This window comes from Bacillus sp. NPDC060175 (assembly GCF_042728695.1).
In the GTDB taxonomy this organism is placed as follows: domain Bacteria; phylum Bacillota; class Bacilli; order Bacillales; family Bacillaceae_G; genus Bacillus_A.
The window spans coordinates 1-50,906 of the sequence record NZ_JBHWYR010000038.1; the positions used below are offsets into that span (position 1 = coordinate 1).

General features: G+C 36.3%; 42 protein-coding genes, 1 pseudogene and 1 riboswitch. Of the genes and pseudogenes, 39 read left to right on the plus strand and 4 right to left on the minus strand.

Features of this window, described 5'->3' with window-relative positions; all coding sequences use genetic code 11:
* Both ACFWDE_RS18390 and ACFWDE_RS18395 read left to right on the plus strand, forming a co-directional pair.
* A partial coding sequence (locus ACFWDE_RS18390; protein WP_377893801.1) for a phage tail family protein occupies positions 1-763 on the plus strand: 763 nt, incomplete at its 5' end.
* A gap of 13 nt (positions 764-776) precedes the next feature.
* Positions 777-2,720, plus strand: a complete 1,944-nt coding sequence (locus ACFWDE_RS18395) for a hypothetical protein (RefSeq protein ID WP_377893802.1) — start codon at positions 777-779, stop codon at positions 2,718-2,720.
* 41 nt (positions 2,721-2,761) lie between these two features.
* Here ACFWDE_RS18395 and ACFWDE_RS18400 read toward each other — a convergent pair whose 3' ends face one another.
* Entirely contained in the window at positions 2,762-3,787 is a 1,026-nt protein-coding gene (locus ACFWDE_RS18400) for an acyltransferase family protein (RefSeq protein ID WP_377893804.1), read from the minus strand.
* A gap of 122 nt (positions 3,788-3,909) precedes the next feature.
* On the opposite strand from ACFWDE_RS18400, the gene ACFWDE_RS18405 reads away from it, so the two are divergent.
* Genes ACFWDE_RS18405 through ACFWDE_RS18420 form a run of 4 tightly spaced genes read left to right on the plus strand, consistent with a single transcriptional unit; the run spans position 3,910 to position 7,691 of the window.
* Entirely contained in the window at positions 3,910-5,880 is a 1,971-nt protein-coding gene (locus ACFWDE_RS18405) for a phage tail spike protein (protein ID WP_377893805.1), read from the plus strand.
* Positions 5,881-5,917: 37 nt separating this feature from the next.
* Positions 5,918-6,385, plus strand: coding sequence for a hypothetical protein (locus ACFWDE_RS18410; protein WP_377893807.1), 468 nt, complete (start codon positions 5,918-5,920; stop codon positions 6,383-6,385).
* A gap of 35 nt (positions 6,386-6,420) precedes the next feature.
* Positions 6,421-6,846: a phage holin family protein gene (locus ACFWDE_RS18415; RefSeq protein ID WP_377893809.1), complete on the plus strand. Its 426-nt coding sequence runs from the start codon at positions 6,421-6,423 to the stop codon at positions 6,844-6,846.
* Positions 6,846-7,691 carry an N-acetylmuramoyl-L-alanine amidase C-terminal domain-containing protein gene (locus tag ACFWDE_RS18420; RefSeq protein WP_377893811.1) on the plus strand — a complete coding sequence of 282 codons (846 nt, stop codon included), beginning with the start codon at positions 6,846-6,848 and terminating at the stop codon, positions 7,689-7,691. The genes ACFWDE_RS18415 and ACFWDE_RS18420 overlap by 1 nt, the downstream gene beginning before the upstream one ends.
* A 339-nt stretch (positions 7,692-8,030) precedes the next feature.
* Here the strand turns inward: ACFWDE_RS18420 and ACFWDE_RS18425 are convergent, their stop codons facing one another.
* From ACFWDE_RS18425 to ACFWDE_RS18435, 3 genes are all read right to left on the minus strand, one after another.
* Positions 8,031-8,771 (minus strand): DUF7018 domain-containing (lipo)protein, encoded by a 741-nt coding sequence (locus ACFWDE_RS18425; protein WP_377893812.1) that lies wholly within the window; start codon positions 8,769-8,771, stop codon positions 8,031-8,033.
* A gap of 81 nt (positions 8,772-8,852) precedes the next feature.
* Complete coding sequence (locus ACFWDE_RS18430; protein ID WP_377893813.1) at positions 8,853-10,037, minus strand: DUF3994 domain-containing protein; 1,185 nt, start codon at positions 10,035-10,037, stop codon at positions 8,853-8,855.
* 30 nt (positions 10,038-10,067) lie between these two features.
* The gene (locus ACFWDE_RS18435) at positions 10,068-10,532 is read right to left on the minus strand and encodes a hypothetical protein (RefSeq protein WP_377893815.1); all 465 of its coding nucleotides are present in this window, start codon (positions 10,530-10,532) and stop codon (positions 10,068-10,070) included.
* 459 nt (positions 10,533-10,991) lie between these two features.
* Here ACFWDE_RS18435 and spoVFB point away from each other — a divergent pair.
* The 33 genes and pseudogenes from spoVFB to mutL all read left to right on the plus strand — a co-directional run.
* A pseudogene (gene spoVFB / locus ACFWDE_RS18440) lies at positions 10,992-11,180 on the plus strand (dipicolinate synthase subunit B); the annotation flags it as partial.
* A gap of 150 nt (positions 11,181-11,330) precedes the next feature.
* Positions 11,331-12,377: an aspartate-semialdehyde dehydrogenase gene (gene asd, locus ACFWDE_RS18445; protein WP_002014577.1), complete on the plus strand. Its 1,047-nt coding sequence runs from the start codon at positions 11,331-11,333 to the stop codon at positions 12,375-12,377.
* A 23-nt stretch (positions 12,378-12,400) separates the two neighbouring features.
* Positions 12,401-13,633 (plus strand): aspartate kinase, encoded by a 1,233-nt coding sequence (gene dapG, locus ACFWDE_RS18450; protein ID WP_002137918.1) that lies wholly within the window; start codon positions 12,401-12,403, stop codon positions 13,631-13,633.
* Between the two features lie 11 nt (positions 13,634-13,644).
* A complete protein-coding gene (gene dapA, locus ACFWDE_RS18455) occupies positions 13,645-14,523 on the plus strand; it encodes a 4-hydroxy-tetrahydrodipicolinate synthase (RefSeq protein WP_002014579.1) in 879 nt (292 codons plus the stop codon).
* Between the two features lie 608 nt (positions 14,524-15,131).
* Entirely contained in the window at positions 15,132-16,802 is a 1,671-nt protein-coding gene (locus tag ACFWDE_RS18460) for a ribonuclease J (protein WP_377893819.1), read from the plus strand.
* Positions 16,803-16,904: 102 nt separating this feature from the next.
* Entirely contained in the window at positions 16,905-17,654 is a 750-nt protein-coding gene (tepA, locus tag ACFWDE_RS18465) for a translocation-enhancing protein TepA (RefSeq protein ID WP_002146116.1), read from the plus strand.
* Complete coding sequence (locus tag ACFWDE_RS18470) at positions 17,651-17,854, plus strand: YlzJ-like family protein (RefSeq protein WP_002111349.1); 204 nt, start codon at positions 17,651-17,653, stop codon at positions 17,852-17,854. Before tepA ends, ACFWDE_RS18470 begins: the two co-directional genes overlap by 4 nt.
* A 214-nt stretch (positions 17,855-18,068) precedes the next feature.
* Positions 18,069-20,453 carry a DNA translocase FtsK gene (locus tag ACFWDE_RS18475; RefSeq protein ID WP_002146117.1) on the plus strand — a complete coding sequence of 795 codons (2,385 nt, stop codon included), beginning with the start codon at positions 18,069-18,071 and terminating at the stop codon, positions 20,451-20,453.
* Between the two features lie 202 nt (positions 20,454-20,655).
* A riboswitch (purine riboswitch) is annotated at positions 20,656-20,757 on the plus strand.
* A gap of 231 nt (positions 20,758-20,988) precedes the next feature.
* The gene (locus ACFWDE_RS18480) at positions 20,989-21,714 is read left to right on the plus strand and encodes a GntR family transcriptional regulator (RefSeq protein WP_002146119.1); all 726 of its coding nucleotides are present in this window, start codon (positions 20,989-20,991) and stop codon (positions 21,712-21,714) included.
* 89 nt (positions 21,715-21,803) lie between these two features.
* On the plus strand, positions 21,804-22,871 hold the full coding sequence (locus tag ACFWDE_RS18485) for a BMP family lipoprotein (RefSeq protein WP_002146120.1): 1,068 nt from the start codon (positions 21,804-21,806) through the stop codon (positions 22,869-22,871).
* Between the two features lie 108 nt (positions 22,872-22,979).
* On the plus strand, positions 22,980-24,512 hold the full coding sequence (locus tag ACFWDE_RS18490; RefSeq protein ID WP_377893824.1) for an ABC transporter ATP-binding protein: 1,533 nt from the start codon (positions 22,980-22,982) through the stop codon (positions 24,510-24,512).
* Positions 24,505-25,563, plus strand: coding sequence for an ABC transporter permease (locus ACFWDE_RS18495; RefSeq protein ID WP_002146122.1), 1,059 nt, complete (start codon positions 24,505-24,507; stop codon positions 25,561-25,563). The genes ACFWDE_RS18490 and ACFWDE_RS18495 overlap by 8 nt, the downstream gene beginning before the upstream one ends.
* Entirely contained in the window at positions 25,564-26,523 is a 960-nt protein-coding gene (locus tag ACFWDE_RS18500) for an ABC transporter permease (protein ID WP_000008059.1), read from the plus strand.
* Between the two features lie 210 nt (positions 26,524-26,733).
* Positions 26,734-28,008: an EF-P 5-aminopentanol modification-associated protein YfmF gene (yfmF, locus tag ACFWDE_RS18505; protein ID WP_377893828.1), complete on the plus strand. Its 1,275-nt coding sequence runs from the start codon at positions 26,734-26,736 to the stop codon at positions 28,006-28,008.
* On the plus strand, positions 28,009-29,295 hold the full coding sequence (gene yfmH, locus ACFWDE_RS18510) for an EF-P 5-aminopentanol modification-associated protein YfmH (RefSeq protein WP_002014592.1): 1,287 nt from the start codon (positions 28,009-28,011) through the stop codon (positions 29,293-29,295).
* 116 nt (positions 29,296-29,411) lie between these two features.
* Positions 29,412-30,125: an elongation factor P 5-aminopentanone reductase gene (gene ymfI / locus ACFWDE_RS18515; protein ID WP_002146126.1), complete on the plus strand. Its 714-nt coding sequence runs from the start codon at positions 29,412-29,414 to the stop codon at positions 30,123-30,125.
* Positions 30,126-30,200: 75 nt separating this feature from the next.
* Positions 30,201-30,449: a DUF3243 domain-containing protein gene (locus tag ACFWDE_RS18520; RefSeq protein WP_002146127.1), complete on the plus strand. Its 249-nt coding sequence runs from the start codon at positions 30,201-30,203 to the stop codon at positions 30,447-30,449.
* Positions 30,450-30,588: 139 nt separating this feature from the next.
* Positions 30,589-31,374: a DUF3388 domain-containing protein gene (locus tag ACFWDE_RS18525; protein WP_002146128.1), complete on the plus strand. Its 786-nt coding sequence runs from the start codon at positions 30,589-30,591 to the stop codon at positions 31,372-31,374.
* Positions 31,375-31,395: 21 nt separating this feature from the next.
* Positions 31,396-32,307, plus strand: coding sequence for a helix-turn-helix domain-containing protein (locus ACFWDE_RS18530; RefSeq protein WP_377893848.1), 912 nt, complete (start codon positions 31,396-31,398; stop codon positions 32,305-32,307).
* A gap of 63 nt (positions 32,308-32,370) precedes the next feature.
* A complete protein-coding gene (pgsA, locus tag ACFWDE_RS18535; protein ID WP_002014596.1) occupies positions 32,371-32,949 on the plus strand; it encodes a CDP-diacylglycerol--glycerol-3-phosphate 3-phosphatidyltransferase in 579 nt (192 codons plus the stop codon).
* Between the two features lie 20 nt (positions 32,950-32,969).
* Positions 32,970-34,208, plus strand: coding sequence for a competence/damage-inducible protein A (locus ACFWDE_RS18540; protein ID WP_377893834.1), 1,239 nt, complete (start codon positions 32,970-32,972; stop codon positions 34,206-34,208).
* A gap of 142 nt (positions 34,209-34,350) precedes the next feature.
* Positions 34,351-35,382 (plus strand): recombinase RecA, encoded by a 1,032-nt coding sequence (gene recA / locus ACFWDE_RS18545; RefSeq protein WP_002066764.1) that lies wholly within the window; start codon positions 34,351-34,353, stop codon positions 35,380-35,382.
* A gap of 483 nt (positions 35,383-35,865) precedes the next feature.
* Complete coding sequence (gene rny, locus ACFWDE_RS18550) at positions 35,866-37,431, plus strand: ribonuclease Y (protein WP_002088045.1); 1,566 nt, start codon at positions 35,866-35,868, stop codon at positions 37,429-37,431.
* A 178-nt stretch (positions 37,432-37,609) separates the two neighbouring features.
* A complete protein-coding gene (locus ACFWDE_RS18555; RefSeq protein ID WP_002014601.1) occupies positions 37,610-38,404 on the plus strand; it encodes a TIGR00282 family metallophosphoesterase in 795 nt (264 codons plus the stop codon).
* A gap of 149 nt (positions 38,405-38,553) precedes the next feature.
* Positions 38,554-38,814: a stage V sporulation protein SpoVS gene (gene spoVS, locus ACFWDE_RS18560; RefSeq protein WP_000404341.1), complete on the plus strand. Its 261-nt coding sequence runs from the start codon at positions 38,554-38,556 to the stop codon at positions 38,812-38,814.
* Between the two features lie 59 nt (positions 38,815-38,873).
* Positions 38,874-39,797: a dipeptidase gene (locus tag ACFWDE_RS18565; RefSeq protein ID WP_377893836.1), complete on the plus strand. Its 924-nt coding sequence runs from the start codon at positions 38,874-38,876 to the stop codon at positions 39,795-39,797.
* 225 nt (positions 39,798-40,022) lie between these two features.
* Positions 40,023-41,780 carry a 2-oxoacid:acceptor oxidoreductase subunit alpha gene (locus tag ACFWDE_RS18570; protein WP_002146133.1) on the plus strand — a complete coding sequence of 586 codons (1,758 nt, stop codon included), beginning with the start codon at positions 40,023-40,025 and terminating at the stop codon, positions 41,778-41,780.
* On the plus strand, positions 41,767-42,633 hold the full coding sequence (locus ACFWDE_RS18575; RefSeq protein WP_377893839.1) for a 2-oxoacid:ferredoxin oxidoreductase subunit beta: 867 nt from the start codon (positions 41,767-41,769) through the stop codon (positions 42,631-42,633). The genes ACFWDE_RS18570 and ACFWDE_RS18575 overlap by 14 nt, the downstream gene beginning before the upstream one ends.
* A gap of 431 nt (positions 42,634-43,064) precedes the next feature.
* Entirely contained in the window at positions 43,065-44,594 is a 1,530-nt protein-coding gene (gene miaB, locus ACFWDE_RS18580) for a tRNA (N6-isopentenyl adenosine(37)-C2)-methylthiotransferase MiaB (RefSeq protein WP_002146135.1), read from the plus strand.
* Between the two features lie 3 nt (positions 44,595-44,597).
* Positions 44,598-45,029, plus strand: a complete 432-nt coding sequence (locus tag ACFWDE_RS18585) for a YlbF/YmcA family competence regulator (protein ID WP_377893842.1) — start codon at positions 44,598-44,600, stop codon at positions 45,027-45,029.
* Positions 45,030-45,156: 127 nt separating this feature from the next.
* Entirely contained in the window at positions 45,157-45,699 is a 543-nt protein-coding gene (gene cotE, locus ACFWDE_RS18590) for an outer spore coat protein CotE (protein WP_001288802.1), read from the plus strand.
* A gap of 180 nt (positions 45,700-45,879) precedes the next feature.
* On the plus strand, positions 45,880-48,543 hold the full coding sequence (gene mutS, locus ACFWDE_RS18595) for a DNA mismatch repair protein MutS (RefSeq protein WP_377893843.1): 2,664 nt from the start codon (positions 45,880-45,882) through the stop codon (positions 48,541-48,543).
* A gap of 8 nt (positions 48,544-48,551) precedes the next feature.
* Entirely contained in the window at positions 48,552-50,495 is a 1,944-nt protein-coding gene (gene mutL / locus ACFWDE_RS18600) for a DNA mismatch repair endonuclease MutL (protein WP_377893845.1), read from the plus strand.
* The last annotated feature ends 411 nt before the right edge of the window (positions 50,496-50,906 follow it).

Here is a 50,906-nt window from a genome sequence, read left to right on the forward strand (position 1 = left end):
TCTTTTGCCAGGTTTTCAACATCCAGCAGCTCCACCAATTCGGGATTATACAGTATCTATTCCTGGTCGCCCTGGTGCTTATTACTTTGGTTCAGGCATAGACCCTTTAGAGTTTAATTTACCATTAATTATAAAACCGCAGGAAAATAGATTTGAATTAGCAACATCTATTAGAAAAATGGTATCTACATTTATAGACCCTCACGGCAAGCCAAGGGTAGTAAAATTAATCTATGATTATGAACCAGATAAATATTATTTAGCGCAATACAGTGGGTCTCTTCCGATTGATCGTTATTTCAGGATGGGTAAATTCGAATTACCATTAATAGCATATGATCCACATGCTTATTCAGTTGTAGAAAGTACAGACGAAGTATTATGGGGAGATGATATTCCATTTATGTCAGACATCTTATTAGGAAATGATAATTCATCTTACACAATAGCTGAAGCACAAGCGTTAACAGTGAATAACCAAGGTATGCAGATGGTACGACCTGTAATTAAAATAAACGGAAGTGCAAATTCCCTAACTCTCGCCATAAACGGTGAGAGTTTTTCTTTAGGAACATTTTCTAATTCGAATTTTTTAATTGATGCTGAAAGATATGCAGCAACAAAAAACGGACAAAATTTTTTACTACAACTCCAAGGTGATTTAGAAAAATTAGAATTAAGCCCTGGTTCTAATGTAATAAGAATAGGCGGATACAATCTAAATATTAATATTGCATTTAAATATCGAGCGAAATATATATAAGGCGGTGAATCGAATGGCAAATGCGCCTAAATTATTACCAGGAGATAGCCTGAGAGTCGGTTATCCAAAAATAAATCATGGCATTGATAATGCAAATGAGGCATTGAATAGGTCACTTACAGCAGAATCAAATTCTAAAGGAGCTATGAATATCGCTAATGATGCAGTGATCGTTGCGAATAATGCGATACTCGAATCGAGTTCGGTGCAAGAACAGTTAAATCAAATAGTTATTGAAGGTGATTCGTCTGTAGAGTCTGCGCAAGCCAGGATTGATGCTGAAGGCGTTACGTATCCAACTTTAAAAGAACGTATTGATGCAGAGCAAAGTAAAATAAAAAGCTTGTCAAATAAAAATAAAGGCATTATAAGTTTGTTGGACTATGAAAAATACAAGGTTGCAATCGTCGAAGGATTCGATTGGACAAAATCTTTTGAAGAAGCATTTAAAAACATGAAGGAAGGATACACTTTAATACTGCCATCTGGTGAAGTTTATATCAATCCTGAATCTCCTTTTCTTATAGATCATGACTATCATGTGATAGGAGCTGGTAAACGTGCAACAAAGATTAATGTTTTAGGAGACAAAACTGTATTCCAAACCGCAAAGAAAGCGACAAGTCGTACGTACTACTTTTCTATCGAACATATGCAAATTGTTGCTAATAAAAATATTAGTCAACCTGTATTCGATTTAACAGGCGGTTCGTATTTTACAATTTCCCAAATTATTCTAACCGGTAATGAAGGAGCTGAACAATTCGGTAACGGGATTATTTTCCCAAAAGGTATGGGTTATTTTAATGGTTATATTGAACTTGATCATGTGTATGTACAAGGATTCAATTACGGAGTTTGGGGTGAAGGTAATAATGTAACCATTAAAGGTGGGTTCTATAACGGGAATAAGCAATATGGGATTTATATTACTCCTGCAAATGTTATCAATATTACTAGTATTGAAGCTTCTCGTAATAAAAAAGGCGGGATATTTCTTGATGGTAACGGATTATTCATAGATAGTAACTGGTATGAGTACAATGGAAATCGAGTGAACGAAGTATACTCGCCAAATAATGTTGAAATCCCTATTACTTCTAGAAATGTACATGTAGGCGTAGCTCAAAGGCATGATTACTCAAACGTTGGAATTGTTCATGGTCAACAAGAAGACTTTGGATACGACTATAATAGCGGCATAGGAAATGCTCATAACAGTTCATATGGGTTGATAGCTAATGGGAATTTTGATTCTTTAGATAAAGATGGTATACCAAATGGATGGCGTTTAGTTGGCACTCCTAACATTTCTTATGTTCCTGATAAAACAACACCTTCTGGGTATGGTAATGGCTTGTCTATTACATCCACAAGTGGTTCACCAAAATTTTCCCAATCAATATTTACTAATAACAATGATATAAAGAAATATAAAGGAAAAAAAATCACTTCTCATATGTACGTCCGAGTAAATGCAAGCAACCCATCAGATTATCAAAATATCCGTTTTGGGATTACAAAGGACCCATTGACATCCGGCGGATTATCATTTGGTTCTTTTCTCAATGCTCAACAAGTAACTATAGGGAAGTGGATAAAATACACATTTAAATACACTATAGTAGGTGACGAAAATCAAATTAATATAGGTTATCAACTTCAAAACTCTTGTACGATTGATATTGCTGGAGTTACAGCAATATTAGGCGAATTAAATCTTGCTAATCATGAGAAAGTTGTCACATCTGCTGGTGGTGATATTTGGACACAAGAATTTAAAATTGGCGGCAGAAGACATGGATTTGGTACAACAGCTCCAACATCAGGTGATTGGAGAGTTGGAGATATTGTTTATAACACTATCCCTGCATCCAGCGGATCTATTGGCTGGGTTTGTATTGCTACTGGAACTCCTGGCACTTGGAGAACATTCGGTGCTATTTCAAGCACATGATAGGAAATAGTGAAAAAAGCACAGCTACATGAGCCGTGCTTTTAACTTGCCTTATATTCTGCATTAAGAGTATCGCTTTTTTTCTTGGGTGATATCCCGAAAAACAAAAAATTAGTAAGGTTAGTTTTTTGAAGAAGGTAATCAATTGTTATCGGAATAATAATTCCAATAGCCGTAAAGACAACGAAATTATACGTTAAATACTGTTTGGCTACAGCATTGACTACAATATGTAAGTACATGATTGATAATGATCTTGTCCCTAAATAAGAAAGTAAAGGTAAAGATAATTTTTCCAAATGGTAACTTATAAACAAGATACTAATTACTAATGCGAATGGAATGATTAAGTCTAATAAAAAATTATTATAAATACTGTACTTCATGTCTAATTTATAATAAATAAAGCCTTTATAATCAAGTGTTACAAATACGGCACTTACAATTAAAAAGCTGAATCCAATGTAAACAGAAGATACACATTTACGAATTATATCTTTTAGGTAATACCCCATTGAATAGTATGTTAATGCTACAAAACTGATATCGATTGCCCACGGAACGGGTATTTGAATACCATCTTTTTTTGATAAAAAATAAGTGATTGCATGAGCTAAAACATATAAAGAAGCGATAAAAACAACTTTAACTTTTATTGACTTCAATTTAGTTTGTATGATAGCGAAAATAATTTGTGTAAGTAACAAGCAAGTTATAAACCAAAATGGTCCAAATATTCCTTTTAACGCTCTACCTCCGTAAACTAAACCAGCAGTTTGCTTCAAACTGTTCATAACGTTAGGAGTAATTAAAATAAATGAGATCAAAAGAATTAAAATTCCGAATGAAAAGTAAGGGATTAGTAGTTTTTTTGACTTATTAAAAGACCAAGACTTAATATCACCTTTTACGGATTTAAATAAATAACCACTGACTAAAAAGAAAAGTGGCATGTGAAACCAAAATAAATAATGTGAAAATAACTTTTCACCAGAATGACCAAAAACAACTGCAATAATGGCTATCCCTTTTGCTATATCTAACCAACGTTCGCGTTCAACTGACAAAGCATGTATACCTCCCTATTAAATTGCATGTTTTAAATGTACAATTTTTTAGTTATTTTTGGAAGCTTTTCGACTAATTATTAATAACTTTAAATCCTAGATTCAAACAAAAGGAAGGTGATATGTTGCTAAAACTTTACAACAAACAAATGCAGCTCAAGGCCTATCTTGAAAATGCATATAATATAAAGTACAGCCCGCCTCTCAATGAACTTTGGACGGCGGGTTTTTCATTGCCGTTTAATGATCCAAAGCGAGAGGAAATCGAAACTTTTGATTACGTAGAGATATTTGATAACGGTAAACGTATTGGTATGTTTCGTATTATGGACAGCGAAGAGGAAAGAGAAGTACATGAAAAAATAATAACTTATGACTGCGAGCACGTTTTGTCCACACTGATGGATAGCGTGCTTTTTGGTTATCACGAAAGAATTAATTTAACCACAAAGCAGAATATTGAGTACCTTCTTAGCAAACAAAGAATAAAGCATTGGAAACTCGGACAATGTGATTTCACAAAATATTTTTCATATAGTTGGGAAAACGAAGATACCATATTAGGTCCGATATATAGTATACCGAAGCCATTTGATGAAAAATTCCAATGGACTTGGGATGATTCGTCTTATCCTTGGACTTTAAACATTGTCCGATATTCTGAAGAAATTACGGGTGAACTTCGATACCGGAAGAATATGAAGGGTATTAAACGAAAAGTAGAAGCAAAAGATGTCATGACAAGGATTTATCCACTTGGTTATGGTGAAGGCGTTAATCAGCTTACAATCAAAAGCGTTAACAATGGTCTACCCTATATAGATGCTCCAGCTTTCGTTAGGGAATTGCATGATGGGTTTGATTACATTTGGGCCGATAGACGATTTGAAGACGCACAAACCCTTTATGCCTCAGCAAAAGCGATGTTACTAAAAGCGTGTATGCCAAAAGTTACGTATGAAATTGATGCAATTGATTATGAGTTAATTGACCCATACAAAATAGAAAAGTATGAGACTGGGAAGTTAGTTCGCTTATATGATGAAGATTTCAATATATCAGTTGATTTACGAGTAATGGACCGTCCGAAGGATGATGTCACTGGTAATCCGCTTGATGTAAAGCTTGTATTAGAAAATAAAGTAACTGATTTAGGTACGATACAAGCCGATATCGAAAAACGACAGAGAGTTAATGAAGTGTATTCTCAAGGGACAACGAATATTGATAGTCGAGATTTCCAAGATAATTGCGACCCCGATCATCCGGCTATCATTAGGTTTCAAATACCTAACGACGTTAAGAATGTGAATGAACTGTTACTGACATTTGAGATATTAAGATTTAGGGCATATGAACGTGCCATTAAAGGTGGAGGAGCCGTTGTAGGTTCGACTACAGCTGGAGGAGCTACCGTTGGTTCGACAAGCTCCGGTGGCGCTAATGTAAGTTCAACAACTTCTGGAGGAGCGACTGTTGGTTCAACGAGTGCTGGCGGTGGTACAGTGAGGGCATCAAGTGGTGGCGGTGACCATGTTCATAAGATGTTTCATGGTGGAGGAATTGTTCCTGCTGAACCTACAACAATAGGATTGTATACAGCTTTTTCTGATCCAGGAAGAAATACAGCAGCTTCATTTTACGCAAAAGGAACCGGATCTAGTTTCTATACACACGGTTCTAGCGGAGATCATACGCATGATATTTCGTTGCCAGACCATAGTCATAATATTAGTATTCCAAATCATAGCCATAACATCAGTATCCCAAACCATACGCACGACATCAGTATCCCAAATCATAAACACGATATAACCTTGCCGGACCATACACACGAAATTGAGTTTGGTATTTTCGAATTATATCAAACACCATCAAAAGTAACGATTGAAGTGGATGGAAATACATTACCGTTTGATTCAATAAGAGGACAAGATATTAATTTGATTCCGTATTTAGCGAAGGATACTGATGGTAAACTTCAACGTGGTCGTTACGTGGAGATTAAAATTACGCCAAACAGTTTAGCTAGAATAAACGCTACTGTTACAGGGAGACTCTTTATTCAGTCGAGGAGCGGTGGCACGTATTAAGATAGATTATTAAAAACATAGAAGGAGATGGAATAATATGCAAACAATCGAAATCCATACACAAGGCGGATTAAAACATAAAGTGCAAGCTGAAACATACAATGCACAGGTGCTAAATGATCAATTAAATAGTAATGACCTAATCACCGTGCTTATCGATGATTTTATTATTCAGCGAATTGATGTGAAACGTATTCTTCCAGTTAATTTACCTGTAGCAGAAGGAACTACAAAATTAGAAGTACACACAAATAGCGGGAAACCTATAGTGATCATAACAAACGATTATGACCCGATTTTCTTAAATGAGCAATTGAACAGTAATAATACAATTACAGTCGTAATTGGAGACTACATCTTCTCACGAATCGATGTGAAGCAAGTTGTCCCTGTTAAAGAGGAACCGAAAGAACCAGAGCAACCGACAGACCCAGTTACACCTCCAACAACTGAAGAACCACCAGGAGGAACTGGTGAACATACGGAAACTACAGAGCAGTTATAAGCTGGTCTTTTTATTTTGGATAAAGGAGTGAAAAGATGGATCGTATTGATGTATTAATAAAATCATTTATTTTTACCTTCGGTGGCTTCTGTGGGTATTTCTTGGGAGGGTGGGATACAACATTGAGGGTTCTACTAATCATGGCAGCTATCGACTATATCACAGGAGTAATTGCAGCAGGATTCAATGGAGAGTTAAAAAGTAAAGTAGGATTCAAAGGCATCGCCAAAAAGGTGGTGCTTTTTCTTTTGGTCGGGGCTGCTACTCAAGCTGATGCAGCCATAGGAACAAATAGCGCTATTCGTGAAGCTACAATCTTTTTCTTTATCGGAAATGAGTTGCTTTCGCTTTTAGAAAATGCAGGACGTATGGGAATACCACTTCCGCAAGTTTTGACAAATGCAGTTGAAGTTTTAGGCGGTAAACAAAAACAAGAAGATAAAAAAGGAGATGTTCAATAATGGGACAAATTATCGATATTTCGAAATGGAATGCAGGTTCAATAAAATGGGATGTAATTGGGCCACAATTAGATTTATGTATTTGCCGTGTACAATACGGTTCTAATATGATAGATCAATATTATAATGGATATGTAAAAGAATTAGAGAAACGAAATATCCCTCACGCCGCTTATGCATATGGTTGTTTTGTAAGTGTAAATGATGCGATCAAAGAAGCAGATGATTTTATGGCCCGTGTTAGCCCTAATGCTAAATTCCTAGTTTTAGATACTGAAGACGATACATTGAAATCATGTGGAGAGCAAAAGATAGCGGAAGCATCACAAGCCTTCATTAATCGTTGTAAGTCTAAAGGGTGGAAAGTTGGTTTTTATGTAAGTCACCACATGTATAATAAATACGGATTAAATAATGTAAAAGCTGATTTCCTTTGGATTCCGCGTTATGGCGGTCCGAAACCTGCTTATAAATGTGATATTTGGCAATACGCAGATGGAGAGACAGGTGGATGGCTTGATGGAATTGGAAAAGTTGATTTAAATTCTTTAGTTGGAGATAAACCATTATCTTGGTTTACAGGAGAGAAGCAGCCAGAACAACCTGTTTCTAATGGCGGATATCAATATGTTAAATCAGGTGGATTCGGTACTAACCTCGTAGAAGAAGCTATTCGAGCAATGAATGAACGAGGAACAAAAGGTAAGGTCATTGTTAATCCATTAACAGGACTGGCTTATATCGAGACCGAAGTATTACCTAATCCAGAATTAGACAAGATCACTTGGTGGATGGATACTAGACCTGCTGGCAAGTGGTGGTATGAATATATTAAAGTTAACTAATCATTTTTTAACAAAAGAATAGTTTTATGAACAAAAATTATTATCTGGTTCTATATGTAGATAATTATATATTGATTTTCATCTTTACAGATGTTAGTGTAAAGGTACCGTTTCTTATTTATCTATGAACCAGTATCTGTAGAACGAATAGATTAATTTGAAAAAATCCCCTTTTGCACCTATATGCAGAAGGGGATTTTAATATTTATGAGATTTAAAATTTACTTTTAGATAACGCTTTAAGTACTGGCTTTACAATTAAACCTATTAAACGAAAAGTTTTAAATATAGAGCGTACAACCTTCATGAAGATGCTCCCCTTAAAATAAAGGACATATCTTATTCCTTTATTTCTTTTATTGCGTTTAGTGAATCTTTAAAGTATGCCAAACCATCCATTACAGATTGTTCATACCCTTTAACCTTTTCTTTATCCCTTTCGTCTAGGCCTGAAAACATGCCGTATACTGCCTTTTGATATACAATTAAGGAATCTATCAGTCCGATTTGTAAATTTGTGTACTCCTTAGGTGGGCGAAGGGATTTTATCTTCTCAGCCTGTACTTGTACTCTATCATACTGTGCTTTTAATTCGTCTTTATTTGTTAATAGTGTTTTATCTTTTTCAATTATTGGTTTCGTTGCGCGTAATTCAGATTCAAACTTATTAGCAAGTTTATACACTGCCTCTTGATACTCTTTTATAGTACTGAATCTCGTATTGTCTTCTATCTTGTCTTCCTTTTTAATTACATCTTTCTCTTTACTTACTTCTTTTTTACTAGCTTCTTCATCTTGTATTTTCTTCTCTAACTCGTCTTTCTCTTTACTTATTTTTTCTTTACTAGCCTTTTCATCTTGTATCTTCTTTTCTAACTCGTCCTTTTCTTTATGTAGTTTATCTACTTCTTCATTTAACGATTTTATAACATCCTTATCAGATCTTGTTTCAGTTTTCTTTTCTGACTCTGCTACTTGTAAGTTATCAGTTTTCTTTTCTTTTTCTATGTCATTATTTGAACAACCTATCGCTGATAACATGATTGGAAGTGCTAAACATATTAGTTTCTTGTTTTTCATTTCTCCTACCCCTTTACTTCTTATTTTGTAGATTCCCTTTATACTCTATTGTTTACGTTTTTATACCGCTTCCTTGTTTCTTTAGCGTTTCCTTGCTTTCATTACTACTTCACTTTCTAATTCCATCATTTCAAATGTATCACCGTTAAAGGATAATACCTTGAATTCCGCATATGGTGGTAAGTCTATACCTTCTTTCTCTGAGCCATGCTCTATAAACTTCTTATACTTGAAGGTAATTTCTTTCTTAATCCCGTCATACTTCCATTCACCTATCATATGAGTTTGATCACGCTCTTCCTTGTTTTCACTCTCATACATGAGGAAAGAACCATCTTTCTTTAAGTCAAAACCTAGATTAAATTCACCATTTCGATATGTACCCCAATCAGCTACTAACTCTTTACCGTTTGCAGAGATATTAACAGTCCCTTCATCAGAGTCTTTCTTTTCTTTCTGTTTCTTATCCATTGCTTTCTGTTTTACCCCAGGATAATCTGCTTCAAAATCTTCGAATAAGGTTTCCAACAAAACAGGTCCGTAGTTTACCTCATTCATACCTTTTTCTAGTACTTCTTTTAGTCTTACAGTACCAATTCTACCGTCGCCGAGCTTTCTAATATCTTCTTCTACTCTATTTAATCCTTCTCTACTCTTTGTTACAGCTTCTTTAATGAGGTACTCCTGCTGCTCTTCATACTTTTTCGGTGGATTCATGCTTTCTAAATCATCCAATACAAGTCTCGTATCCGTAATGGCATCAATTGTAGGCTTTGTAATTGATTTACCATCTTCCATCATTGATTTAGCTTTTGCTTTTATACTATCTATTTCTTGTTGTAAGTCTAAACGTAACTCAAATGCACGATTGACATATTCTTTTTCGGATAGTTTATTTGTACTCTTTTCTTTCTTATCTATATCATCTGTAGGAAAACCTTCTGTATCGTCTTTATCAGAGGATTGTTTGTCTGTATCTGTTTTCGTTTCTTTACTGAATGAGTCTAATTGTATGTCTTTTTTCGGTTTAGACTTTTTTTCCGCTTCTTCCTGCTTAGCCGTAATAGTTGCTAATGCACCTCTTAGTTGTTTTTCAATCTCTTCATCACTATAATGCATTCTTTTCATATCTTCTATCATTTTATCTGCTTTAAACTCTTTGTCTACCTGTCTAAACTCTGATTGAGTAAGTCCGTATGTTTCTGTTGTACAAGCAGATAATAAAATGATAGGTAAAGCTAACGTTATAAGTCTTTTTGCTTTCATTATGAATCCCCCTTGATAACTAAAGCATTCTTATTTCAATGTTTTTATTGCTTCTATAAACTTGTTTGAAGCTTCGTTCGTTTGGGTTAATCCTCTCATAAACTCTTCGCTTGCTATGTTGTCTATGCTATTATATTGAATACTAATTGCATCTTGCATAGTCTTCATTGAGTCTAAAATAAGTTTATGAGTTTCTTCTTGTTTATAGGCTGGATCATGACTTGGTTTCAAGTTATCATACTTCTTTGTTACGTTTCTTAAGTATAATAGCGCGTTTTTATAACTATCTTTTGAAACACTTAAAGTGCTATCTTTAGTAACTATCGTAAACAGTTCATTCATAGCGCTTTCTAGTTCTTTGTTTAAGTCAAGTACAGAAGTTTTATAATCTACTGCTACTTGCATTTGGTTCTCCTTAACTGGAGTTTCTTTCGTTGTATCCTCTTTAATTATAGTTTCTTTCGCTGTACTATCTTCAGGGTGGTCTTTAGACATATCACAACCTACCCCCAATAACATAAGTGGAAGTGCTAAACATATTAGTTTCTTTGTTATCATTATGTATACTCCTTTTTGAAATTATTGTAATTAATTAACATATGGAACCATAACATAAATTACATAAATAAGATATATAAATTTTTGTCTTTAAGAAAGATTTTGAGTGTTTTACCAATATGAAAACGTGTATTACGGTTTTAGAGAATCCCATATCGTATGCTTTTTAAAAAATTTCCCCTTATCCCATCCTCAGTGTTTGGGATTTTTTATGCATCTAAAGGTTGAGGAACGAAATAGGAACTGACTACACAATCAATGCAATACCGTAAAATTTGTTTATTTTATTAATGAAGAATATGATATACATGCTTTGAAATGAAAATAAATTTACAGCTTGTGAAATAAACATATAATAGAAGAAAAAAGAAATATTTATATTGTCATCACCCTGTTGGCGTCAACCTCATGCGCCTAATGGCTACAAAAGACATCTACTTCGTACCATTCGGCCAAGATGCACCAGAGAAAAAACCGAACTCAATGGTAGCTCGTATGGAGTTACTTGAAGATACAGTATTAGAAGCGTTACAAGGAAAACAATTACAACCTGTTGTTGTAGAAAAATTCAGATATATGAATTAAAAAACGAAAAAAAACGTACAATTTTTGTTGAAACCATCATTCTTACTGTAGAATATGATAAAATTAACGTTATTAAGATTAGAGGGGGCATTGTGAGCTCCTTCTAATTCTAAGTTATAGAAGGATTGGTATCTAGAAAGGGGCATAGTGATGGAAAAGCAAAAAACTTTTCATGTCGCTGTAGTTGGAGCAACCGGCGCAGTTGGTGAACAAATGTTAAATACTTTAGAGAAACGAGAATTTCCAATTGGGAAGTTAACGTTACTTTCATCTAAACGATCTGCAGGTAAGAAACTTGTATTTAAAGGCGAAGAATTTACAGTTCAAGAGGCAACTCCTGAAAGTTTTGAAGGAGTAGATATTGCACTATTTAGTGCAGGTGGATCTGTATCGAAACAATTAGCGCCAGAAGCAGCAAAGCGCGGTGCAATTGTTGTTGATAATACAAGTGCATTCCGTATGACAGAAAACGTGCCACTTGTTGTACCTGAAGTAAATGAAAATGATTTAAAAGAACATAATGGTATTATTGCAAATCCAAACTGTTCTACAATTCAAATGGTAGTAGCTCTTGAGCCAGTTCGCCAGCAATATGGTTTAAAACGAGTAATCGTTTCCACATATCAAGCTGTATCAGGTGCTGGTGCGGCAGCTATTGAAGAACTTCATGAACAATCACAAGCAATCTTAAATGGTGAAGAAGTAAAGGCGAATGTTTTACCTGTATCAGGTGACGAAAAGCATTTCCAAATCGCTTTTAATGCTATTCCACAGATTGATAAATTCCAAGATAATGGATTTACATTTGAAGAAATGAAAATGATTAATGAAACGAAAAAAATTATGCATATGCCTGAATTAGAAGTAGCTGCGACATGTGTACGTTTACCAGTTGTATCGGGTCATTCCGAGTCTGTGTACATTGAAGTAGATAAAGAAGGCGTAACAGTAGAAGAAATGAAAAACTTACTTGCAAATGCAGAAGGTATTGTATTGCAAGATAATCCAGCAGAGCAGTTATATCCAATGCCAGCTACTGCAGTAGGTAAAAACGAAGTATTCGTTGGAAGAATCCGTAAAGATTTAAATAATGATAAAGGATTCCATCTTTGGGTCGTATCTGATAACTTATTAAAAGGCGCTGCATGGAATTCTGTTCAAATTGCAGAGCGCTTAGTAAAATTACAATTAGTGTAAACGGCTAAGAGAAGGTGCAAAATATGAAAATTATTGTTCAAAAATTTGGTGGAACATCAGTACGTGATGACAATGGGCGTAAGCATGCGCTTCACCATATAAAAAAATCGTTAGCTGCTGGTTATAAAGTAGTTACTGTCGTATCAGCAATGGGCCGTAAAGGTGAACCGTATGCAACTGATACGTTATTAAGTCTTGTAAATCAAGAGGAATCTAATATTTCTAAACGTGAGCAAGATTTATTATTATCATGCGGAGAATTAATCTCAGCAATTGTTTTCTCTAACATGTTGAATGAGAATGGTATAAAAGCAGCAGCATTAAATGGTGCACAAGCTGGTTTTGTAACGAATAATGACTTTACGAATGCTAAGATTATTGAAATGAATTGCGATCGTATACATGAAGAGTTACAAAATGTAGATGTTATCGTCGTGACTGGATTCCAAGGTCAAACGAAAAATGGAGATACGACAACACTTGGACGCGGAGGTAGTGATACTTCAGCTTCAGCATTAGGTGTTGCGCTTCATGCTGAATATATCGATATCTTCACAGATGTTGAAGGTGTTATGACTGCGGATCCTCGTATCGTAAAAGATGCGCGTCATCTTCAAACTGTAACATATAACGAGATTTGTAACATGGCTTATCAAGGTGCGAAAGTTGTTCATCCGCGTGCGGTTGAAATTGCGATGCATGCAAAAGTACCACTTCGTGTACGTTCTACGTATTCTGATAGTGAAGGTACGCTTATTGCGGCATATGATGGTGCTACAAAAGGGCAGGATGTAGAAGAACGTCCTGTTACAGGGATTGCCCATGTGTCAAACGTAACGCAAATTAAAGTGCTTGCAAAAGAAACTGCATATGATTTACAACAACACGTGTTTAAAGAAATGGCTAATGAAGGGATTAGTGTGGACTTAATTAACATTTCTCCTACCGGTGTAGCTTACACAGTAAAGGATAGTGTATCAGCGCGTGCAGTTGAGGTTTTAAAGCAACTTGGATATGATCCAGTTGTGACAGAGCATTGTGCGAAGGTTTCTATCGTTGGTGCTGGAATGGCAGGTATTCCAGGGGTTACAGCGAAAATTGTCACAGCTTTAGCGGAAAAAGGTATTCAAATTCTGCAATCAGCAGATAGTCATACGACAATTTGGGTTCTTGTAAAAGAAGCCGATTTAGTGGAGGCTGTGAATGCATTACATAGTGCATTTGAGCTTTCAAAAGAAAAGCAACTGGAACAATAAGGAGTGAGATCATGATAGATTTTGGGACAATTGCAACCGCGATGGTAACACCGTTTGATAAAAACGGTAATATCGATTTTGCAAAGACAACGAAATTGGTAAATTATTTAATTGATAACGGTACAACAGCAATCGTGGTAGGAGGAACGACTGGAGAATCTCCTACATTAACATCAGAAGAAAAAGTAGCGTTATATCGCCATGTCGTATCTGTTGTCGATAAAAGGGTGCCCGTAATCGCTGGAACAGGTAGCAATAATACGCATGCTTCTGTTGATTTAACAAAAAAGGCAACTGAAGTTGGTGTTGATGCAGTTATGCTAGTGGCACCGTATTATAATAAACCGAGTCAAGAAGGGATGTACCAGCACTTTAAAACAATCGCTGAAAGCACTCCGCTTCCGGTAATGCTATATAATGTTCCAGGACGATCTATTGTACAAATCTCCGTTGATACAGTTGTTCGTTTATCAGAAATAGAAAACATTGTTGCGATTAAAGATGCAGGCGGCGATGTATTAACAATGACAGAAATCATTGAAAAAACAGCGGACGACTTTGCAGTATACAGCGGTGATGATGGTTTAACATTACCAGCTATGGCAATTGGAGCAAAAGGTATTGTTTCTGTAGCATCTCATGTTATTGGGAATGAAATGCAAGAAATGATTGCTGCATTCCAAGCTGGAGAGTTCAAAAAAGCGCAGAAATTACATCAATTACTAGTAAAAGTAACGGATGCACTATTTATGGCGCCAAGCCCAACACCAGTAAAAACAGCATTACAAATGGTGGGATTAGATGTAGGTTCTGTACGTTTGCCACTTCTTCCATTAACGGAAGAAGAAAGAATAACGTTACAATCCGTAATGCAATCTATTCCTCGTTAATAAAAATGACCTAGTGTGAAACTAGGTCATTTTTATTTTGATTAACTATATGTAAGTGGTGAAAATTAGCTATAGTTAATAGGCTGTAATAAGAAGGGGATGGCAGAGTGTAGGATTAGTTAGAAACGGATTACAGAGATAAGATTTTTTTAGTGGATATCGTTTCATGTTTATGTAAAGAACGCACATGAATATTTTTCCATTAAACTCTTATTACGTAGGAAAAATAGTGAGTATGATATGAAAATCCCCCCCGAAAATTACGGCCTCACTTTAGCGTCTTCTCTTGTCTTTCGTATAATTTAACTTGTGTTCTATTTCTTGTATCAGGTATAATATGGCTAAGTAGCTTAGTACGGGTATGCTTAGCAAAATTGGTAAAAATTACGATTCAATGAAATTTTCATATCATATCGAATAAGATATTTGATTTATATAATGAAAGAGAGGTGAAACCTGGTTTAAAAAATTAACAAGGACATGATATCGCATAACGGTAAGGACATTCGTCTTGGACGGTGAATATATGGTGGTTGTAGAGTTTCCCCTGGTGTCTCTGCAATTTTAGTGAAATCAGTGTTTGCAAGATTTTTAAACCAGGCAACAACATGAAGAGAAAAGAGAATGAGTCTGTTAAAGTATTTGCTCTTGGCGGAGTAGGTGAAATCGGAAAAAACATGTACTGTGTTGAAATTGATTCTGAAATCTTTATTGTAGATGCAGGATTGATGTTCCCGGGAGATGAAATGTTTGGGATTGATATTGTTATTCCTGACATTACATATTTAGTAGAAAATCAAGAGCGAGTAAAAGGACTATTTATTACCCATGGTCATGAAGATCATATTGGTGGAATTGTTTATGTGCTTCGTAAATTATCTATTCCAGTATATGCGACGAAATTAACGGTAGGACTTATACAAGAAAAGCTTGGCGAAGCAGGAATGTTAGGTCGTGTAGACTTAAAAACAATTGACTCGAATTCAACAGTAGAGTTTAATTCAACAACTGTGTCATTCTTCGGAACGACACATAGTATTCCGGATTCTGTGGGTGTTTGTTTCCATACATCAAAAGGTGCTGTAGTATATACAGGAGACTTTAAATTTGATCAAACTCCAATCGGAAATAGTGGAGCAGATCTTGGGAAAATGGCGCAAATTGGAAATGAAGGCGTACTTTGCTTGTTATCTGATAGTACAAACGCTGAACGTCCTGGTTATACAGGTTCGGAAAAAGAAGTTGGTATAGAGATTTCTAAAGTGTTCTATAGTTCAGAAGGACGTATTATCGTTGCTTCATTTGCCTCCAATGTACATCGTATTCAACAAGTGTTTGATGCAGCTGCTGAAACTGGAAGGAAGGTAGCGGTAGTAGGACGTAGCATGGTGAAAGTGGTAGATATTGCGAGACGTCTTGGTTATTTAGATGTTCCAGAAGGTATGGTTATTTCATTACAAGAAATAGACAATTTCCCGGAAAAAAAGGTAGCTATTTTAACGACTGGTAGTCAAGGGGAACCGATGGCAGCCCTTTCTAGAATGGCGAAGCAAGCTCACAAACAAATTTCAATTCGTAAAGGTGATACTGTTATTATTGCAGCTTCTCCAATTCCAGGAAATGAAATATCTGTATCAAAAATTATTGACTTGTTATTTAGAGCTGGTGCTGAGGTTATTTATTACGGTGAAAGAAAAGTTCACGTTTCAGGTCACGGTAGCCAAGAAGAATTAAAGCTGATGATAAATTTAATGAAGCCGAAGTATTTTGTACCCGTACATGGTGAGTTCCGTATGCAAAAAGCACATGCATATTTAGCGGAAGATGTAGGTATTACGAGAGAGAATATCTTTATCGTAGAAAAAGGTGATGTAATTGCTTTTGGTGACGATGAAGCAAAGTTAGCTGGTAAAGTGCAAGCTGGCAATGTTTTAATTGATGGATTAGGTGTAGGTGACGTCGGTAACATCGTTCTTCGAGATAGAAAGATGTTATCTCAAGATGGAATTTTAGTTGTTGTTGTAACACTAGGTAAGGATGAAAAGAAAATAATCTCTGGTCCAGAAATTATTTCACGCGGCTTTGTATATGTTCGTGAATCAGAAGCATTAATCGAACGATCCACAGATATTGTACGTATGATTGTTGAACAATCAATTAAAGAGTATACAATTGAATGGTCTATGCTGAAACAAAATATTCGTGAATTATTAGGGCAGTTCTTGTACGAAGAAACGAAGAGAAAGCCAATGATTTTACCGATTATTATGGAAGTATAAAGAAGGTCACCTTTACAGGTGATCTTTTTCTTTTTTAACCCTATCGAATGAAATTTATAACTTAAGAAATAATAGTTATATACGAGTGAAAGGGGATGCGATATGACAGAACGTGATCGTTATACAAATGAAGAAAAAGAAGCTGAGCCGAAAGAAGTTCCAAAAGAGGCTTCTATAGTGGAGAAAATTCAGCAACTTGGACAGACGAATGTACCACAAATGAATGAATCGCGTATTCATTGCTTAACAATTGTTGGGCAGGTGGAAGGTCATATTCAGTTGCCACCACAAAATAAAACAACAAAATATGAACACATCATTCCGCAAATTGTCGCGATTGAACAAAATCCAAAAATTGAAGGTTTACTGTTAATATTAAATACAGTTGGAGGTGACGTTGAAGCTGGGTTAGCGATTTCTGAAATGGTGGCTTCGCTTTCAAAACCAACCGTATCTCTTGTTTTAGGAGGAGGGCATTCAATCGGTGTACCGATTGCGGTCTCGACTAATTATTCATTTATTGCCGAAACAGCGACGATGACAATTCATCCGATTCGTTTAACAGGTCTTGTTATAGGTGTGCCGCAAACATTTGAGTATTTGGATAAAATGCAAGAAAGAGTCATTCGATTTGTGACAAAGCATTCGAAAGTAACGGAAGATCGTTTTAAAGAGCTTATGTTCGCAAAAGGGAATTTGACGCGAGATATTGGGACGAATGTAATAGGTGGAGATGCAGTGAAGTATGGTCTTATAGATGGTGTCGGTGGTATTGGTAGCGCACTTCGAAAATTAAACGAATTGATTGATGAACGCATGGACAATAGTGCAGAAGGGACAATGCTACAATGATTTTATATACAATTATGCCAGAGCAACTTGTGTATCCGGCCGATTATTCACAATGCGAAAGCCAAAAAGTTGTGAATATAAATGGCGTGGAATTAGTGGTTTCTGAGGAGGATAATCAATGTTACTCTATTGTACGTGTATTAAGTACGAATCCGTCTCACTACCTAGATTTTGAGCCTGGACAGAAAATTACCTTTTAGCAAAAAGAAGGATTTTGTTTAGGAGCTATGGTATAATATACAAAACAAGACGGTTGAGCAGCCATGAGTAGGCTGCTTTCTTCTGTTTATTTAACATTTTACAAGAAGTGTAAAAATAGAAGATATAAAGACCTGAAAAATAGAGAGAAAGACATATAAGTAGAACTTTTTTATAAGGAAGTTGTACTTAATTTTTAGAACACGAGGTGAAGAAATGGCAAAACAAAAGCAAAGAGGGACGAAGGCAAAGGCAAGACGTACGATAAAGCCAACTTTGTATTATGAAATCGTCGGGTTAACTCTTTTTGCACTTTCGATTATTACGATTTTACAGCTAGGTGTTGTAGGGAAATCGTTTGTGTTATTTTTTCGCTTCTTCTTTGGTGAGTGGTACATAATTGGTGTGTTAGGTGTAATAGCTTTATCTGTTGCGTTTGTAATAAAGCGTGGATGGCCAAACCTTTTAAATAAACGGCTAATAGGTGTTTATTTAATTGTACTAGCAATATTAATGTTTAGTCATATTACATTATTTAACCTTCTTACGAAAGATGGAGCTGTGCAAAATACTTCTGTAATTGTTAGTACAAAAGATTACTTCTTCCTTGAAATGAAAAAGGGCCCGGATAGTGTTCATTTAGGTGGCGGTATGTTTGGTGCACTGATGTTCGCAACGTGCTATTTCTTATTTGACGAAGTAGGGGCATATATCATTGGAATTATTTTAGTTATTCTTGGAATACTTTGTATAACAAATAAACATATTGGAGAAGTACTTGCTCCGGTAGGGAGAATTCTTAGAAGTCAATTTCAAGTAATGCAAGGGGATTATAAAGATTGGAAATCTCAAAGGGTCGCCGAGCAAACTGAAAAGAAAAAAACAACAAGAAGCAAGAGGCGTGAACGTGTTGCTGAACAAGAAGAAGCTATTGAGCCAGTAGAAGAAATAGAAATTGGTCCACCAATTATTTCAAATTTTACTGAGAATTATCCAGTACGTGAAGAGACGGAAAAGCAGATAGAAGAAAATGATTTAATCACTCCTCCGTTTATTGAAGAGGCAGTTCCGCCTGTGCCAGAAGAACAACCTCAAAAGAAACGAGGAGAAAAAATTGTTGAATCGCTAGAAGGTGAAACGAAAGCACCTCCTATGCAATTTTCTAATGTGGAAAATAAAGATTATAAGCTTCCTTCGCTTGATATATTAAAGTTTCCCCAAAATAAGCAAGTTACAAATGAAAATGCGGAAATTTATGAAAATGCTCGTAAATTGGAACGTACATTCCAAAGTTTTGGTGTGAAAGCGAAAGTAACAAAAGTACATAGAGGTCCTGCAGTTACGAAGTATGAAGTGTATCCTGATATGGGAGTAAAGGTAAGTAAAATTGTTAGTTTAAGTGATGATTTGGCGCTTGCTTTAGCAGCGAAAGACATTCGTATTGAAGCACCTATTCCCGGGAAATCAGCTGTAGGGATTGAGGTTCCGAATTCAGAAGTTTCTATGGTAACGCTGAGAGAAGTTCTTGATTCAAAGGCGAATAACCACCCAGAAGAGAAGTTATTAATCGGTCTTGGACGTGATGTTACAGGAGAGGCTGTATTGGCACGTTTAAATAAAATGCCCCATTTATTAGTGGCTGGTGCGACTGGTAGTGGGAAGAGTGTATGTATTAATGGAATTATTGTAAGTATTTTAATGCGTGCGAAACCGCATGAAGTAAAATTAATGATGATTGATCCGAAAATGGTAGAGTTAAATGTATATAACGGTGTTCCGCACTTATTGACACCAGTTGTAACTGATCCGAAAAAAGCGTCACAGGCTTTGAAGAAAGTTGTGAGTGAAATGGAGCGTCGTTATGAATTATTTGCACATAGCGGTACGCGTAACATTGAAGGGTATAACGATTATATTAAAGAACATAATAGCCAATCGGAAGCGAAACAACCTGAATTACCATATATTGTAGTAATTGTGGACGAGTTAGCTGATTTAATGATGGTTGCTTCTTCGGATGTAGAAGATGCGATTATGCGTTTAGCACAAATGGCACGTGCTGCTGGTATTCATTTAATTATTGCGACTCAGCGTCCGTCAGTTGATGTTATTACGGGTGTTATTAAAGCGAATATTCCATCTCGTATTGCATTTGCTGTATCTTCCCAAATAGACTCTCGAACGATTCTTGACGGTGGTGGTGCAGAGAAGTTGTTAGGTCGTGGAGATATGTTGTTCATACCAATTGGTGCATCGAAACCTGTTCGTGTACAGGGGGCGTTTTTATCAGATGATGAAGTTGAGAGAGTCGTAGAATCTGTTATTGCGCAGCAAAAAGCACAATATCAAGAGGATATGATTCCACAAGATGTTCCTGAAACAAAGCAGGAAGTAGAAGATGAATTATACGATGAAGCGGTTCAGCTTGTAGTAGAAATGCAAACAGCATCTGTTTCTATGTTACAACGTAGATTTAGAGTAGGATATACGCGAGCAGCTCGTTTAATTGATGCCATGGAAATGAATGGTGTAGTAGGCCCTTATGAAGGTAGTAAACCAAGGGGAGTACTCATTAAAGATGTGCAAGAAAAAAGTTCTTAAAAAAAGCCTAATTGTTTTACAATTAGGCTTTTTTATATGCTGTTTTTGTTATATACTATATTCAGCAGAAAAGAAAGTGCTTACATAACGGGGGGATCTTTAGAATACGAATGCTTATTGTTTTGGTTTTCGAAACGTTCGATATTTAATGTAGAAAAATGTTGAATTCTGTTGACACATATGGGAGCAAGTGGTAAGATTACTTCGAAAAGAATCACTGCCTCATATAATCTTGGAGATAAGGTCCATAAGTTTCTACCTGGCAACCATGAATTGCTAGACTATGGGGGAAAAGTGTGTAACAAAGGATGTAAGGGATCTTTGTGCCGAACTTTTTCTCGATATGAGGAATGTTTATGGTGCAAAGTTTTTTTTATGGAATAAAGAGTGAAAATTTCACCTTGAAAAATTATTAATATTTGTTCGATAATTACACTTATTTTTAGTATTTAGTAATTATGCTGTGTTGTAAGTTGAAAAAAGAGAAAAGAAGTCTTACATCAGAGGTCGAATAATTGAAATGCGGGGGAGTCTTATGTCAGTAAAATCCGATAGTCGTCACCTATATTTGCGGGTGATTGATCACATCAAAGGAAAAATTAAAGATGGGGCTTACAAAGAAAAGCAAAAGTTACCTTCAGAGTTTGATCTAGCGAAAGAACTTGGTGTAAGTAGGGCAACTTTAAGGGAAGCACTACGCATTTTAGAAGAAGAAAATGTTGTTATTCGTAGACATGGTGTAGGGACATTTGTAAATGCGAAACCGTTATTTTCTTCTGGAATAGAGCAGCTTTCTAGTATTACAGATATGATTTCTAGTGTGGGGAAAACACCGGAAACAATCTTTTTATCATCATCTACAACAACTTTAACAGAAGAAGAAAAAGAGAAATTCAATTGTGAAGATGGCTTTAGTGCAGTAATGATCGAGCGTGTTCGTACAGCGGATGGGGAACCAGTTGTATATTGCATTGATAAACTGGCAAAAGAGATATTACCAGATTTATCGGGATACAATGAGGAATCGCTGCTTACAGTAATACATAATAATACGCACAAGCGAATCACATACGCAGTTGCTCACATTGAGCCAATAGGTTATCATCCGAAAATTTCACCGATTTTAGAATGTGAACCTGAGACAGCATTGCTAGTTTTAAAACAAATGCACTATGACCAAAATGATGAGCCAATCTTATATTCTATTAATTACTTTAGAGCTGACAAGTTTAGCTTCCACGTATTAAGAAAACGTATGTAGGTAAGTTCCTTTTTAGGGAGGTGACAGCAAGAAGTAGGGACAGCAGCGTATGAATCAATAGACAAATCATTTCAGGAGGGGTTTCTAGTATGAAGAAAAAAACAGGTCTTTTATTATCGTTAACGTTAGCAGCAAGTGCGGTGTTAGGTGCATGTGGTAACTCGGATAAAGAGAGTAGCGACAAAAAAGAGTTCAAAGTTGGTATGGTTACTGATGTTGGGGGCGTTGATGACAAATCATTTAACCAATCAGCTTGGGAAGGTTTAACGAAATTTGGTAAAGACAACAATTTAAAGAAAAATGAAGGATACCGTTATCTTCAATCAAGTAAAGATGCAGACTATATCCCGAATTTAACGAAATTTGCGAAAGATAATTATAACACAACATTTGGTATTGGATACTTAATGGAAAAATCAATCGAAAAGGTCGCTGAACAGTATCCGAAAGAACAATTTGCGATTGTAGATACAGTTGTAAAGAAGCCGAATGTAACAAGTATTACATTTAAAGACCATGAAGGTTCATTCCTAGTTGGGGCTGTAGCAGCAATGACAACAAAATCAAATAAAGTTGGTTTCGTTGGTGGTGTGAAGAGTCCATTAATTACAAAATTCGAATCAGGTTTTAAAGCTGGTGCAAAAGCAGTAAATCCAAATATCGAAATTGTATCACAATATGCTGATGCGTTTGATAAGCCAGAAAAAGGATCTGTATTAGCTTCAGCAATGTACGGTCAAGGTGTTGACGTAATTTATCACGCTTCAGGTGCAACTGGTAACGGTGTATTCACAGAAGCGAAAAACCGCAAGAAAAAAGGTGAAAACGTTTGGGTAATCGGTGTTGACCGTGATCAAAACCAAGAAGGTATGCCTGAAAACGTAACTTTAACTTCAATGGTAAAACGTGTTGATATTGCAGTTGCAAAAGTGGCACAAGAAGCGAAAGATGGTAAGTTAAAAGGCGGTAAAGTAGAAGAGTTTGGCTTAAAGGATGAAGGTGTCGGCATTGCGAAAACAACTGACAATGTGAAAAAAGTAAACCCAGAAATTTTAACAAAAGTAGAAGAGTTTGAGAAGAAAATCACTGCTGGTGAAATTAAAGTACCTGCGACTGATGATGAATATAAAGCATACGAAGCTGCTCTAAAGAAATAATGATAGAGCAATAGCAAAGGTTAGTTCTTAGAACTAACCTTTGTATATATAAAAATACTTTTAATAGAGTGTAATTGGGGAGTGTTCCCTGCTAGAAGGAGGAACAAAATGGAATACGTAATTGAGATGAACAATATTACAAAAGTATTCCCAGGCATTGTGGCGAATGATGATATTACGCTGCAAGTAAAACAGGGAGAAATACATGCTTTACTTGGAGAAAATGGTGCAGGGAAATCAACGCTAATGAATGTACTGTTCGGTTTGTATCAACCAGAACAGGGAGAGATTAAAATTAAAGGGAAACCTGTAAAAATTACAAATCCGAATATAGCAAATGACCTTGGAATTGGGATGGTCCATCAGCATTTTATGCTTGTTCATAATTTTACAGTTACAGAGAATATTATTCTAGGAAATGAGCCAAAGAGAAAAGGGAAAATCGCTGTTGAAGAGGCTGCAAAAGAAATTAAACAATTATCTGAACAGTACGGTTTAGCTGTTGATCCATATGCAAAGATTGAAGATATTTCGGTTGGGATGCAGCAAAGGGTTGAAATATTAAAGACACTTTATCGTGGTGCGGAGATTTTAATATTTGATGAACCGACTGCAGTGTTAACCCCTCAAGAAATTCATGAGTTGATTCAAATTATGAAAAAGCTTGTGCAAGAAGGGAAGTCTATCGTTCTTATTACACATAAGTTGAAAGAAATTATGGAAGTTTGCGATCGTTGTACAATTATTCGTAAAGGTAAAGGGATTGGTACAGTTGACGTTGCGAAAATGGATGAACATAAACTTGCAGAATTAATGGTCGGACGTCAAGTGAATTTTAAAACAGAAAAAATAGAGGCCAAACCGAAAGAAGAGGTTCTGTCTGTTGCGAATCTTGTCGTTCATGATGCACGCCAATTACCTGCTGTAAAAGGCCTTGACTTAACTGTTCGTGCAGGAGAAATTGTTGGGATTGCAGGGATTGATGGAAATGGGCAAAGTGAATTAATAGAGGCGATTACTGGTTTACGAAAAGTTGAGTCAGGTTCTATTGCAATTAAAGGAAAAGAAATAACGAATTGGCCTGTTCGAAGAATTACAGAGGAAGGAATTGGTCATATTCCAGAAGACCGTCATAAACACGGGCTAGTTCTCGATTTTTCTGTTAAAGACAATATAGTTTTGCAAACGTACTATAAAAACCCATTTTCTAAGAAGGGGATTTTAAATTTTAGCAAAATCACAGAGAAAGCAAAGGCGCTTATTGAACAGTTTGATGTACGTACACCTAGTGAACAAACATTAGCGCGTGCTCTATCAGGTGGAAATCAGCAGAAAGCTATCATTGCACGTGAAGTAGATCGTAATCCAGATTTATTAATTGCAGCACAGCCAACACGTGGTTTAGATGTAGGTGCGATTGAATTTATTCATAAAAAATTAATCGAGCAGAGAGATAATGGGAAAGCGGTATTACTTCTATCGCTAGAACTGGATGAAATTTTAAATGTAAGTGATCGAGTTGCTGTTATATATGAAGGGAAAATTGTAGCAATTGTCGATGCGAAAGAAACAAATGAACAACAGCTTGGTTTGTTGATGGCTGGCGGAACGGAGAAAGCGAAGGTGAATACAAATGGCTAAAAAATTTTTAACGGAGCGAACAATTAACATTTTAGTTCCTGTATTATCCGTTATTTTTGGTTTACTTGTTGGTGCCATTGTAATGTTAGTTAGTGGATATGATCCAATTGTTGGGTATGCAGCGCTTTGGGAAGGAATGGTTGGAAATCCGCAGGCTATCGGTGAGACGCTACGTACGATGATTCCACTTGTGTTAGCTGGTCTGTCTGTTGCATTTGCGTTTCGTACAGGTCTTTTTAACATTGGGGTAGAAGGACAATTATTAGTTGGATGGCTTGCCGCTGTCTGGTTTGGATATGCAGTGTCGTTACCAGCATTTTTGCATATTCCGTTATCTATTTTAGTAGCCGCGATTGCCGGTGGTTTATGGGGGTTTATACCTGGATATTTAAAAGGAAAGCTTAAAGTAAATGAAGTAATTGTCACAATTATGATGAACTACATTGCACTTTATGTTACGTATGATCTTATTAAACGTTTTATACATGAAGGTAATGAGAAATCTTATGATGTACAAGCGAGTGCTTCATTAGCTTCTGATTGGCTATCTTCATTGACAGATGGATCTCGTTTGCACTGGGGAATTGTTGTAGCTATTTTAATTGCTATTGTAATGTGGTTCTTATTAGATAGAACTACGTTAGGATATGAGTTGAAATCGGTTGGTTTTAACCAAAATGCATCGCAATATGCAGGGATGAAAGTCTCTCGTAATGTTGTATTATCAATGACAATTGCTGGCGCTTTTGCTGGAATTGGTGGGGCAATGGAAGGTCTAGGAACATTCCAAAGTATGACGGCAATGACATCGTTTACTGGTATTGGATTCGATGGGATTGCGGTAGCTCTTCTTGGAGGAAATAATCCGTTTGGTATATTATTATCGGCTTTACTGTTCGGTGGTTTGAAAAGTGCAGCCCCGCAAATGAATTTTGAAGCAGATGTACCTTCTGAGTTAATTAATGTTATTATTGCATGTATTATTTTCTTTGTTGCTTGCAGTTATGTTTTACGCTGGGCACTTACACGCATGAGCAAGGAGGGGAAATAAATGAGCTTTATAGATATTTTAGCCATTCTTGTGACTGGTACGTTATATACGGCAGCGCCACTTATTTTTACGGCGTTAGGTGGAGTGTTCAGTGAACGTTCTGGGGTTGTAAATATAGCATTAGAAGGTTTAATGTTATTTGGTGCATTTACTGGTATCGTTACAACGTTATTAATGGGTGATACGTGGGGAGCAATGACTCCTTGGATTGCACTATTATTTGCAGCTATTGGTAGCGGATTATTTGCACTTCTTCACGCAGTAGCATCCATTACATTCCGCGCGGATCAAGTAGTAAGCGGGGTAGCGATTAACTTTTTGGCTCTCGGTTTAACAGTATTTGCGATTAAGAAAATCTTTGGTAAAGGACAGACTGATTTTATTCAATACCGAATTGAAAAAATCGATGTTCCAGGACTTTCGGATATTCCGGTAATCGGGAAAATCTTTTTCTCAAATGTACCGTTAACATCGTATATTGCTATTATTTTAGCTTTTGTTGTCTGGTACATTATTTATAAAACACCATTCGGTCTTCGTCTTCGTGCTGTTGGTGAACATCCAATGGCAGCAGATACGATGGGGATTAATGTATATAAAATGCGTTATATTGCAGTTTGTATATCTGGAATGTTTGCAGGAGTGGGTGGTGCGGTCTTCGCAATGTCGATTTCTGGTAACTTCTCAGGTGCTACAATTACTGGACAAGGTTTCTTAGCACTAGCAGCTATGATCTTTGGTAAATGGAATCCACTTGGTGCTCTTGGAGCAGCACTGTTCTTCGGGTTTGCTCAATCACTTGGGATAACAGGTGGTACAATTCCTGTATTAAAAGAAATTCCAAGTGTATTCTTAACGATATTACCGTATGTATTTACAATATTAGCACTTGTTGGTTTTGTAGGCCGATCTGAAGCTCCGAAAGCATTAGGAACGCCTTATGAAAAAGGAAAACGATGAGTATTTAGAAAGTATAAGAAAAGCTCGCACATTAGTGCGGGCTTTTTTACATAGAATATATTTAATACGGAATTTTACTATGTTCCTTACATATTAAAGTTTTTAGAAAGACTCAAATGTAAGCATAATAAGGAAGAAAAGTTGATTTTTTATTTCTAAAAACTGTATATTGAAGAGGAATATTCCTACATACGTAAAGGAGGGCTATTAATGAAACTAATGGAACAGCAACTGCATGAATTAGGTGGCTTGCGAGTACATATTATTCCGACTGATAAATTTAAAACGAATACCTTTGTATTTCGTTTTAAAGCACCTTTAAATGAGGAGACGGTGACAGAGCGTGCTCTATTGCCGTACGTATTGCAAAGTGCGACAGAAAAACTGCCTTCTGTAATTCGTCTTCGTCAATATTTAGAAGAATTATATGGATCTTCTTTAGCGGTAGATGTAAGTAAAAAAGGGGAAGACCATATCATCTCTATTTATGTAGACATTGCAAATGAAACATATTTACGCGATGCACCACCGTTATTTGAAAAGGCGCTTTCTATGTTATCTGATATTGTTTTAAATCCAGCAATAGAAGGGGACGGTTTTTTATCTTCTATTGTAGAAAGTGAGAAACGAGCACTCTTGCAACGAATTGAAGCTACTTATGATGATAAAATGCGTTATGCAAACGAGCGTTTAATTGAAGAAATGTGCAAAGTAGAACCATATCGCTTAAGTGCAAATGGAAAAAAAGAAAGTGTAGCTTCTATTACAAATGAAAGTTTGTATCAATATTATCAAAAAGTGTTAGCTGAAGATGAAATGGATTTATATATCATTGGTGACATTTCAGAAGATGCCGTGGAGCTTGTAAATAAGTATTTTTCGATTTCACCTCGCGCTATGAAAGAGAGAAATGTACTTCTTCATAAACGAAATAATGAAGAAAAAGAAATTGTTGAAAAACAAGAACTAAAGCAAAGTAAATTAAATATAGGCTATCGCACATTCATTACGTATAAAGATGAAGAGTATTTCGCATTACAATTGTTTAACGGATTATTTGGAGGGTTTTCTCATTCGAAGTTATTCGTAAATGTCCGTGAAAAAAATAGTTTAGCGTACTATGCAGCATCGAGATTTGAAAGTCATAAAGGTTTGCTCTTCGTTATGTCTGGGATTGAAGCGAAGAACTTTGAAAAAGCTGTTGAAATTATTAAAGAACAGATGAAAGCAATGCAAAGCGGTGATTTTTCAGAGGAAGAGATTCAGCAAACGAAAAGTGTAATTCAAAATCAAATCTTAGAGGCAATTGATACACCACGTGGTTTTGTTGAAATGCTTTATCACGGGGTAATCTCAGAGCGTACGCGTCCAGTTGAAGAATGGCTAACGGGCATAGAAAACGTGACGAAAGAAGAGATTGTGAAAGTTGCTAATAATATTGAACTAGATACAATTTACTTTTTACATGGAACGGAGGGAGAATAAATGGAGAAAATTGTATATGAGCAATTAAAAGAGACGCTATATTATGAAAAACTTCCGAATGGATTAGACGTATATATCTTACCGAAACAAGGCTTCAACAAAACATTTGCAACATTTACGACGAAGTACGGTTCTGTTGATAATACATTTGTTCCGCTTGGAAAAGAAGACATGACTCGTGTACCAGATGGAATTGCTCATTTCCTTGAGCATAAATTGTTTGAAAAAGAGGACCATGACGCGTTTCAATTGTTTAGTAAACAAGGTGCTTCAGCTAACGCTTTTACATCTTTTACAAGAACCGCTTATCTCTTTTCCTGTACATCAAATGTAGAGAGAAATTTAAATACGTTGTTAGACTTTGTACAAGAACCGTATTTCTCTGAAAAAACGGTTGAAAAAGAAAAAGGTATTATCGGTCAAGAAATTCAAATGTACCAAGATAACCCAGACTGGCGTTTATACTTTGGGTTAATCGATAGTTTGTTTGTGAAACATCCAATTAAAATTGATATTGCAGGGACGATTGAGTCTATTAGTAAAATTACAAAAGACCTACTGTATGAATGTTATGAGACTTTTTACCATCCGAGCAACATGTTATTATTTGTTGTTGGAGCGATTGATCCTGAAAAAACAATGGATTTAGTTCGTGAAAATCAAGCGAAAAAAGATTACGAAAATCAACCGGAAATCGTTCGCTCTTTTGAAGAGGAACCAGAAGAAGTAAATGAAAAGAAAAAGATTATTTCAATGCCTGTTCAAACTCCAAAATGTTTAGTTGGTATTAAGGCAACGAATTTAAAAGAAAAAGGGCAAGCCCTGTTAAAACAAGAAATTGCGCTTACATTACTTTTAGATTATTTATTTGGAAAAGGGTCAGTTCATTACGAATCTTTATATAATGAAGGTCTTATTGATGATTCGTTCTCGTATGACTATACAGAAGAAAATAACTTCGGTTTTGCAATGGTTGGTGGAGATACGAAGCACCCTGATGAATTGGCAGAGCGATTAAAAGGTATTTTACTACAAACGAATTATGATCAGTTAGATGAGACTGCGCTGGAACGGGTGAAGAAAAAGAAAATTGGTGGATTTTTACGATCGTTGAATTCACCTGAATATATTGCAAATCAGTTTACACGATATGCGTTTAATGAATCTAGTTTATTTGATGCTCTTACAGTGTTAGAAGGATTGACTGTTCAAGACCTACAACAAGCAGCAAAAACACTATTAATTGAAGAGAAAATGAGTGTCTGCCAAGTGTTACCAAAAAAGTGAAGTAATATTTGAATTAAAAACGCAGTATCTATATCCCTCATCTAACGTTTGGTTATTGCCAAATGGTAAGATGAGGGTATTATTTATTTATACATAAAAGATAAGAGAGGGAATTTATGAAAAAGTATGCATTAGTAACTGGAGGAAGCGGAGGGATTGGCTCTGCTATTTCGAAGCAGTTAATCGAGGATGGTTATATAGTCTATATTCATTACAATAAAAGCGAAGAGAAGGTAAGGGAGTTACAAAAGGAATTTGATGTAGTGATTCCTGTGCAAGCAAATTTAGCTTCTATCGATGGAGCGGAGGAATTGTGGGGACAAATCGAACATCCTATTGATGTTATTGTATACGCAGCTGGAAAGAGTATCTTTGGATTAGTAACAGATGTTACGAATGAAGAATTAGATTATATGGTGGAGCTTCAAGTGAAGAGTGTATATAGACTTTTATCGATGGCGCTTCCACCGATGATCGGGCGGAGAAGTGGTAATGTTGTCATTATTTCATCCATTTGGGGGCAAATAGGAGCATCTTGTGAGGTGCTGTACTCAATGGTGAAAGGTGCACAAAATTCATATGTGAAGGCTTTAGCGAAAGAAGTTTCTTTAAGTGGATTGCGCGTTAATGCGGTAGCGCCAGGTGCGATCGAAACAGAAATGTTAAATGTATTTTCAGAAGATGATAAAAATGAAATTGCTGAAGATATTCCATTAGGTAGAATAGGACTACCCGAAGAGGTAGCAAAAACAATCTCCTTCCTTGTTTCGCCAGGAGCTTCTTATATTACGGGGCAAATTATTGGAGTCAATGGCGGTTGGCATTGTTAAAAATTTCTTACATAAAAAATAAAAAAATGGACAAATTAAGCATGATTCTATTACTCAATAGTGAGGTGCTTAAACATGTCAGTGTTAGATAATTTTGATCAGTGGAAGAGCTTTTTAGGAGAACGTTTAGAACAAGCGGGGGGAAAAGGGCTTGATGGTGGTGCCGTATCAGATATGGCATTTCGTGTTGGTGATTATTTAGCAAATGAAGTAGAAGCTCGCAATGATCAAGAAAAATTATTAGCTGAGCTTTGGAAAGTTGCTGATGAACAAGAGCAACATATAATCGCAAATTTAATGGTGAAGTTTGTACAACATAAGTAAAAGTAGAGAGGAGAAGCTCCTCTCTACTTTTTTTGTATAATAATTAGGACGAATAGATTATACATTTAGCTTCCCTATTAAGGTGAAATCATATAATATAGTACGTAGGTGTAAAGTAAGCGTGGGGGAGTGATTTTGGATGATTGAATGGTATTTTGAATATGAAATACATAAAAACCGACCTGGCTTACTTGGTGACGTTTCTTCGTTAATCGGTATGCTTGGCATCAATATTGTCACAATTAATGGTGTAGATAATGCACGACGCGGACTTTTGCTTATGTGTGATAATCAAGAACAAATCTCTAGACTTGAATCAATTTTAAATACGATGGATAATATAACGGTAACGAAATATCGTCCGCCAAAGCTTAGAGATAAGCTAGCAGTTAGACATGGTAGGTACATACAACGAGATGCAGATGATAAGAAAACATTTCGATTTGTGCGTGATGAATTAGGATTACTTGTAGACTTTATGGCGGAGATAATGAAAAAAGAAGGTCATAAACTAATTGGGATACGAGGAATGCCTCGTGTCGGAAAAACAGAATCTATTGTTGCCGCAAGTGTTTGTGCAAATAAGAGATGGTTATTCGTATCATCTACTCTCATTAAGCAAACTGTTCGTAGCCAATTGATTGAAGATGAGTATAGCGACGATAATATTTTCATACTAGATGGAATTGTGTCGACAAAGCGTGCTAATGAAAGACACTGGCAGCTCGTTCGTGAAATTATGAGATTGCCTGCAACGAAAGTTGTGGAACATCCGGATGTGTTTGTGAGTCAGTCAGAATATACATTGGATGATTTTGATTATATTATCGAATTGCGTAACGATTATGATGAAGAAATTCAATATAATTTAGTAGATGAAATTGAGCAAGGTACGCGAAATAATTTCTCTATGTTCGACTTTTAAAGAAATATTGAGGTGTTAGTAGTGACGGAATTAGGACAAAAGCTGACAGAAGCAAGAGAAGCGAAAGGCTTGGCTATTGATCAGCTGCATGAGATTACAAAAATTCAAAAACGCCATTTAGTAGCGATTGAAGAAGGCAATTATGATGTGTTGCCAGGAGCTTTTTATGCGCGTGCATTCATTAAACAATATGCAGATGCTGTTGGATTAAATGGAGAGGAACTGCTTGTAGAATATCAGAGTACGATACCACAATCTGAAAATCGTGAAGTTCCACAAGTATCAACTGGACAAAAAACACAAGAAACAATGCAAAAATCTTCATCATGGCCAATTGCAGATCATATGCCAAAAATTTTGATTGTGTTGTTAGTAATCGCATTTGGAGTGGTAGTCTGGTTTGTTATTCAAGCGTTAACTGGAAAAGATGATAGGCAAGTTCCGAATGCTCAAGGTGAGAAAATTGAAGTTCAAAAAGCAAAAGATTCTCCGCTAGATACGAAGAAAGATGAAGTGAAAGCAGAAGAACCTAAAAAAGAAGAACCAAAGAAAGAAGAGCCAAAGAAAGAGGAACAACCGGTGCAACCAACTGGACAACAAGAAGTGAAGGTAGTTGGAACAACTGGTAAGGTATCTACTTTGGAAATTCATAATAATAAAACATTAGAACTGGAAATATCGGGTAAAGGTGCGAGTTATGTAGATGTTAAAGATGATGCTGGGAACGAAATTCTAAACACTACAGTACAAGGTGGCCAAATAGAAAAACGTGATTTATCAACAGTAAAAGAAGTGCGACTTAATATTGGAAATGCAACGAATGTTGAAGTTAAACTGAATGGTCAAGTGGTTGCTTTCCCATTGGATCCAGCAAAAGAACTTCACCAAAGATTGGTGATAAAAAACCAAGGGATAGGGCAAGCTGCGCAATAACAGTCATCGCTTCGATGACTTTTTTCAATGAACAAATGTTTTTGACATGATGGAGGAATAGCTGTGAATTTACCAAATAAAATTACAATATCTAGAATCTTCTTAATTCCAATTTTTATGGTAATTATGTTAGCGCCCTTTGAGTGGGGCTCATTTATAATTGGTGATGTAGAGTTACCAATTCAACATTTAGTAGGGGCACTTATCTTTATTATTGCTTCGGCTACAGATTGGATTGATGGACATTATGCAAGAAAGTATAATCTTGTAACGAATTTAGGGAAATTCCTTGACCCGTTAGCAGATAAATTACTTGTTTCGGCAGCACTTATCACATTGGTAGAAATGCAATATGTACCTGCTTGGATCGTTATTGTAATTATAAGCCGTGAGTTTGCAGTAACAGGTTTACGCCTTGTACTTGCTGGGACAGGGGAAGTAGTTGCAGCAAATCAGCTAGGGAAAATTAAGACATGGACACAAATTATTGCGATTGCAGCATACTTATTACATGATGTACCGTTAAATCTACTTCATATTCCAGTTGCAGATATTTTCATATGGATTGCATTATTCTTTACCGTTATTTCAGGATGGGATTATTTCTGGAAAAATAAAGATGCTTTTGTAAACTCAAAATAGAAGTTTATGGGGGAATTGGGATGAATGCTGAAATTATTGCGGTTGGAACGGAATTATTACTTGGACAAATTGCAAATACAAATGCCCAGTTTTTATCTGAAAAGTTAGCTTCAATCGGAATTAACGTGTACTACCATACTGTTGTTGGGGATAATAACAAGCGATTACAGAAGGCAATTGAATTGGCTGAAGAACGAGCTGATATGCTCATTTTTACAGGTGGATTAGGACCGACAAAAGATGATTTAACGAAAGAAACAATAGCGTCTAGTTTAGATGAAGAGCTTGTGTATGATGAAAAGGCATTAACATCGATAAGCGATTATTTTAAGCGTACAGGCCGTGAATTTACAGAGAATAATAAAAAGCAGGCGCTCGTTTTAAATGGATCGACTGTATTTGCGAATGATCACGGTATGGCGCCTGGTATGGGGTTAAATAAGAACGGAAAAGTTTATATTTTATTACCAGGACCACCAAAAGAAATGAAGCCGATGTATATAAGTTACGTAGAGCCTTTTTTATGTAAGTTTACAACGGGGGAAAATATTTATTCTCGTGTTCTTCGTTTTTTTGGTATTGGGGAATCTCAATTAGAGGTGAAAGTTCAAGATTTAATTGATGATCAAACGAATCCAACCATTGCACCACTCGCAAATGATGGAGAAGTGACATTACGTTTAACTGCCAAACATCATGATGCTGATGAGGCGGAGAAACTGATTCAGCATGTGGAAGATTTGATTTTAGAAAAAGTAGGAGAATTTTTCTACGGATATGACCAAGATTTCCTTCATTACAAGGCAATAAGGCTATTGAAGGAAAAAGGGTTAACTTTAGCATGTGCAGAAAGTTTAACAGGTGGTCTTTTTGGAAATCAAGTAACAGAAAATGCTGGTGTTTCGTCTGTATTTAAAGGCGGTGTCATTTGTTATCAAAATGATGTGAAGCAACAAATTTTACATGTACCTGAAGAAGTGTTACGCACTGACGGCGCGGTTAGTAAACAGTGTGCTCGTTATCTTGCTGAAAATGTAAAGAAACTGTTAAAAGCAGATATCGGGATTAGTTTCACTGGGGTGGCAGGACCGGATGCTTCAGAGCATAAAGAGCCAGGAACAGTATTTGTTGGATTGGCGATTAAAGATGAACCAGCTGTAGTCTTCTCGCTTAATTTAAGTGGAAGTCGTCAACAAATTAGAGAACGCTCTACAAAATATGGATTTTATCATTTATTTAAAAAGCTAGAAGAGATATAAATTTCTTCTAGCTTTTTTTGTGGGGAAATCTAGTTTTATTCGATATAAAATAAAAAATCGAATAAATGTTCGATTTTTGTTGGCAAATTGAATTGAAAATAGGTATAATGAGATTAGCAATTTAGTTAAGGAGGAATTTTGAATGAGCGATCGTCAAGCGGCATTAGATATGGCGTTAAAACAAATAGAGAAGCAATTCGGTAAAGGTTCAATTATGAAATTAGGAGAACAAGCGGAGCGTAGAATTTCTACAATTTCAAGTGGTTCTTTAGCACTTGATGTGGCACTAGGGGTAGGCGGATACCCACGTGGCCGTGTTATTGAAATTTATGGACCTGAAAGTTCAGGTAAAACAACAGTTTCATTACACGCAATCGCGGAAGTGCAGCGTCAAGGTGGACAAGCGGCGTTCATCGATGCGGAGCATGCGATGGATCCTGTATATGCACAAAAATTAGGTGTTAACATCGATGAATTACTATTATCACAGCCTGATACAGGGGAGCAAGGACTAGAAATCGCAGAAGCACTTGTACGAAGTGGCGCGGTTGATATTATCGTAATTGACTCTGTAGCAGCTCTTGTACCGAAAGCTGAGATTGAAGGGGACATGGGTGACTCTCACGTTGGTTTACAAGCACGTTTAATGTCACAAGCACTTCGTAAACTTTCAGGTGCAATCAACAAATCAAAAACAATCGCAATCTTTATCAACCAAATTCGTGAAAAAGTTGGGGTTATGTTCGGGAACCCAGAAACAACTCCAGGTGGTCGTGCGTTGAAATTCTATTCAACTGTCCGTCTTGAAGTACGTCGTGCTGAGCAGTTAAAGCAAGGTAACGATATTGTTGGTAATAAAACGAAAATAAAAGTAGTTAAAAATAAAGTAGCACCGCCATTCCGTGTTGCTGAAGTTGATATTATGTACGGAGAAGGTATTTCAAGAGAAGGTGAAATCTTAGATATGGCTTCTGAACTTGATATCGTTCAAAAGAGCGGTGCTTGGTACTCTTATAATGAAGAACGCTTAGGACAAGGTCGTGAAAATTCGAAGCAATTCTTAAAAGAGAATACGGATTTAAGAGAGGAAATTGCCTTCTTTGTTCGTGAACATCACGGAATTGGTGAAAACTCTGGTGTTGAAGACACGGAAGATTCAACTCGTCAAGATTAAAAAATAAAAGACACGGTCCCGTGTCTTTTATTTTTTAATCCACTATGAAAGCGTTGTATATAGCTGGAGATAAAATATTTATTCTATCCAAAAGGCTATGTGTAAAGGGGAATATTCATATATTTTAAGTGAATGAATTGGGATTTTCTAAGGTTTTCCAGGATAATATGCCGTCTGTTTTTTTAATCCATATAAGATTCAGGGCTGAAGGTAAAGAAAGTAAAAGTAGACAACGCTTGACAATGAAAATTGCGATAGATACAATGAGAATGTATATTTTTTCTTATATACGATATACTCTTCTCAAGAAGAGAAGTAATATTCGGAGTAAGACTTAAATCTTGCCGAAATAATAATATGACATTTTAATTGTGAAATGAAGAAAGTCCCTTAAAAAAGCGGGACGACGGTCTTTGCTGTACGTTGTAATTCAATGTACATGCCGACAGTCTTTTTTCATTCATAGCAAGGGGAGGTGAAATCATGAGTAGTAGTACAGTTTGGATACTCATCTCCATTTTGCTTGCAACAGTCGGTGCAGTTGTTGGCTTTTTTGTTCGAAAGTCTATTGCTGAAGCGAAGATTAATGGTGCAGCTAATGAAGCAAAACGTATTCTAGACGAAGCGAATCGTGATGCTGAAGCACTTAAGAAAGAAGCGCTTTTAGAAGCAAAGGATGAAATTCATACACTTCGTACAGAAGCTGAATTAGAAATTCGTGACCGTAGAAGCGAATTACAAAAACAAGAAAATCGTTTAATGCAAAAAGAAGAGAACCTTGATCGTAAAGACGAAACGCTCGATAAGCGCGAGCGACAGTTAGAAAAGAAAGAGGAATCTCTTGTAGCGAAACAACAACAGATTGAAGAGTTGGAAAGCAAAGTGGGAGAGTTAGTTCAAAAGCAACAAACAGAATTAGAGCGCATTTCCAATCTGACCCGCGAACAAGCGAAAGCAATTATTCTTGGTAAAGTGGAAAGTGAAGTTTCTCATGAAATTGCCGTTATGGTAAAAGAAAGTGAAGTTCGCGCGAAAGAAGAAGCGGATAAGAAGGCAAAAGAGATTTTATCTCTTGCAATGCAAAGATGTGCAGCTGATCATGTTGCTGAAACAACCGTTTCGGTTGTAAATCTTCCAAATGACGAAATGAAGGGACGTATTATCGGACGTGAAGGTCGTAACATTCGTACGTTAGAAACGTTAACAGGTATTGACCTTATTATCGATGATACACCAGAAGCGGTAATTCTATCTGGATTTGACCCGATTCGTCGTGAAACAGCTCGTATCGCTCTTGATAAACTAGTACAGGACGGACGTATTCACCCAGCGCGTATTGAAGAGATGGTCGAAAAATCAAGACGTGAAGTGGACGAGTATATTCGTGAAGTCGGAGAGCAAACAACGTTTGAAGTGGGTGTTCATGGCTTACATCCAGATTTAATTAAAATTTTAGGTCGTTTAAAATACCGTACAAGTTACGGACAAAACGTCTTAAAACACTCTATGGAAGTTGCATATTTAACTGGACTTATGGCAGCGGAGCTTGGTGAGGATGAAAAACTAGCAAGACGTGCTGGTCTATTACATGATATCGGAAAAGCAATCGATCATGAAGTAGAAGGTAGTCACGTTGAAATTGGTGTTGAACTCGCAACGAAATATAAAGAGCATCCTGTTGTAATAAACAGTATCGCATCTCACCATGGTGACACAGAACCAACTTCTATCATTGCAGTTCTAGTTGCTGCAGCAGATGCATTATCAGCTGCAAGACCGGGGGCTCGTAGTGAAACGCTTGAGAACTACATTCGTCGTCTTGAAAAGTTAGAAGAGATTTCAGAGTCTTATGAAGGTGTAGAAAAATCTTTTGCAATTCAAGCAGGACGTGAAGTTCGTATTCTGGTAAAACCAGATACAATTGATGATTTAGAAGCTCATCGTTTAGCTCGTGATATTCGAAAACGTATTGAAAATGAACTGGATTATCCAGGACATATTAAAGTAACTGTTATTCGTGAAACACGTGCAGTGGAATACGCAAAATAAAGTGGTGAAACACCACTTTATTTTTTTGTGTTGGAATTGGGTAAAATAAAGAAAACTATTTATAAGCAGTGTGCAAGTGAAAGAAACTTATAATAGATAAATTGTAACTGTTGTAAGGAAATAGCTTCACGTTATAGTATGGTAATAAAAAATGTAGTACATAGAAAGGGTAAGACATATGAGAATATTATTTGTTGGGGATGTAGTAGGATCTCCTGGTAGAGACATGATTCAACAGTACGTACCGGCATTAAAGAAAAAATATACACCTACAGTAACAATTATTAATGGAGAAAATGCTGCGGGTGGACGTGGAATTACGGAAAAAATATATCGAAACTTTTTAGAGTGCGGGGCACAAGCGGTTACGCTTGGAAACCATGCTTGGGATAACCGTGAAGTATTTGAATTTATTGATGATGCAAAATATCTTGCAAGACCAGCTAACTTCCCAGAAGGAACGCCGGGAAAAGGGCTTATCTTTGTAAATTGTAATGGAACAGAAGTTGCAGTTATTAACTTACAAGGACGTACGTTCCTTCCTCCAATTGATTGTCCATTCCGTAAAGTGGATGAGTTAATCAGCATTGCAAAAAAACGTACAAACATTATCTTTGTTGATTTTCATGCTGAAACAACAAGTGAGAAGCAGGCGTTAGGTTGGTACGTAGACGGTCGTGCTACAGCGGTAGTAGGTACACATACACACGTTCCTACAGCTGATAATCGTATTTTACCAAGCGGAACAGCTTATATTACAGATGTTGGTATGACTGGCCCATATGATGGGATTTTAGGTATGGATCGCGAAGCGGTATTGAAGAAGTTTTTAACGAACTTACCAGTGCGTTTTGAAGTGACGAATGGTAGAACGCAATTAAGTGCAGTGTTAATTGATGTGGATCCTAATACAGGGAAAGCGAAGAAAATTGAGCGCATTTTAATTAATGATGACCAGCCGTTTTTTGACTGATTTTTAATAAAAAGTTAGAGAATTTGTTATATTTTAATTTTTTAGAAAAATTACAGAAATTTAGCAGGAATACGTGCCATTCCTCGTGAATATAAGTTAAAGTGAAATAATTGCTATTACTTTTTATAGAAACGAGGAGGAAACGCGGAATGGAAATATTAAAAGTTAAAGCAACGTCGGTCCCTAATTCTGTAGCTGGTGCACTTGCAGGTGTTATTCGCGAACGCGGAACAGCAGAAATTCAAGCTATTGGTGCAGGTGCATTGAACCAAGCGGTAAAGGCAGTAGCAATTGCAAGAGGATTTGTAGCGCCTAGCGGTTTGGACTTGATTTGTATCCCAGCTTTTACAGATATTATGATTGATGGTGAAGAGCGTACAGCGATAAAATTAATTGTAGAACCTCGTTAAGTTGAAACAACCTGTTTGCATGTATGCGAACAGGTTGTTTTTGTAATGGAGGAATGAAAATGAAAATTTTTGATGCTCATTGCGATGTACTCTTTCAGTTATGGAGTGCAAAAGGGAAAAAAGACTTTCAAAACGATTCACAATTACATATTACATTTGAACAATTAAAGAAAAGAAAAGGAAGTATACAATGCTTTGCTATATATGTACCAGAAACAGTAGCGTATGAAGGGCGTTTTGAAGTTGCACTGCAAATGATAGATATTTTTCATAATGAAATTCTATCGCTACCAGGAATGAAGTTTATTCAGACAAAAAACGATATTAACATGCTAAAACAGGACGAGATTGGAGCATTATTAACATTAGAAGGATGCGAAGCAATTGGAAAAGAAGCGATGAAATTACGTTTGTTTTATCGCTTAGGTGTACGTTCCTTTGGATTGACATGGAACTATGCCAATCTGTTAGCTGATGGAGCGCTAGAGGCACGTGGGGCAGGTTTAACTACATTTGGTAGACAAGTTGTACAAGAGCTTAATACGTTACATTTATGGACTGATGTGTCTCACTTAAATGAAAGAAGCTTTTGGGATGTTATAGAAATTGCTAAAAACCCAATTGCATCTCACTCAAACTGTTATCAACTTTGTGGGCATCCACGCAATTTAACCGATGAACAAATAAGAGCTCTTATAAAGAAAAATAGCATTATTGGTATTACTTTCGTACCACAGTTTTTAACGAATGAAAGACAAGCGAATATAGCAGATATATTAAGGCATGTGGAATATATTTGTTCATTAGGTGGAGAAAAAAATATAGGGTTTGGTTCTGATTTTGATGGGATTTTAGAAACTGTTGTAGGTGTAGAAGCATATAGGGATTATGAAAATATAATTAATCAACTTTGTAAAAAGTATAGTGAATCAACTATAGAGCGATTTTTGTATGAAAATTTTATTGATCGAATTGCTTTCTAATTATTCATTTTTAAAAATTCAGAAAATAAATTTCACTCGCGGGAATTTATTGGTTTTTTTAAGACCTAATACTAGAATGGTGAACGAAATAGCATTATACTAAAGATTCAGGGAAAACAGAAGAGGCATAATTTGCGTCCATTGTAGTTTATTTGCATAAAAAATGCTAAACTAATACTGTGAAAAAATACACTACAATGAATGCAGCCAAAAGGGGTGTAGGAGATGATTAGTCAACTTTCATGGAAAGTTGGAGGCCAACAAGGTGAAGGAATTGAAAGTACAGGGGAAATCTTCTGTATTGCATTAAACCGATTAGGATATTACCTATACGGTTACCGCCACTTCTCATCACGTATTAAAGGCGGCCATACAAATAATAAAATTCGTGTAAGTACAACAGAAGTACGCGCGATCTCAGATGATTTAGATATTTTAATTGCTTTTGATCAAGAAACAATTGATTTTAACTTCCACGAACTACGTCCGGGTGGAATTGTAGTTGCGGATGCGAAATTTAATCCAACAATACCTGATAATACAGATGTAAATCTATATGTGATACCGTTTACAGATATCGCTTCAGAGTTAGGCACATCATTAATGAAAAATATGGTTGCTGTTGGGGCATCTAGTTCGGTATTAGGGTTAGACGAAACAGCTTATTTAGAGGTTGTTGAAGAAATCTTTGGTCGTAAAGGGGAGCAAGTCGTTCAAAAGAATATGGAAGCAATTAAACGCGGCTCTCAATATATGAAAGAATTGCTTGGTGAGAAAGTAAACATGATGCAGCTTGAAAAAGCTGATGGTAAGAAACGCATGTTTATGATTGGAAACGACGCAATCGCATTTGGTGCGGTAGCTGGTGGTGCTCGCTTTATGTCCGCATATCCAATCACACCTGCATCTGAAATTATGGAATATTTAATTAAAAAGTTACCGAAAGTCGGCGGAACAGTAATCCAAACCGAGGATGAAATCGCAGCTTGTACAATGGCGATTGGTGCAAACTACGCTGGTGTTCGTACATTAACAGCATCTGCTGGTCCTGGTCTTTCATTAATGATGGAAGCAATTGGTTTAGCAGGTATTACTGAAACACCACTAGTTATCATTGATACACAACGTGGTGGTCCAAGTACGGGCTTACCAACAAAACAAGAGCAGTCTGACTTAATGGCTATGATTTACGGAACGCATGGTGAAATTCCAAAAATCGTAATGGCGCCAAGTACAGTTGAAGAAGCTTTCTATGATATTGTAGAAGCGTTTAACTTAGCAGAAGAATATCAAGTGCCTGTTATCTTCTTAACAGATCTACAGCTTTCTTTAGGAAAGCAAACAGTAGAACCACTTAAGTTAGATAAAGTTGAAATTCGTCGTGGTAAGCTTGATTTAGAAGTAGAATTACCAGAACGTGAAAATAAAGCATACTTCAAGCGTTATGAAGTAACAGAAGATGGAGTTTCACCACGTGTTTTACCTGGTATGAAAAATGGTATTCACCATGTTACAGGTGTAGAACATGATGAAACGGGTAAACCATCTGAATCAGCGTTAAATCGTAAAGATCAAATGGACAAACGTTTCCGTAAAATGGCGAACTTGCAGTTTAATAACCCTATTTACAAAAATGCTAAGCATGATGACGCAGACGTATTGTTAGTTGGCTTTAACTCAACTCGTGGTGCGATCGAAGAGGCAATGCAGCGTTTGGAACAAGAAGGAATGAAAGTAAACCATGCCCATGTACGTTTAATTCATCCGTTCCCAACAGCTGAAATCGATCCACTTGTGAAAAAAGCGAAGCGTGTTGTAGTAGTAGAAAACAATGCAACTGGTCAGCTTGCTAACATTATGAAAATGAATCTTGGCAATGGTGAGAAAATTTCTAGTCTTTTAAAATACGATGGAAATCCATTCTTGCCGAAAGAGATTTACAACGAATGTAAAAAAGGGGTTGTATTAAATGGCAACATTTAAGGACTTTCGTAACAGTGTAAAACCAAACTGGTGCCCAGGTTGCGGAGACTTCTCGGTGCAGGCTGCGATTCAGCGTGCGGCAGCTAACGTTGGTTTAAATCCAGATGAGCTAGCTGTTATTTCTGGTATCGGCTGTTCCGGTCGTATTTCAGGGTATATTAATTCATATGGTTTGCATAGTATTCACGGACGTGCTCTTCCGATTGCACAAGGTGTGAAAATGGCAAATCGTGATTTAACAGTTATTGCATCCGGTGGTGACGGTGATGGTTTTGCGATTGGTATGGGACATACAATCCATTCTATTCGTCGTAACATTGATATTACGTACATCGTAATGGATAACCAAATTTACGGATTAACAAAAGGTCAAACTTCACCACGTAGTGAAGCTGGATTTAAAACGAAAAGTACACCACAAGGTTCAATTGAACCATCACTAAATGTTATGGAAATGGCTTTAACAGCTGGTGCGACATTTGTGGCGCAAAGCTTTTCAAGTGATTTAAAAGAATTAACGCAAATTATTGAAGCTGGTATTAACCATAAAGGCTTTTCATTAATTAATGTATTTAGTCCATGTGTTACTTACAATAAAGTAAATACTTATGATTGGTTTAAAGAGAATTTAACGAAACTAAGTACAGTAGAAGGATATGATCCATCTAACCGCATGATTGCTATGCAAACATTAATGGAAAAGAACGGGTTAGTAACAGGTTTAATTTATCAAAATACAAAGCAGCCTTCTTACCAAGAGCTTGTAAAAGACTATAGTGAAAAGCCTTTAGTGCAGTCTGATTTGAATATGGATCAGAAAATGTTTGATGAGCTTGTTGCTGAATTTATGTAATGATCGGAGAGAAGGTTGCCACTTGGCAACCTTCTTTTTGAGTTAATAAAAATAAATAATAGATTTGTTTACTTAGAAAATTCAGAATGATAAAATAATATATAAATCGTTGTATAAAAATAGCATGTTCATTAACTGTGAAATGTAATATAGGATAAGGCTTCTTCTTTGTTTAAATTGGCGAAACGCTGCATACTATGGTAATGTGTATAGGGATAAAGCAATATGCTTTTGGGTAGGACAAGATGAAATAATAAAAAGGGAATGTCTATTTGTGTGGGGAAGACTTCATTCTTACGGATGATTAGATCGATTACTCAAGTTTCAAAGGGCAAGTTATCTCTCAAGCTATCTAACATCATTGAGATGGGTCTAAGCGCATTAAAATGGACTACAGAGTGTGTATAGTTAAGGGTGAAAGGAGATTACCGATGAACGAGCAACAACGATTAGCAAGTCGACAAGCAAATTCCTCTACGAAAAAAGAAGAGAAAGATTATAGTAAATACTTTGAAAGTGTATACCAACCACCTTCCTTGAAATTGGCGAAAAAGCGTGGGAAAGAAGAAGTTAAAATTGAACGAGATTTTGGCTTACCTGAAGAGTTCCGCAATTTTGGCGCAGGAAGAAAGTTTTACATTCGTACATATGGCTGTCAAATGAATGAACATGATACAGAAGTAATGGCTGGGATTTTTACAACACTTGGATATGAGCCAACCTTTTCAACTGAAGAGGCAGATGTGATTTTATTAAATACTTGTGCAATTCGTGAAAATGCTGAAAATAAAGTGTTCGGTGAACTTGGTCATTTAAAATCATTAAAGCGAAGAAATCCGGATCTTTTAATTGGTGTATGTGGTTGTATGTCTCAAGAAGAATCTGTTGTAAATAAAATTATGCAAAAAAATCAGCATGTAGATATGGTGTTTGGTACACATAATATTCATAGATTACCGTATATCCTAAAGGACGCAATGTTCTCAAAAGAGACGGTAGTTGAAGTTTGGTCAAAAGAAGGCGATGTAATTGAAAACCTTCCGAAAGTACGTCGTGGTGATATTAAAGCTTGGGTAAATATTATGTATGGCTGTGATAAGTTCTGTACATATTGTATTGTACCGTATACACGCGGAAAAGAGCGTAGCAGACGTCCAGAAGATATTATTAAAGAAATTCGCCATTTAGCTGCGAACGGTTATAGAGAAATTACGTTACTTGGCCAAAACGTAAACGCATACGGTAAAGACTTTGAAGATATACAATATGGTCTTGGCGATTTAATGGATGAACTTCGTAAAATCGATATCGCACGTATTCGTTTTACAACAAGTCATCCACGTGATTTTGATGATCATTTAATTGATGTTCTTGGAAAAGGTGGTAACCTAGTAGAACATATCCACTTACCAGTTCAATCTGGTAGTACAGATATGCTTAAAATTATGGCGCGTAAATATTCGCGAGAACACTATTTAGAGCTTGTACGAAAAATTAAAGAAACAATTCCGAATGCAGTACTAACGACTGATATTATCGTTGGTTTCCCAAATGAAACGGACGAACAGTTTGAAGAGACGATGTCATTATATCGTGAAGTAGGATTTGATACGGCATTTACATTTATTTATTCCCCGCGTGAAGGTACACCAGCTGCAAAAATGCAGGATAATGTTCCGATGGAAGTGAAGAAAGAGCGATTACAACGCTTAAATACACTAGTGAATGAATATGCAGTTAATAAGAATAAGCGTTATATAGGACAAATTGTAGAAGTATTAGTTGATGGAGAAAGTAAGAATAACCCTGAAGTACTTGCGGGATACACACGTACGAATAAACTTGTAAACTTTGTTGCTTCAAAATCTTTAATTGGTCAACTTGTGAAAGTAAAAGTAACGGAAGCAAAAACTTGGTCTCTTAACGGGGAATTGGTTAAGGAACCGATTGAGGTGAAATAATAGATGAAAGTATATACAAAAGATGAAATTGTTGAGCAAGCGAAAGAATTAGCGAAAATGATCTCTGAAACAGAAGAAGTCGATTTCTTTAAGCGAGCAGAAGCACAAATTCATAAAAATGAAAATGTAAAGCGAGCAATTGATGAAATAAAAGCTTTGCAAAAACAAGCAGTAAACTTGCAACATTATGGGAAATGGGAAGCTTTGAAAAAAGTAGAAGTTGAAATTGATGCGCTTCAAGATAAGTTAGATAATATCCCAGTTGTACAGGAGTTTAAATCTTCACAAACATATGTAAATGACTTACTACAGCTAGTTGCTAGTACCATTTCTAACAATGTAACAGATGAAATATTAGTTTCAACTGGTGGCGATGTGTTGAAGGGTGAAACTGGTGCGGCGGTAGAAAGTAAAAAAGGAAATTGTGGTTGTTAAAGAGGTGTCTTATTGACATCTCTTTTTTTAGTGGGTTATATCGTAAATTCTTCTCAAAAAAAAGAATGACACATTCCGCTATTGTCACGCATATGATTAAGTGAATAGTGATTGAGGAGGGTTACGAATGTCCGAATTTAGAGAGATTATTACAAAAGCAGTGGTTGGAAAAGGACGTAAGTATACAAAGTCAACGCATACATGTGAATCGAATAATGAGCCAACAAGTATTTTAGGGTGCTGGGTAATTAACCATTCGTACGAAGCGAGAAAGAATGGGAAACATGTGGAAATTGAAGGTTTCTATGATGTAAACACTTGGTATTCATTTGATGGAAACACAAAGACTGAAGTTGTAACAGAACGTGTTAACTACACTGATGAAGTAAGCATTGGGTATCGTGATAAAAACTTCTCTGGTGACGATTTAGAAATTATCGCTCGTGTAATTCAGCCGCCAAATTGTTTAGAAGCTCTTGTATCGCCAAATGGTAATAAAATTGTTGTGACGGTAGAACGTGAATTTGTAACAGAAGTAGTTGGAGAAACGAAAATTTGTGTAAGTGTAAATCCTGAAGGTTGCGTAGAATCAGACGAGGATTTCCAAGTCGATGATGATGAGTTTGAAGAATTAGATCCGAACTTTATCGTTGACGCAGAAGAAGAGTAAGAGAAAGCTAGGGAGAAGTTCTTCCTAGCTTTTTACAGTACATAAGTGGTGCTGAATGACCATGATTCCTTATGAAATGTGCTATAATGAGGAAAGACTCCTGGAATAGGAGATATGGGTGTCCGTGAAGTGTGACATATATGAATATAGATTATTATGTAAGAATTATGGAGGAAAGACATGACGCAATATACGCCTATGATACAGCAATACTTAAAGGTTAAGGCAGACTATCAAGATGCCTTTTTATTTTTCCGATTAGGTGATTTTTATGAAATGTTCTTTGAAGATGCGGTTAAAGCAGCTCATGAACTTGAAATTACATTAACGAGCCGAGATGGTGGTAGTAGTGAACGTATACCGATGTGCGGTGTACCGCATCATGCAGCTAAAAATTATATTGAACAACTTGTTGAAAAAGGATATAAAGTAGCTGTTTGTGAGCAAGTGGAAGATCCAAAAACAGCTAAAGGTGTAGTACGTCGTGAAGTAGTACAACTAATTACGCCAGGAACGATGATGGAAGGGCGTACAATAGACGAGAAAGAGAATAACTTCTTAGCAGCATTAACACATTTTGAAGATGGATCTTATGCGCTAGCTTGCAATGACTTAACGACTGGACAAAATACAGTGACGTTATTAACAGGTTCAGTAGAAGATATTTTATTAGAAGTGTATGCAACTGGTTCAAAAGAAATTGTTGTAGATTCTACATTTTCAAAAGAGGAGTTAAATAAATTAACTGAAACATTAAAAATGACGATTTCGTATGAAGAGGCAACAACTATTCCAGAAGGATTAGAACATCTTGTGAAAAATGTTTCCCAAGCAAAATTAATTAAAGCAATTGGACGCTTATTTAACTATGTGATAAGAACACAAAAACGTTCGTTAGATCACTTGCAACCAGTAGAAATTTATTACACGAATCAATTTATGAAAATTGATGTGCATTCAAAACGCAATTTAGAGTTAACAGAGACTCTTCGCACGAAGGAAAAGACAGGCTCATTATTATGGCTATTAGACAAAACAAAAACGGCTATGGGTGGGCGTATGTTAAAACAGTGGATGGAACGTCCACTTATCCAGAAAGAAAAAGTTGAAGAGCGTTTAGAAATGGTTGAAACGTTTGTAAATGATTACTTCTTACGTGAAGATTTAAAAGAAAAGTTAAAAGAAGTATATGATTTAGAGCGTTTAGCAGGGAAAGTTGCATTTGGTAATGTAAATGCACGGGACTTATTACAGTTAAGACGTTCTTTACTGCAAGTACCAGCTATTTTAGAAGCGATTAGTCTTTTAGATAATGCTTATGCAGCAAGGTTAATTCAAGGTGCGGATCCATGTGAGAGCTTAACTGAATTACTAGGAAGAAGTATTCAAGAGAACCCACCACTTTCTATTAAAGATGGAGATATTATTAAAGATGGTTATAATGACAAGCTTGATCAATATCGTTACGTTAGTAAAAATGGGAAAACGTGGATCGCTGAGCTTGAAAAACGAGAGCGTGATATTACAGGGATTAAATCATTAAAAATTGGGTACAACCGTATTTTTGGCTACTACATTGAAGTGACGAAGGCGAATCTTGCAGCACTTCCAGAAGGGCGCTATGAGCGTAAACAAACACTTGCAAATGCAGAGCGTTTCATAACAGATGAACTAAAAGAAAAAGAAGCATTAATCTTAGAAGCAGAAGAGAAAATTGTACAATTAGAATACGATTTATTTACAGCACTTCGCGAAGAAGTAAAAGTATTCATACCGAAATTGCAACACTTAGCGAAAGTAATTAGTGAACTAGACGTACTGCAAAGCTTTGCGACAGTTAGTGAAGAAGAGCAATTTGTAAAACCTGTTTTAACAACTAAACGCGAAATCTTTATTAAAGATGGCCGTCATCCTGTCGTTGAAAAAGTATTGAACGGGAAATTGTATGTACCGAATGATTGTATTATGCCGGAGAAGATGGATGTCTTTTTAATTACAGGACCGAACATGTCTGGTAAAAGTACGTATATGAGACAATTAGCACTTGTAACTGTTATGTCACAAATTGGTTGCTTTGTACCAGCGACAGAAGCAGTATTACCTGTCTTCGATCAAATCTTTACGAGAATTGGTGCAGCGGACGATTTAATCTCAGGTCAAAGTACATTTATGGTTGAAATGTTAGAAGCGAAAAATGCAATTGCAAATGCATCAGAAAGAAGTTTAATTTTATTCGATGAAATTGGACGCGGTACATCTACGTACGATGGTATGGCACTTGCACAAGCAATCATTGAACATATTCATGACCAAATTGGTGCGAAAACATTATTCTCTACACATTATCATGAATTAACAGTGTTAGAAGAAAATTTAGACCAACTAAAGAATGTACATGTTTCAGCAATTGAAGAGAATGGAAAAGTAGTTTTCCTTCATAAAATTCAAGATGGAGCGGCCGATAAAAGTTACGGAATTCACGTTGCTCAACTTGCTGAGCTTCCAGAGAGCTTAATCGCTCGCGCGAAAGAAGTGTTAGCGCAACTAGAAGGACAGGAAGAAATTATTATTCCGAAACGAGTAGAAGTGAAAGTGCAAGAAGTTGCTCCAGAACCAGTTGTTGTAAAAGAAGAACCGGCAAAAATACAAGAAGAGACAGACGAAGAATCACAACTATCTTTCTTTGGAGGAGAACAGTCTTCGAAAAAACAAGACAAGCCTGTGCTCGATCAAAAAGAAACGGCAGTACTTGCACAAATTAAAAAGATTGATTTACTCGATATGACGCCTTTAGAAGCGATGAACGAACTGTATCGCCTGCAGAAAAAGTTAAAGAAAGGATGAGTAAGTAGATGGGGAAAATTCGCAAACTCGATGATCAACTCTCTAATTTAATTGCGGCAGGGGAAGTAGTAGAGCGCCCTGCCTCAGTTGTAAAAGAACTCGTGGAAAATTCCATCGATGCGAATAGTACATCTATTGAAATCCACTTAGAAGAAGCTGGGTTATCGAAAATTCGCATCATTGATAATGGAGATGGCATTGCAGAAGAAGATTGTATCGTTGCATTTGAACGCCACGCAACGAGCAAAATTAAAGATGAAAATGATTTATTTCGTATAAGAACGCTCGGTTTCCGCGGAGAGGCCCTGCCGAGTATTGCTTCTGTAAGTGAATTAGAATTAATCACAAGCACCGGTGGTGCACCTGGTACACACCTTATTATTAAAGGTGGAGACATTATAAGACAAGAGAAAACGGCGAGCCGAAAAGGAACAGATATTACAGTACAAAACTTATTCTTTAATACACCAGCGCGCCTTAAATATATGAAAACTATTCATACAGAGCTTGGGAACATTACAGATATCGTGTATCGTATTGCAATGTCACATCCTGAAGTATCGTTAAAACTGTTTCATAATGAAAAGAAATTGCTTCATACATCAGGAAACGGTGATGTAAGACAAGTACTTGCATCGATTTACAGCATTCAAGTTGCGAAGAAGCTGATTCCGATTGAAGCTGAGTCTCTAGACTTTACCATTAAGGGTTATGTAACATTGCCAGAAGTAACGAGAGCTTCTCGTAACTATATGTCAACGATTGTAAATGGCCGTTACGTTCGAAATTTCGTATTAATGAAAGCAATTCAGCAAGGATATCATACGTTACTGCCAATCGGACGATACCCAATCGGCTTCTTATCAATTGAAATGGATCCAATGCTTGTTGACGTTAACGTACATCCAGCGAAATTAGAAGTTCGTTTTAGTAAAGAACAAGAATTGCTAAAACTTATCGAAGAAACATTGCAAGCTGCATTCAAAAAAATACAGCTCATTCCAGATGCAGGTGTAACAACGAAGAAAAAAGAAAAAGATGAAAGTGTGCAAGGGCAGTTCCAGTTTGAGCATACAAAGCCGAAAGCATCACAGGTGCCAAACATTATTTTACCGACTGGCATGGATGAAAAACAAGAAGAAACAGCGACTGTAAAACAGCCAGAACAACTGTGGCAACCGCCGAAGCAAGAATGGCAACCACCACAGTCGCTAGTAAGAGAAGAACAAAATTGGCAGCCATCTACTAAAACGATAATCGAAGAACCAATTCGGGAAGAGAAATCATGGAACAGTAACGAAGAAGACTTTGAATTAGAGGCATTAGAAGAAGAAGTCGGGGAAATAAAAGAGATTGAAATGAACGGTAATGATTTACCACCGCTTTATCCAATTGGGCAAATGCATGGAACATATATTTTCGCTCAAAATGATAACGGGTTATATATGATTGATCAGCACGCAGCGCAGGAACGCATCAATTATGAATATTTCCGTGATAAAGTGGGACGAGTTACGCAAGAAGTACAAGAGTTACTTGTACCGTACCGCATTGATTTATCTCTTACTGAATTTTTGCGTGTCGAAGAGCAGTTAGAAGAACTAAAGAAAGTCGGTCTATTTTTAGAGCAATTCGGCCATCAATCCTTTATCGTTCGTTCGCACCCAACGTGGTTCCCAAAAGGGCAAGAAACAGAAATTATTGATGAAATGATGGAGCAGGTTGTTAAACTAAAAAAAGTTGATATTAAAAAACTACGTGAAGAAGCAGCTATTATGATGAGCTGTAAAGCATCTATCAAGGCAAATCAATATTTAACGAACGATCAAATATTTGCTTTACTTGAAGAGCTGCGCACAACAACAAATCCATACACATGCCCGCACGGGAGACCGATTCTTGTGCATCATTCTACTTATGAGTTGGAGAAGATGTTTAAGAGGGTTATGTAGGGAGAATTGCTTTCTTCTAAAATGTTTGGATTTAATAAAGATAAAGTTAGATTGAAAAGGGAGCAACAGTAATTAGTTGCCCTCTTTTTTTATGTAGATTTGTTATTGTTCAATGAGTGTGAAGCGGTTTAGTTTTGAAATAAGAATTGGAAAGAGTATGTAAGAGGCTATAACGGTATTTTGTTTTTTAGTATGTATTCATTTTTGAAGGAATTACTTTCTTGGCTATGGTTACTTTATCCTATTATCAAATCCTACTAAGAATAAAGAAAGCGCGGTATATCAGCACTTTTTAAAAAGGAAAGTTTCCAGTAAACTCTCCTTTTTAAAGGGTGTGTGAGCTGCAAAATCAGGATTCAGACACTACTTAAAACGTAACTGTTCATGGGCACAATGATGCTCTATACGATC

What these genes read in the sequence shown, in the direction of transcription:
- ACFWDE_RS18395 (WP_377893802.1), top strand. Translation starts at nt 777, where the DNA reads ATGGCAAATGCGCCTAAATTATTACCAGGAGATAGCCTGAGAGTCGGT.
- ACFWDE_RS18405 (WP_377893805.1), top strand. Translation starts at nt 3,910, where the DNA reads ATGTTGCTAAAACTTTACAACAAACAAATGCAGCTCAAGGCCTATCTT.
- ACFWDE_RS18410 (WP_377893807.1), top strand. Translation starts at nt 5,918, where the DNA reads ATGCAAACAATCGAAATCCATACACAAGGCGGATTAAAACATAAAGTG.
- ACFWDE_RS18415 (WP_377893809.1), top strand. Translation starts at nt 6,421, where the DNA reads ATGGATCGTATTGATGTATTAATAAAATCATTTATTTTTACCTTCGGT.
- ACFWDE_RS18420 (WP_377893811.1), top strand. Translation starts at nt 6,846, where the DNA reads ATGGGACAAATTATCGATATTTCGAAATGGAATGCAGGTTCAATAAAA.
- ACFWDE_RS18425 (WP_377893812.1), bottom strand. Translation starts at nt 8,771, where the DNA reads ATGAAAAACAAGAAACTAATATGTTTAGCACTTCCAATCATGTTATCA.
- ACFWDE_RS18430 (WP_377893813.1), bottom strand. Translation starts at nt 10,037, where the DNA reads ATGAAAGCAAAAAGACTTATAACGTTAGCTTTACCTATCATTTTATTA.
- ACFWDE_RS18435 (WP_377893815.1), bottom strand. Translation starts at nt 10,532, where the DNA reads ATGTCTAAAGACCACCCTGAAGATAGTACAGCGAAAGAAACTATAATT.
- asd (WP_002014577.1), top strand. Translation starts at nt 11,331, where the DNA reads ATGGAAAAGCAAAAAACTTTTCATGTCGCTGTAGTTGGAGCAACCGGC.
- dapG (WP_002137918.1), top strand. Translation starts at nt 12,401, where the DNA reads ATGAAAATTATTGTTCAAAAATTTGGTGGAACATCAGTACGTGATGAC.
- dapA (WP_002014579.1), top strand. Translation starts at nt 13,645, where the DNA reads ATGATAGATTTTGGGACAATTGCAACCGCGATGGTAACACCGTTTGAT.
- ACFWDE_RS18460 (WP_377893819.1), top strand. Translation starts at nt 15,132, where the DNA reads ATGAAGAGAAAAGAGAATGAGTCTGTTAAAGTATTTGCTCTTGGCGGA.
- tepA (WP_002146116.1), top strand. Translation starts at nt 16,905, where the DNA reads ATGACAGAACGTGATCGTTATACAAATGAAGAAAAAGAAGCTGAGCCG.
- ACFWDE_RS18470 (WP_002111349.1), top strand. Translation starts at nt 17,651, where the DNA reads ATGATTTTATATACAATTATGCCAGAGCAACTTGTGTATCCGGCCGAT.
- ACFWDE_RS18475 (WP_002146117.1), top strand. Translation starts at nt 18,069, where the DNA reads ATGGCAAAACAAAAGCAAAGAGGGACGAAGGCAAAGGCAAGACGTACG.
- ACFWDE_RS18480 (WP_002146119.1), top strand. Translation starts at nt 20,989, where the DNA reads ATGTCAGTAAAATCCGATAGTCGTCACCTATATTTGCGGGTGATTGAT.
- ACFWDE_RS18485 (WP_002146120.1), top strand. Translation starts at nt 21,804, where the DNA reads ATGAAGAAAAAAACAGGTCTTTTATTATCGTTAACGTTAGCAGCAAGT.
- ACFWDE_RS18490 (WP_377893824.1), top strand. Translation starts at nt 22,980, where the DNA reads ATGGAATACGTAATTGAGATGAACAATATTACAAAAGTATTCCCAGGC.
- ACFWDE_RS18495 (WP_002146122.1), top strand. Translation starts at nt 24,505, where the DNA reads ATGGCTAAAAAATTTTTAACGGAGCGAACAATTAACATTTTAGTTCCT.
- ACFWDE_RS18500 (WP_000008059.1), top strand. Translation starts at nt 25,564, where the DNA reads ATGAGCTTTATAGATATTTTAGCCATTCTTGTGACTGGTACGTTATAT.
- yfmF (WP_377893828.1), top strand. Translation starts at nt 26,734, where the DNA reads ATGAAACTAATGGAACAGCAACTGCATGAATTAGGTGGCTTGCGAGTA.
- yfmH (WP_002014592.1), top strand. Translation starts at nt 28,009, where the DNA reads ATGGAGAAAATTGTATATGAGCAATTAAAAGAGACGCTATATTATGAA.
- ymfI (WP_002146126.1), top strand. Translation starts at nt 29,412, where the DNA reads ATGAAAAAGTATGCATTAGTAACTGGAGGAAGCGGAGGGATTGGCTCT.
- ACFWDE_RS18520 (WP_002146127.1), top strand. Translation starts at nt 30,201, where the DNA reads ATGTCAGTGTTAGATAATTTTGATCAGTGGAAGAGCTTTTTAGGAGAA.
- ACFWDE_RS18525 (WP_002146128.1), top strand. Translation starts at nt 30,589, where the DNA reads ATGATTGAATGGTATTTTGAATATGAAATACATAAAAACCGACCTGGC.
- ACFWDE_RS18540 (WP_377893834.1), top strand. Translation starts at nt 32,970, where the DNA reads ATGAATGCTGAAATTATTGCGGTTGGAACGGAATTATTACTTGGACAA.
- recA (WP_002066764.1), top strand. Translation starts at nt 34,351, where the DNA reads ATGAGCGATCGTCAAGCGGCATTAGATATGGCGTTAAAACAAATAGAG.
- rny (WP_002088045.1), top strand. Translation starts at nt 35,866, where the DNA reads ATGAGTAGTAGTACAGTTTGGATACTCATCTCCATTTTGCTTGCAACA.
- ACFWDE_RS18555 (WP_002014601.1), top strand. Translation starts at nt 37,610, where the DNA reads ATGAGAATATTATTTGTTGGGGATGTAGTAGGATCTCCTGGTAGAGAC.
- spoVS (WP_000404341.1), top strand. Translation starts at nt 38,554, where the DNA reads ATGGAAATATTAAAAGTTAAAGCAACGTCGGTCCCTAATTCTGTAGCT.
- ACFWDE_RS18565 (WP_377893836.1), top strand. Translation starts at nt 38,874, where the DNA reads ATGAAAATTTTTGATGCTCATTGCGATGTACTCTTTCAGTTATGGAGT.
- ACFWDE_RS18570 (WP_002146133.1), top strand. Translation starts at nt 40,023, where the DNA reads ATGATTAGTCAACTTTCATGGAAAGTTGGAGGCCAACAAGGTGAAGGA.
- ACFWDE_RS18575 (WP_377893839.1), top strand. Translation starts at nt 41,767, where the DNA reads ATGGCAACATTTAAGGACTTTCGTAACAGTGTAAAACCAAACTGGTGC.
- miaB (WP_002146135.1), top strand. Translation starts at nt 43,065, where the DNA reads ATGAACGAGCAACAACGATTAGCAAGTCGACAAGCAAATTCCTCTACG.
- ACFWDE_RS18585 (WP_377893842.1), top strand. Translation starts at nt 44,598, where the DNA reads ATGAAAGTATATACAAAAGATGAAATTGTTGAGCAAGCGAAAGAATTA.
- cotE (WP_001288802.1), top strand. Translation starts at nt 45,157, where the DNA reads ATGTCCGAATTTAGAGAGATTATTACAAAAGCAGTGGTTGGAAAAGGA.
- mutS (WP_377893843.1), top strand. Translation starts at nt 45,880, where the DNA reads ATGACGCAATATACGCCTATGATACAGCAATACTTAAAGGTTAAGGCA.
- mutL (WP_377893845.1), top strand. Translation starts at nt 48,552, where the DNA reads ATGGGGAAAATTCGCAAACTCGATGATCAACTCTCTAATTTAATTGCG.